The sequence below is a fragment of the Brevundimonas sp. GW821-FHT10E09 genome, assembly GCF_058809375.1.
Genome location: NZ_JBXASO010000003.1, coordinates 1 through 56,195, shown reverse-complemented (window position 1 = coordinate 56,195; position 56,195 = coordinate 1). Strand labels below are relative to the sequence as shown.

Sequence of the window (56,195 nt, the reverse complement as noted above, 5' to 3'; positions counted from 1 at the left end):
CGGAGCCTATGGCGCCGGGCTTCTGGTGGGCTGGACCGAGCGGGGCGACCGTCCGGTCTTCGACATCGTCACGGGGGTCAGCACGGGCGCTCTCGCCGCGCCCTTCGCCTTCGCCGGGTCCGAATGGGATCCGCAACTGGGCTATGCCTATACGGGAGGGGGCGCCAGCAGCCTGTTGAGCTGGCGCAGTCTGGCGATCTTCCTCTACCCCAGCCTGTTCAGCGCCGGCGCCCTGCGCAAGCTGGTGGACGAGAACGTCACGCTGGACCTGTTGCAGGCCATCGCCCGTGAACACGCCAAGGGCCGCCGCCTGCTGGTGGCCACGACGAACCTCGACAGCGAGGAGACCGTCATCTGGGACATGGGCCTGCTGGCCAGCCAGAACGACGAGAATTCGCGCGCCCTGTTCAAGGAAGTGCTGGTGGCCTCGGCCAGTATTCCCGGCGTCTTCCCGCCGGTCCTCATCGCGGGGCTGCAACCGGACCAAACCGTGGTGATGGAGATGCACGCCGACGGCGGCGTGAACACCCCTTTCCTCGCCATTCCGGAGAACCTGACCCTATGGACCCGCAAGCGCGAAGAGCGGGGCGTCGGCAGCCTGTACGTCGTCGTCAATGGACAGGTCGGTCGCAATGACGGGGTCACCTCGGGCCGGCTGACGGCCATTCTGATGCGAAGCTACGACAGTATGAGCAAGGCCTCGCTGCGAACCCATCTGGCGACCACGGCGGCTTTCGCCCAGCGCAACGGCATGACCATGTCGCTGGCGGCCATCCCCGACAACGTCGAGGCGTCCAGTCTGAAATTCGACCAGCCGACCATGACCGCCCTGTTCAACCTGGGTCGCGAGCGGGGCCGGTCAGCGGACGGCTGGACCCGGCTCGACCAGGCCGCGTCGGGTCCCGTTTTCATTCCCCCCGCTGTCCTTCCGGAGGATCAAGTGCCCGAGGCCCTAAGGCCCAAGGAGCCGGAGACGCCGACTTCCGCCGCGCCGCAGCCCTAGACATGGCCGAGATCATCAATCTGAACCGGGCGCGAAAGGCGCGGACCAAGGCCGAGGACAAGACCCGCGCCGCCGCCAACCGCGCCGCCCATGGCCGCACCAAGGCTCAGAAACAGTCTGCGGACAAGGAGCGCGAGCGCGCCGCCCGGCAGCTCGATGGACAGAAGCTGGACGACTGATCCCCTAGGCCTTCGGCGCGCGGATCAACAGGACCTGGCCGCCCAGCACCAGGATCAGGCCGATCAGCATGGTCACGCCGACATGGGCGCCCTCGAACAGGACCGACATGATGACGGCGATCGGCGGGGTCAGGGCCGAAATATAGCTGGCCAGGGCATAGCCGCGTTGCCGCGCCAAGGTGAAATACAGCCCGAAGGCGATCACCGATCCAAACAGGGACAGGTGCAGCAGAGACAGAATATAGGCCGGGGTCGGCTCGATCCGCCATTCCACGCCGGTCGCGAACCCATAGACCGCCACCATGGCCGTGCCATAGGCCATGGCCCAGGCGGTCGCGGCCATGACCGGCGCGCCGGCCTGTTGGCCGCGCCAGGCGAACCAATTGCCGAAGGCAGAGGCGAGGACGGCGATCAAGGCGAAGACCACGCCCAGAACGGGCGCCACGCCCGCGGAGACGCCTGCCCCCGACAACTGTCCGAACGACAGGACGGCGACCCCGCACACCCCCAGGATCGCCCCCTGCCAGGCGCCGGCGGCGGCCTTCTGGCGCTCCATAACCCGAAACAGGATCAGGTTCACGAAGGCCAGGGCGGCGAAGATGACGGCGACGACGGCCGAGGCCACGCGTTCCTCCGCCGCATAGACGAAGCCGTAGCTGACGGCGAAGACGAAGGCGCCCTGCCCCACGGCGGCCAGATGCTGGGCGCGGGTCAGGCGCAGCGGACGCCGCGTCAGGGCGCAGAAGGCGAACAGAACGACCGCCGCCAGTCCGAACCGCCAGACGATGGAGACGATCGGATCCACCACGCCCAGCTGCAGGGTGATGGCGAACCAGGTCGTGCCCCAGATCAGGGCGCAGACGGCGATGGCGAGAATGGTGATGGGGCGACTCATGGACAGGCTCCGACGGGCGAAGCCCGCTTATCATCGACGTCGCGAAAGCGCCGCTCACGTCTTGCGCCCGAGTATGACAGACTGATTGTCCTCTAGAGGAGACCGCCATGCGTTACGCCCCCCTGATCCTGCCCGCCGGTCTGGTGCTGGCCGCCTGCGCCGTCGCGCCGACCGGTCCGGAGATGAGCGCAGGCACGACCGTCGTGACGGTCACCGCCCTGTATCGCGAGCGAATCATGCTGCCGCCCGGCCATGTGCTGACGGTGCGGGTCGAGGACGTCAGCCGGGCCGACGCCCCGGCCCTGGTCCTGGCCGAGGCCCGCGAGCCCCTGACCGGCGCCCCGCCCTATCGCGTCAGCCTGGGCCTCCCCACGGCCCAGATCGACCCGCGCCATGCCTATGCCGCGCGCGCCGAGATCCGCGACGCCGCCGGCGCCCTGGTCTTCGTCACCGACACCCGTCACGCGGTCCTGACCCAGGGCGCTCCGGCCTTCGCCGAGATCGTGCTGAAGTCCGCGCGGTGAGCGGCCTGGCCAAACGGTCCGTCGTTCTGGCGGGCCACGCCACCTCGGTCGCGCTGGAGCCCGAGTTCTGGGCGGTTCTGGACCGGATTGCCCAGACCCGCAGCCTCAGCAAGGCCCAGCTTCTGGCCGACATCGACGCCGGCCGGGGACGCCGTCCCCTGGCTTCAGCATGCCGCCTGCTGGCGCTGAACTGGGTGGCGGAGCATGGTGTAAAAGCGTAAACCTTGAGCATAAAAGGAAGCCGCCATGGACAATAGCCGTCTCATTCCCGCCACCGTCATCGGGAGCCTTCTGGCCCTGGGGCTCATCGGCGCCGGCGCCCTGGTCGGTCAGGGCGTGATCCATGCGCGGGCCGGGGACCGGACCGTGACGGTTCGCGGCCTGTCGGAACGCAATGTGAAGGCCGATCTGGCGGTCCTGCCGCTGCGCTTCACCGCATCGGGCGATGTTCTGTCTGAAGTTCAGACACGCATCGACGGCGACCTGTCCCTGGTGCGGCAGTTCCTGACGGCTCAGGGTTATCCGGCCGACGCCGTCGATCTGGGCCGGCTGGAGGTGGCCGACACCCGGTCGCGCGAATACGCCGCCCAGAACGGCGGGCCGCGCTTCATCCTGGCCCAGACGGTCATCGTCCGCACGAACGACGTCGCCCGGGTTCAGACGACGACCCGCGCCCTGAACGATCTGGTGCGCCAGGGCGTGGTGTTGCAGGACTTCCAGGGTCCCTCCTATGTCTTCACCAAGCTGAACGATGTTCGGCCCCAGATGATCGCAGAGGGCACGGCGGCGGCGCGAACCGGGGCCGAACAGTTCGCCAAGGATTCCGGCACCCCGCTTGGCCCGATCCGTCAGGCCACACAGGGCTCTTTCGAAATCCTGCCGCGTGACGGCGCAGGCGGAGACGAAGCCGCCTCGATCGACAAGAAGGTCCGGGTCGTGACCACCATCACCTATGGTCTGAAATAGGCCGGTCGGCCCGCGCCTCGCGGCGTTCCAGCGTCCTCTCCTCGGCGGATTGCGGCCGTTCGATCAACGCCGCGTCGCCGTGGGGATCGTCTGCCGCTTCGGCCATGACGATCCACAGGATGATGAGCGCGAACATGCCGATCATGCCCAAGGCGAAGGCGCGCCAACCCGCCTTCGCAGCCTTGGGGGTGCGATCCGGCGTCTCCTCGATCTTCTGGTCGTCTCGTCTCATCATCCAAGGAACCGGCCTGCGCCGAAGCCAGTTCCAAGGTTTCATTTGGGCGACGGCCCTGACATCGCCCTCCGGTCCCCTTATGTTCCGGTTTTGATTCTGCCTGCCGGATGTCTCAAAGCCTGTGACCGATCTTCCCGCCCCCCGCATCTCCGACCTGGCCCGCGCACGAGCGCCCGACGGGGCGGGACCGCGCGACTATCTCGAAGGGCTGAATCCGGAACAACGCGAGGCGGTGGAAGCGACCGAGGGGCCGGTCCTGGTTCTGGCCGGCGCCGGCACCGGCAAGACGCGGGTGCTGACCACGCGGCTGGCGCACATCCTGGCGACCGGCCGGGCCAGGCCGTGGGAGTTGCTGGTCGTCACCTTCACCAACAAGGCCGCCCGCGAGATGCGCGAGCGGATCACCCATCTGATCGGTCCCTCGGCCGAGGGCCTGCGCTGGCTGGGCACCTTCCACTCCATCGCCGCCCAGATCCTGCGCCGTCACGCCGAACTGGTCGGGCTGAAGTCCAGCTTCACCATCCTGGACACCGACGACCAGGAACGGGTGCTGAAACAGCTGCTGGAAGCCGCCAATATCGACACCAAGCGCTGGACGCCCAAGTCGCTGTCCGGCCTGATCGACCACTGGAAGAACCGCGGCTGGACGCCTGAGAAATTGCCCCCCGGCGAGGATTTCGCCAACGGCAAGGGCCAGGGCCTGTACGCCGCCTATCAGGCCCGCCTGCGCAGCCTGAACGCCTGCGACTTCGGCGACCTGCTGCTGCACAACATCACCATCCTGTCCAAACATGCGGACCTGGCGGACGAATATCGTCGCCGGTTTCGCTACATTCTGGTGGACGAATATCAGGACACCAACGTCGCCCAGTATCTGTGGCTGCGGCTGCTGACGGCCTCGACCGGCAATGTCTGCTGTGTCGGCGACGACGACCAGTCGATCTACGGCTGGCGCGGGGCCGAGGTGGACAACATCCTGCGCTTCGAGCGCGACTTCTCCGGCGCCAAGATCGTCAAGCTGGAGCGCAACTATCGCTCGACCAGCCATATCCTGGGCGCCGCCTCGGGCCTGATCGCCGCCAACCGCGACCGGCTGGGCAAGACCCTGTGGACCGAGGACGACAGCGGCGACAAGGTGCGGGTGCGCGGCGTCTGGGACGGCGAGGCCGAGGCCCGGCTGATCGCCGACGAGATCGAGACTGCGCGTCGTCCCCATGCCGGCGAACCGGGGCTGAAATACAAGGACATGGCCATCCTGGTCCGCGCCTCGTTCCAGATGCGGGCTTTCGAGGAACGGCTGGTCATGCTGGCCATCCCCTATGCCGTCATCGGCGGCCCGCGCTTCTTCGAACGGGCCGAGATCCGCGACGCCCACGCCTATATGCGGCTGATCCAGTCCGAGGACGACGATCTGGCCTTCGAGCGGATCGTCAATGTGCCCAAGCGCGGCATCGGCGACACCAGCGTACAGAAGATCCTACAACTGGCCCGCCAACACGACCTGTCGGCCCTGACGGCGGTGCGCGGCCTGATCAACACCGACGAGCTTCAGGCCCGCACCCGCACCGCCCTGTCCAACTTCGTGCGCGACCTCGACCGCTGGCGCGCCCTGTCCGAGACCACGCCCCATTGGGAGGTCATGGAAACGGTGCTGGAGGAGAGCGGCTACACCGATATGCAGAAGGCCGACCGGACCAGCGGTCAGACCCGGTTGGACAACCTGAAGGAACTGACCCAGTCGATGCAGCAGTTCGAGACGCTGCAGGCCTATCTGGAACACGTCTCCCTGGTCATGGATCTGGAGCGCGCGACCAGCGACGATCCGAACGGCGACGGCGCGGTCCAGATCATGACCCTTCACGGCGCCAAGGGGCTGGAGTTCCCCTTGGTCTTCCTGCCGGGCTGGGAGGAAGGCGTCTTCCCCAGCCAGCGCAGCATCGATGAAAAAGGCGAGAAGGGCCTCGAGGAGGAACGCCGCCTGGCCTATGTCGGCGTCACCCGCGCCAAACAGGACGCCCGCATATCCTTCGCCGCCAATCGTCTGGTCTATGGCCGTTGGACCTCGCAACTGCCCAGCCGCTTCGTTGACGAACTGCCGATCGCCCACGTCGATCCCCAGTCCGACACCGGCTACTACGGCGCCTCCGCCGGGATGAAGGAGGCCAAGAGCCGCTGGGACGACGCACCCAGCTTCGGCAGCGGCTATTCGTCGCCCGGCTGGAAACGCGCCCAATCCTTCACCGCCGCCCAGACCCCGAACAAGATCCCCGCCCGCAAGGCCGTGATCGAAGGCGACGGGCGCCTGATCGCCACCGCCGATCCCAAGTCCGGCTCCGGCTGGAAAAAGGGCGAACGCGTCTTCCACCAGAAGTTCGGCTACGGCCACGTCCGCGTCATCGAGGGCAATAAACTGCTGGTCGATTTCGAAAAGGCCGGCGAGAAACGGGTGATCGACAGTTTCGTGGAGAAGGCGGGCTAAAGGGGGCGGGCTTCATCCGCCTTTGCCGCCGGCCAAGCTTTGGCCTAAGCCATCGCCTTCCCGTCTTCGACCGAGTCCGCCATGTCCGCCCCTGCCCGTCCCACCGTCGATCGCGCCTGGCTGAGCTGGGCCATGCGGCGGATCGAGGCGGACTACAACCGCTCGGCCGACACCCATCTGATCCCGGTGGACATGCCGGCCCTGTCGGACATCGCCCTGTATCTGAAGGGCGAATCCAGCCACCCGACCGGCAGCCTGAAGCACCGTCTGGCGCGGTCGCTGTTCCTCTATTCCCTCAGCAACGGCTGGATCGGCGAGGGGATGACCATCGTCGAGGCGTCCAGCGGCTCGACCGCCGTGTCCGAAGCCTATTTCGCCCGGATGCTGAACCTGCCCTTCATCGCCGTGGTGCCGCGCTCCACCGCCCAGGAGAAGATCGCCGCCATCGAATTCTATGGCGGCCGCTGCCATTTTGTGGACGTTCCGGGCCAGGCCTATTCGGAAAGCCAGCGGCTCGCCGACGAACTGGGCGGCCACTACATGGACCAGTTCACCTATGCCGAGCGGGCGACGGATTGGCGCGGGAACAACAATATCGCCGAGTCCATCTTCGCCCAGATGCGACGCGAGCCCTGCCCCGTGCCCCGCTGGATCGTGTGCGGCGCGGGCACGGGCGGGACATCGGCGACCATCGGCCGGTTCGCCCGTTTCAACCGCCACGAAACTCAGATCTGCGTCGCCGACCCGGAAGCCTCCGTCTTTCACCGTCACTGGGCCGATGCGACGGTCCAGACCAGCCTCGACCGTCCGTCCCTCATCGAAGGCATCGGCCGCGCGCGGGTCGAACCCTCCTTCATCCCCAGCTTGGTGGATCGGATGATCGTCGTGCCCGACGTCGCCTCCATCGCCGCCACGCGCGTGCTGAGCCGGCGTCTCGGCCGCCCCTGCGGCGGATCGACCGGCACCAACCTGTGGGCCTGTGTTCAGTTGGTTCAGGAAATGGCGCGCGCGGGCGAGTGCGGCTCGATCGTGTCGATCCTGTGCGACCACGGCGACCGCTACGCCTCCACCTATTTCGACGACGCCTGGATCGCCGCCCAGGGCCTGGACACCGCCCCTTGGGAAGCCCGCCTGGACGCCTTCTTCGAAACGGGCGTCTTGCCGGAGGCCTGAACCGCCTGTTTCGTCGGGGCGGACAGGTCTAAGAAGGCCCAAGCGGCCGGACCGGTCAAAACCTCAACAGGAGCCGACCATGGCGGGACTAAAGGACAAGCGCGGCTTCATCGACAAGGACCGCATCGACCTGTCGGAGCGCCAGTCGGTCGAATACTGGATGAAGCGCTGGGGCGTGACCAGGGACCAGATCACCGCCGCCCACCGCAAGGTCGGCCGCATGACCAAGGACATCGCGGCGGAGCTGGGCAAGAAGCGTTAACCTAGGCTACTATTTTCCAAGGACGACCTTGATGCCGCTTGTTAACACGCAAGCCCAGTTCCCTCATTGGTAGATACCGCTTAAATTCCCCGCCCTTAATGGTGGCCATTTGCTGGCCCGGACCTAACACCGAAAAAAGCATCAGCCCCTCCCCAAACTGCATCCACAGGCCAAGATAGCCGTGGGCAGCGTTAAAGCCGTGACGGTATTGGAACTGACTGCCAAGCTCGACATTGACCCGCTGACCGACCTGTAGCTCCCCGAAGAACGCTTCTGCTCGTCCTGTTAAGTATCGCGCACTCGACGTGCCGACCTGGGCCCACATGATCCATCGTCGATGCTTGGGGCCTGCGAATTCACCACTCACCTTGTAGCGGATCGCATAGAGCATCTTCGTGACGAACACATCTACGTAGTCATGAACGCACGGATCAATAATCACCGTACGTTCTTCGACAGAGTCGGCTGTACCTGAGGGCAATTCATTGCGAATACGAGCTGCTGCAATGGCATTGAGAATTGGCAACGCGGCGGGCGTATTGTTGATCAAGCCACTGATAAGTTTATCGATATCGCGATCATCGAGATATGCACTTGTGGGTTCCATCATTCGAATGAGGAACGCTACGACTTGCTCACTGATTGCAGCAGCCCGATTACACTGGACGCAACTGGGAAAAACAAATCCTTCAGGTCCCTGCTTTTGTCGGAAACAGATCCGTGCCGGAGCATGATCTAACTCCGCCGAAGCCCGCTCACCGTTGCAAAAACAACATCTGGGGTTAGCAGCAAGAAAGTCTGCTTTAATCTCAGCCTTTGTTGCCCTTCTGCCCATTGATGTGGTCCATCAGATGTGGATCACCCGCCCGTAGGCGTCCAGCGCCGCCTCGTGCATGGCTTCCGACATGGTCGGGTGTGGATAGACGATGCCGTGAATGTCCTCTTCCGTCGCCTCCATGGTGATGGCGGTGACATAGCCCTGGATCATCTCGGTCACTTCGTGGCCGATCATATGGGCGCCGATCAGGGCGCCGGTCTTGGCGTCGAAGATCACCTTGACGAAGCCGTCGATCTCGCCGGCGGCCACGGCCTTGCCGTTCACGCGGAACGGGAAGCGGCCGATCTTGACCTCACGCTTCTCGGTGCGGGCGGCCTGTTCGGTGACGCCGACCGAGGCGACCTGCGGCTGGGCGTAGGTGCAGCCGGCGATGGGCGAATGGACGTTCGGGGTCTTGTAGCCGGCGATGAATTCGGCGGCGTGGATGCCTTCGTGCGACGCCTTGTGCGCCAGCCAGGGGGCGCCGGCGCAGTCGCCGATGGCGAACAGGCCCTTGACGTTGGTCTGGCAGTGGCCGTCGGTCTTGATGTGGCCCCGGTCCAGTTCGACGCCCAGCGCCTCCAGGCCGATGCCGTCGGTGTTGGCGGTGATGCCGACGGCCGAGATGCAGACTTCGGCCTCGAGCGACTCGGCCTTGCCGCCGACCTCGATGTCCACCTTCACGCCGGCGCCGGTCTTGGAGACCTTGGTCACCTTGGCCCCGAGCTTGAACTTGATGCCGCGCTTCTCGAACGACTTCTGGGCGGCCTTGGAGACTTCCTCGTCCTCGACCGGCATGATGCGCTCGACCGCCTCGACGACCGTCACCTCGGCGCCCAGGGCGCGATAGAAGCTGGCGAACTCGATGCCGATGGCGCCCGAGCCGATGACGACGAAGGACTTGGGCAGCTTCTTCGGCGCCAGGGCGTCGCGATAGGCCCAGATCTTGTCGCCGTCAGCCTCCAGGCCGATCTGCGGCAGGGCGCGGGCGCGGGCGCCTACGGCCAGCATGACCGCCTTGGCCTCGACCGTGCGCGAACCGCCGGCCTTCAGGGCGATCACGACCTTGGGCGCCGCAGCGCCCTTCTCCAGCTTGGCCGAGCCCTCGATCACCTCGATCTTGTTCTTCTTCATCAGGAAGGCGACGCCCTTGTTCATCGTCGCCGCGACGCCGCGCGAGCGCTGGATGATGGCGTCGAAGTCAAACGACGCGCCGGACGCCGACAGGCCGTAGTCCTTCAGATGGCTCAGGCTCTCGAACTTCTCGCCCGACTTCAGCAGGGCCTTGGTCGGGATACAGCCCCAGTTCAGGCAGATGCCGCCCAGGTTCTCGCGCTCGACGATGGCGACCTTCTGGCCCAGTTGGCTGGCGCGGATGGCCGCGACGTAACCGCCGGGGCCCGAGCCGATGACGACGAGATCGAATTCAGCAGCCATGATCAGATCAACTTCTCGATGTCGGCCTTGATGGCCTCGGGTTCTGTTTGCGGGGCGTAGCGGGCGACCACCCTGCCCTCGCGGTCGGTCAGGAACTTGGTGAAGTTCCATTTGATGGATTGCGAGCCGAGGAAGCCGCGCTTCTGCTGCGTCAGCCAAGCGTACAGCGGATGCCGGTTCGGCCCATTGACCTCCACCTTGTCGAACAGGGGGAAGGTCACGTCGAAACTGGTGGCGCAGAAGGCGGCGATCTCCGCCGCCCGCCCCGGCTCCTGCTCCCCGAACTGGTTGCAGGGAAAGCCCAGCACCTCGAACGGCCGGTCAGCGAACGTCCGGTGCAGCTTCTCCAGCCCGTCATATTGGCCGGTGAAACCACACTTGGACGCCGTATTGACGATCAGCAGCGCCTGACCGCGAAAACGGTCCAGCGAAACCTCCGTGCCGTCGATGGCGCGGGCGGAGAAGTCATAGACCGAGGTCATGACCTCACCCTCCCCTTACGCCAGCATCGCGACGGGATCTTCGATCAGCGGCTTGAACGCCTGCAGGAAACGGGCGCCGGTCGCGCCGTCCACAACGCGGTGATCGCAGGTCAGGGTCACGGTCATGACCGTGGCCGGCACGATCTGTCCGTTCTTGACGACCGCGCGCTGCTCGCCCGCGCCCACGCTCATGATACAGCCCTGGGGCTCATTGATGATCGAGGTGAACTGCTTGATGCCGAACATGCCCAGGTTGGACACCGAGAAGGTGCCGCCCTGGAACTCTTCGGGCTTCAGCTTGCGTTCGCGGGCGCGCTTGGCCAGGTCCTTGGACTCGGTCGCGATCTGCGCCAGGCCCTTGGTCTCGGCCTTGCGAATGATCGGGGTGATCAGGCCGCCGTCGATCGCCACCGCCATCGAGACGTCGGCGTTGTGGTGCATGGCGATGCCTTCGGGGGTGTAGGAGGCGTTCGCCTCCGGCACCATCTTCAGCGCCAGGGCCGCAGCCTTGATGATGAAGTCGTTGACCGAAACCTTGATCCCCTGCGGCTCCAGCATCTTGTTCACCTTGGCGCGAACAGCCATCAGCTGGTCGATCTCGCAGTCGATGAACAGCGGGAAGTGCGGCACGTTCTGGATGCTGTCGACCATGCGACGCGCCACGGCCTTCTTCATCCCGTCCAGCGGGATCAGGTCGTAGCTGCCGTCCGGGATGCCCATCTGGGCCAGGGATTGCACCTGACGCGGCGCAATACCCGAGGTCGCGGCGGCGGCGGTCGGCGCGGCGGCCGGTTGAGCGGCGCCCTTGCCGGCGGCCTCGACGTCGCGCTTGACGATCCGGCCATGCGGGCCCGTGCCCTTGATCGACTTCAGATCGACGCCGTTCTGGGCGGCGATGCGACGCGCCAGAGGCGACGAGAAGATGCGTTCGCCACTGTCCGACTTCGGCGCGGCCGGAGCCGGCGCGACCGGTGCGGACGCCTTGGGCGCCTCGACTGCGGCCGGTGCGGCCTTCGGGGCCTCCTCAGCCTTGGCGGCCGGCTTCGGCGCAGCGGCCCCGCCCTCGTCCTTCAGACGGGCGATCGGGGTGTTGACCTTCACGCCTTCCGTACCTTCGGCGACCAGGATGTCGGTGATCTCGCCTTCATCCACGGCCTCGACTTCCATGGTGGCCTTGTCGGTTTCGATCTCGGCGATCACGTCCCCGGCGGAGACGACGTCGCCCACCTTGACGTGCCACTTGGCTAGGACGCCCTCTTCCATGGTCGGAGACAGGGCGGGCATCAGGATATCGGTCATCAGGCGTTCCCCCCGGTATGCGTGGTCGGCTCAGCGACGGTGCGGACGTTCGCCGCCTTCACCACTTCGCTGAGACCTTCGAGGATGCGGTTGTAGGCCGCTGTTTCATCGTGATCGTGACGCACGGCGTACCCGTGCGCCATATGGCGAGCGGCATAGGCCAGCAGCCGCCCGAACTGGATCGGATCGCTGAAGGCGGGCTTCACCGACATCACCGGTTCTTCCTTCGACCACCACATGCGCAACACTTCGATAGCCTTGGGATCCGCCGCGACACTTTCCGGCGTCGTCAGCATGAACTCCGAAGCCTCGGTCACGCCATCACCTGCTTCACAGCCTTGATGATCTTGTCCACGCCCGGCAGCGACAGGGCTTCCAGATTGGCGGCGTAAGGCAGCGGCACGTCTTCCTGGTGCACCCGCAGCGGCGGCGCATCCAGATAGTCGAAGGCGTGTTCGATCACCCGGGCCACGACCTCGGCGCCGACGCCCATCGGACCCCAGCCCTCTTCGGCCGAGACCAGACGGCTGGTCTTCTTGACGCTCTCGACGATGGTCTCGTGATCCAGCGGACGCAGGGTGCGCAGGTCCACGACCTCGCACTCGATGCCTTCCTCGGCCAGCTTCTCGGCGGCCTGGAGGGCGAAGCCGACCATGCGGCTGTGCGCCGTGATGGTGACGTCCCTGCCTTCGCGACGGACCTTGGCCTTGCCGATCGGCACGACATAGTCCTCGATCTCCGGCACGTCGAACTCGAGCCCGTACATCATCTCATGCTCGAGGAAGACGACGGGGTTCGGGTCGCGGATCGCGGCCTTCAGCAGGCCCTTGGCGTCGGCCGCGTCATAGGGCGCGACGACCTTCAGGCCCGGCACCTGGGCGTACCAGGCCGAATAGTCCTGGCTGTGCTGGGCGCCGACGCGCGAGGCGGCGCCGTTCGGACCGCGGAAGACGATGGGCGCGCGGATCTGACCGCCCGACATGTACAGGGTCTTGGCGGCCGAGTTGATGATGTGGTCGATCGCCTGCATGGCGAAGTTGAACGTCATGAACTCGACGATGGGCTTCAGGCCCGCCATGGCCGCGCCGACGCCCAGGCCGGCGAAGCCGTGCTCGGTGATCGGGGTGTCCACGACGCGCTGGTCGCCGAACTCCTGCAGCAGTTCGCGGCTGACCTTGTAGGCGCCCTGATACTGGGCGACTTCCTCGCCGATCAGGAAGACCTTGTCGTCGCGGCGCATTTCCTCGGCCATGGCGTCGCGCAGGGCGTCGCGGATGGTCGTCTTCACCAGCTTGGCGTCGGCCGGGATTTCCGGATCGCGCAGTTCAACCTTGGGGGTCGAGGTCTGGGTCGGCGCCTTCTCGGGATCGCCGGTCTTGCCTTCGGCCGTCGCCTTGGGCGTATCGGCCTGAGCCTTGTCGGCCTCGGCCTTCGGCGCGGGCGCAGCCGCGCCGTCTTCGCCGGCCAGACGCGCAATGGGCGTATTGACCTTCACGTTCTCGGAGCCCTCGGCGACCAGGATTTCCAGCACTTCGCCTTCATCCACGGCCTCGACTTCCATCGTGGCCTTGTCGGTTTCGATCTCGGCGATCACCTGGCCGGCCGACACGGTGTCGCCCGCCTTGATGTGCCATTTGGTCAGCGTGCCCTCTTCCATCGTGGGGGACAGCGCCGGCATGAGGATGTCGGTCACGGATCAGGCCTCCACGTAGACGTCGGTATAGAGCTCGGACGGATCGGGTTCCGGGCTCTCTTGGGCGAATTGAACGGCCTCGGCGACGATGGCCTTGATCTCGTTATCGATGGCCTTCAGCTCGTCTTCCGTCGCATTGGCGGCGGCCAGCAGGGTCTTGATGTGGTCGATCGGGTCGCGGGTCTTCTTGACCTCGTCCACCTCTTCCTTGGTCCGGTATTTGGCCGGATCGGACATGGAGTGACCGCGATAACGGTAGGTCTTGACCTCGAGGATGTAGGGGCCCTCGCCGGCGCGGGCGCGCTCGACGGCCTTCTTGACCGCATCACGCACGGCCAGAACATCCATGCCGTCCACCTGCTCGCCCGGAATGCCGAAGCTGGCGCCGCGCTGGCTAAGCTGGGTCGTGGACGACGAGCGCTCGATGCTCGTACCCATGGCGTACTGGTTGTTCTCGATGATGTAGATGGCCGGCAGCTTCCACAGCTGGGCCATGTTGAAGCTCTCGTAGACCTGCCCCTGGTTCGAGGCGCCGTCGCCGAAATAGACGAAGGCCACCGAATCATCGCCGCGGTACTTGCCGGCGAAGGCCAGGCCGGTGCCCAGCGACACCTGGGCGCCGACGATGCCGTGACCGCCGTAGAAGCCGGTCGGCACGTCGAACATGTGCATCGAACCGCCCTTGCCGCGCGACGAACCGCCGATGCGGCCGGTCAGTTCGGCCATGACTTCCTTGGGGTCCATGCCGGCGGCCAGCATGTGGCCGTGATCGCGGTAGCCCGTGATGATCTTGTCGTGGCCCTGTCTGACGCTCTCCTGAACGCCGACGGCCACGGCTTCCTGGCCGATATACAGGTGGCAGAAGCCCCCGATCAGACCCATGCCGTACAGTTGGCCCGCACGCTCCTCGAAGCGGCGGATGAGAACCATCTCGCGGTAAAAGCGGAGGAGGTCCTCCTTGGACGCCGAAGGCGTGTTTGAAAGCTTGTCAGGCGCAGTGGTCTGAGCGGCTTTGGCTGGGGCTTTCGCCATCCGGCATCTCCCGGCTAGGCGTCGGGAAGCGACGCCTTCTTATCGTTACGGAAGGGGGCTTTAGCAGCCTTCCTTCCCGGAACGCAAAGGGGTGCGGGCTCGACTGTAACAATAGTTCAAGCGGCGAAGGTTTTCATCCCTGAACGGGTTGCGCCGGAACGCGGATCACATAGTCGCGTGGGTCCGAAAAGCCGAGAACGGCGCGTGCGCGCTCCTCCAGCAAGTCCTTCGACAGGCTGTCGGTGCGGAGATAGCGCACCCGCGTCTCAAGGTCGCGGCGCTGTTCTGTGAGATGGGCGAGCTGGTTCTCACGCCGCCCCATCAGGGCGTCACGCGACGATCCGCTCAGCAGCCCCCGTTCGCCCGTCAGAGCCTGAACGCCCAGATAGGCGAGCAGCAACAACAGGGCGAGGGACAGGCGGTAAGGTTTCATCCGTTCGGGCACGACCGACGCTCCTTCTGAGCGCGAAAAACACAGTTCAGGAACCGTGCCCGAAAATGCCTAACAAAATGTAGCTTGACCGTAAGGAAGTCGACGAAGAACGCTGATTCTTCGCCGACAATTCACAGGTTTAGCGCAGCAGCATGCCGTCGCCGAAATAGACGGCCTGGTCGCCCAGCATCTCCTCCAGGCGCAGCAGCTGATTGTATTTCGCCACCCGGTCCGAGCGGGCCAGCGAGCCGGTCTTGATCTGCCCGCAGTTGGTGGCGACGGCCAGGTCGGCGATGGTCGAATCCTCGGTCTCGCCCGAACGGTGGCTCATCACGGCGGTGTAGCCGGCGCGGTGGGCCATATCGACGGCGTCCAGGGTCTCGGACAGGGTGCCGATCTGGTTGACCTTGATCAGGATGGAGTTGGCCAGGCCCTCGCCGATGCCTGCGGCCAGACGCGCGGGGTTGGTCACGAACAGGTCGTCGCCGACCAGTTGGACCCGGTCGCCCAGACGCTCGGTCAGCAGGCGCCAACCGTCGAAATCGTCCTCGGCCATGGCGTCCTCGATCGAGACGATCGGGAACCGCTCGCACAGGTCCACCAGATAGGCGGCCATGCCCTCGGCGTCGACGGTCTTGCCTTCGCCCGCCATGACGTATTTGCCGTCCTTGAAGAACTCGGTCGAGGCGACGTCCAGACCCAGGTGGAAGTCCTCGCCGGCCAGATAACCGGCCGCCTGGCCCGCCTTGGTGATGAAGGTCAGGGCTTCTTCGGCCGAGGCCAGGTTCGGGGCGAAGCCGCCCTCGTCGCCGACGTTGGTGTTATGGCCGGCGTCCTTCAGCTGCTTCTTCAGGGCGTGGAAAATCTCCGCGCCCATGCGCAGGGCGTCGGTGAAGGTCTCAGCCCCGGTCGGCAGGATCATGAACTCCTGGATGTCGATCGGATTGTCGGCATGGGCGCCGCCGTTGATGATGTTCATCATCGGCGTCGGCAGGACGCGGGCCGAGACGCCGCCAATATAGCGGTGCAGCGGCAGGCCGGCCGAAATGGCGCTGGCCTTGGCGGCGGCCAGGGACACGCCCAGGATGGCGTTGGCGCCCAGACGGGCCTTGTTGGGCGTGCCGTCCAGGTCGATCATCGCCTCGTCGATACGGCGTTGATCCTCGGCGTCCATGCCGGACAGGGCGTCGAAGATCTCGCCGTTGACGGCGTCGACCGCCTTCTGCACGCCCTTGCCGCCCCACAGATCCTTGTCGCCGTCGCGCAGTTCGACGGCTTCGTGAGCGCCGGTCGAAGCGCCCGACGGCACAGAGGCGCGACCGAATGAGCCGTCATCCAGGATCACGTCGACTTCCACCGTCGGATTGCCCCGGCTGTCGAGGATCTGGCGGGCGACGATGTCGGCGATGTCGGTCATGGCTCGGCTCTTTGGCTCAGGCGGAAAACAGGTCCGAGGGGTTTAGACGTCTCCCCGCGAATCGCCAATGCCTGCGTCGCCCTTGGTCGTCAGGAACAGCCCTCGACCAGTTGAATGGACGGATCGCCGGCGTGGATCATCATCACCTTGCCGTCAGAGCCGACCTCGTAACGGATCCCGCGCGCGGCCGGATCGGTCACATAGGTCGTCGATCCGCCGCGCGACCAGACGAACAGGTCCTCCGCCGGCGCCGACTGATACTTGTGCGATTGGGCGAAAACGGCGCCGCCATAGGCCTGTTTGATCGCCATGCCCGTGTCGCCGACGCCGAACCCGCGGTCGGTCTTGATCGTCGCGCCGCGCGCGGCGGTGATACGGGTCAGCACGCCGTTCTGGATCATGACGCGCACATCCTTGGGCGCATCGACCGGATGAAACTCGTCGCAGGTCTCCGGATCGGCCCCGCCGACGGCGTTTGGTTGGGAATCCTCGCCCCAGACCTGGACCAGCTCGGCGCGGGTCATGCCGATTCGCGCCGCCCCCAGACCATCGGCCGTCAGGGTCGAAGCATTGGCCGGCGGCGGCGGCGGCGCTTCGGCCGGCGCAGGAGCCGCAGCGGAAGGCGGCTGGGCCACGGGGTCGTCACGGCGTTCACAGGCGGCGAGTGTGAGCAGCGCAAGTGCGCTGACGGCGGCGAAACGGATCATGGGCGTGCGTCCTTCTGAGAAGCTTCACAGCACAGAACGCACGAAAACGGCGCGCGGGTGACCGCGCGCCGTAATAAACTTCGTCCGGTCGAAACCGGGCCGTGGAAGACTAGTCTTCCTTCGGCGTGATGACCTGGCGACCGCGATAGGTGCCGGTCTTCAGGTCGATGTGGTGCGGGCGCTTCAGCTCGCCGGTGTCCTTGTCCTCGACATAGACGTTCGAGCTCAGGGCGTCGTGGGCGCGGCGCATGTTGCGACGCGAGGGGGATACTTTCCGCTTCGGAACGGCCATGTCCGTCTCAATCTTCTAAGTCGGGCGCCGCCCAGAGCCGAAGCCTGATCAAGCGCGAAAACGATAGCGGTGGCCCCGGTCCTTCGTGAGAAGAACGCCGAGCCGCCACGCGAGGCGCGGCTTATGCATGAACCGCACGACGATTTCAAGGCGTCTTGAGCGACTTCCAGCGATCACGGTCCAGCCCGAAGTAAAGACTGTCCATCCAGACGCCCCCAACCTGCCAGGTCCGGCTGGCGGCCCCCGTCTGTTCGAAGCCCAAACGCCCCAGCAGGCGAATGGACGCCGCATTGGAGGGGTCCACGTCGGCGGTGATCGCATCGATATCCCGCGTGACCATGACATGATCGATCACGGCGGTCAGCGCCTCCTTCGCCAGCCCTCGCCCCCAATAGTCGGGATGCAGGATGTAGCCGATCTCTGGCAGCCGCCAGAACCCCGCCTTGCCGATGACTCGGCCTTGCGCCTCAATGACGAAATCGTCGCTGGTTTCCGGGGCGGCGGCGATCATGCTCTCCAGCCACTCCGCCGTCTTTTCCCTGGCCGCATGCGGCATGGTCGACCACCACCGCATCGCTTCCGGAGATGAAAAGACCTGATGCAGATCATCGACATCGTCCGGCCTCGCCCGTCGCAGAATCAGGCGCGGCGTGACGAGTTGAGAGATCATTGCGCGGCGTTCCGCGTCAGGTGTTTGACCACCTTGGCCGGGTTGCCGACCACGACAACGTCGGGCGGCACGTCCCTGGTCACGACGCTGCCTGCTCCGACGACGGCGCGATCGCCGATCGTCACGCCCGCCAGAACGATCGCCCCGCCGGCGATCCACACATCGTCGCCGATCGTGATCGGTCGAGCGGATTCCAGCCCTCGCCGCTCGACGGCGTCCAGCGGATGTTCCGGCGTCAACAACTGCACCCCTGGTCCGGCCTGAAAATTGTCGCCGATTCGGATTTCGGCGCAGTCCAGAAAGACGCTGTTGGCGTTGACGAAGGCGTTCGCTCCGAAATGGATATTGACGCCATAGTCGCAGAAGAAGCCCGGCATGATGATCGCCCTGCCGTCGGCGGCACGCACCAGTTCATTGACCAGGACGCGGCGCTTGTCGCGATCCGGCTCTGTATTGATGGCGATGGTCAGGCCCACGGCGCGGGCGCGGCCGTCGCGCAGGTCCGGGTCGCCCGGATTGTACGGCAGGCCCGCCAGCATCTTCTCGCGCTCGGTCACGACGGGCTCGTCAGGGTCTTGGCCACCGCCTCGCCTATCGCCAGCGAACTGGTCAGGCCGGGGCTTTCTATGCCGAACAGGGCCATCAGCCCCTCGATCCCGTGGTGCTCGACGCCGTGCAGTTGGAAGTCCGGCTGCGGTTCGCCCGGACCATGCAGCTTCGGCCGGATCCCGGCGTAGTCGGGCGTCAGGGCGCCGTCGGGCAGGCCGGGCCAGAAGCGGCGAATATAGGCGGCGAAGACCTCCGCCTTGGCCGGATCGACCGAATAGTCCTCGGTCTCGACATAGGCCAGGTCGGGGCCGAACACCGCCTGGCCGCCCAGATCCTTGCGATAATGGGTGCCCAGGGCGCCGGGAATCGGCGGCGGATAGATCAGTCGGTCGAACGGCGCCTTGCCGACCAGCCGGAAGTAGACGCCCTTGCCGAAATGGCCGGCGGGAATGTCGCCAGCCGGATAGCCCTCGACGGCCGCCGCGACAGCCTGCGCCGACAGGCCAGGCGCCGTGACCAGCAGGCGGCTGGTGATCTCCATCGCCCCCTCCCCGCCCACACGGATCGTGAAGCCGCCGCCCAGCAGCGATTCGGCGCCCTCGAACGGGGCCGACACCACGACCGATCCGCCCGCGTCCTCGATCTCGCCCTGCAGGGCCAGCATATAGCCGTGGCTGTCGAACAGACCGCTCTCGGGCGACAGGATGGCGGCGTGGGCATTCAGCTCGGGCTCCAGCGCCCGCGCCTGGGCGCCGGTCAGATGCGCCAGTCCCTCGACCCCGTTGGCCGTCGCCTGTTCGAAGATGGCCTCGATCCGCTGGACCTCGGCCTCTTGCGTGGCCACGACCAGCTTGCCGCACTTCCGATGGTCGATCTTGCGGCTGGCCAGGAAGTCATAAAGCGCCCGCCGCCCCTCGACGCAGAAGCGCGCCTTCAGCGAACCGGACGGATAATAGAGGCCGCCGTGGATGACCTCGGAATTGCGCGACGATACGCCCTGGCCGATGTGGCCGTCCTTCTCAAGCACCAGCACCGTCAGCCCTCGTTTCGACAACGCCCGCCCGCAGGCCAGGCCCACGGCCCCGGCGCCCACGACGGTCGCGTCGAAATCGAAACTCATCGGCCGCCGTACCTCCGCTTCGCCTCGCCCTCGAAACAACCGATCAGCTTTTCCACCGCCCGGTCGAAATTGGCCGACAGCATCAGGTCCAGCATCCGCGACTTGAAGGCGAAGTCGATCATGAACTCCAGCCGCGCGCCGTCGGGATGCGGGAAAAACTCCCACCGGTTCTTCAGATGTTTGAACGGCCCGCGCAACAGGCCGACCTCGACCTTGGGCGCGTTCCGGTCATGCCGGACCCAGGTGGAGAACCGCTCCTTCAGGAAGGAGAAGCCCACCCCGGCCTCGGCGTCCAGCACGGAGACGCCCTCGCCTTCGGCCCGCTCGTTCCAGACCCGCATCGACGTGACCCAGGGCACGAAGTCGGGATAGGCGCGCACGTCGGCGACCAGATCGGCAAGCTGTTCGGGCGCATAGGGAAGGATGCGCGTTACGCGGTGGACGGCCATTCGAACCTTAGCGGCGCAGCTGCGCCTCACGCGCGGCCTTCAGCCGGGCGAAGTCGTCGCCGGCGTGGTGCGACGAGCGCGTCAGCGGCGACGAGGACACCATCAGGAAGCCCTTGGCCCGGGCGATCGCCTCATAGGCCTTGAACTCTTCCGGCGTGACGAACCGGTCGATGGCGGCGTGTTTGCGCGTCGGCTGCAGGTACTGGCCGATGGTGATGAAGTCGACGCCGGCGGACCGCATGTCGTCCATCACCTGCATGACCTCTTCCTTGGTCTCGCCCAGGCCGACCATGATCCCGGACTTGGTGAACTGTTCCGGGTCGCGCTCCTTGACCATCTGCAACAGGCGCAGGGAATGGAAGTAGCGGGCGCCCGGCCGGATCTTCAGATACAGGCGCGGAACGGTCTCGAGGTTGTGGTTGAAGACGTCGGGCTTGGCGTCGATCATCACTGCGGCGGCGCCGTCCTTGCGCAGGAAGTCGGGCGTCAGGATCTCGATGGTCGTCTTCGGCGCCTGAAGGCGGATCTGGCGCACCACTTCGGCGAAATGGGCCGCGCCGCCGTCCGCCACGTCGTCGCGATCGACCGAGGTGATCACCACATGGTTCAGGGCCATCTGCGACACCGCAAGCCCGACCTTGCCCGGCTCCTCCGGGTCCAGCGGCTGGGGCAGGCCCGTCTTGACGTTGCAGAAGGCGCAGGCCCGCGTGCAGGTGTCGCCCATGATCATCAGGGTGGCCTGCTTCTGGCTCCAGCACTCGCCGATGTTCGGACAGGCCGCCTCTTCGCAGACCGTGTGCAGGCCCTTGGAGCGGACGATGTCCTTGGTGGCGTTGTATTCGCCCGAGCCGGGCGCCTTGACGCGCAGCCAGTCGGGCTTTTTCAGAACGACCGACTCCGGACGGTTCTGTTTCTCGGGGTGGCGCAGCTCCGACGGCTTGCGCTGAAGGGTGTCGATCAGGGTGACCATGGCCGGTATTTCGGCCTTCCGCGCCCCGATGGCAAGCCACGGCCGGTTACAGATGATGGCGCGCTTGGGAACTCACGCCGCGTAACCTATCTTTTCAAGACACCGTCGCGTCATTAATGACGGACGCCCGACAACAGAGAGGGCCTCTCGCGCCCTCCGCAGGAGACGCGTTTGCGCCAGGCCCTGGATTCCTCGCTGTACGACACCACGCTGATCGACGCGCTGATCGACGCGCGCGCCCGGTTCGGGGATAAGGAAATTCTGGAGGACCAGGATCGCCACCCCCTCACCTACACCGGCCTGATCCGCGCCGCCTTCGTCCTGGGGCGCAAGATCGCGAACATGACCGATCCGGGCGAGCGGGTCGCCATCCTGCTGCCCTCGTCCATGGGCGTGGTCGTCACCTTCTTCGGCCTGCACGCCCACGGCCGCGTGCCGGTCATGCTGAACTTCACCGCGGGCGAGACAAATCTGAAGGCGGCCATCAAGGCCTCGGGCGTCAAGAAGGTCCTGACCGCCAAACGCTTCATCGATCAGGCCAAGCTGGACGACCTGATCGTTGAGCTGAAGACGGTGGCCGAGGTCGTCTGGCTGGATGACGTGCGCAAGACCATCGGCCTGGCCGACAAGCTGTACGGCCTCAGCGCCGGCGTTGCGCCCAAGCGGTTCCGCGTCAAGACCGACCCGGACGCGCCCGGCGTGGTCCTGTTCACCTCGGGCAGTTTCGGAACGCCCAAGGGCGTGGTGCTGAGCCAGAGGAACCTGGTCGCCAACGCCCGACAGGTCGCGGCCCATATCGACCTGCTGCCGGAATGGGTGATGTTCAATCCCCTGCCCACCTTCCACTGTTTCGGCCTCACCGGCGGGGTCATCCTGCCGCTGCTTCAAGGCTTGAAGGCCTTCCAGTATCCGTCGCCGCTGCACGCCAAACAGATCACCGACCTGCTGCCCCAGGTGAAGGCCTCGATCCTGTTCGCGACCGACACCTTCCTGAACCAGTACGGCCGCGTCGCCGAGGCGGACGACTTCGCCACCCTGAAGTTTGTGGTCGCCGGCGCCGAAAAGGTGCGCCAGGAAACCCGCAACCTGTTCAACTCAAAATTCGGCGGCGTCGAACTGCTGGAAGGCTACGGCGCAACCGAAGCCTCGCCGGTCGTCGCCGTCAACCACCCGGATCGCAACGCCCCCGGCACGGTGGGCCAGATTCTGCCCGGCATCGACTGGAAGCTTGAGCCGGTGGAGGGCATCGCGGACGGCGGCCGCCTGTATCTGCGCGGCCCCAATGTGATGAGCGGCTACGTCACCTCGGCCGAGCCGCTGGAATGGTCGCCGGTCGAGGACGGCTGGCTGGACACCGGCGATATCGTCGATGTGGACGCCGAGGGCTATGTCACCATCAAGGGCCGCGCCAAACGCTTCGCCAAGATCGGCGGCGAAATGGTGTCGCTGACGGCAGTCGAGGGCATCGCCGGCGCGGTCTGGCCCGACCAGCGCCACGCCGTCGTCTCCATTCCCGACACCCGCAAGGGCGAAAAACTGGTCCTGGTCACTGACCACGCCGAGGCCGAGGTCGCGCCCCTGGCCGAATGGGCCCGCACGAACGGCGCCCCCGAGCTGATCGTGCCCAAGAAGATCGTCAAGGTCGCCGAGGTTCCAGTCCTGGGCAGCGGCAAGACGGACTATGTCGCGATCCAGAAAATGGTCGAGGCGGAAAAGGCGGCCTGACCGCCCTACCCGATCCGCACCCCCGTCATCGAAATCGACCCGCCGTCGATGCTGTCGTTGAAGAAGGACACCGGCTCGCCCGGCGTCTGCTGGGCGGCGATATAGAGCACCGGCAGGTAGTGTTCGTCAGTCGGCACGCTCAGCTGGGCGTCCTCGGCCAGGCCGACCCAGTCGATCAGGGCTTCGTGGTCGCCGACCACAAAGGCCTGTTTGACCGCCTCGTTGAACCCTGTCGCCCAGCTATAGGGCTCGGCCCCCGGCTGGCGCTTCCAGGTCCGCAGATTGTGGACGAAGTCGCCCGAGCCGGCGATGACGATTCCCTCGTCCCGCAGCGGCCGCAGGGCCTTGGCCAGTTCATAATGCTGGCGCGCCGTCAGTTCGCGATTCAAAGACAGCTGCACCACCGGCACGTCGGCGTCCGGCCACACATGGCACAGCACCGACCAGGTCCCGTGATCCAGGCCCCATTGTTGCGTCTGGACTGCCCCCGTCAGCTCCGCCACCCGAGCCGCCAGTTCGGGCGAGCCCGGGGCGGGATACTGAAACGCGTGAAGCTCAGGCGGAAAATTCCCGAAATCATGGATGGTTTCGGGCCGTTCCTGCGCCGTAACGCCCAGCCCGCGCGTCTCCCAATGGGCGGAGATCATCACCACCCCCTTGGGCTTGCCGATGTCTTCACCCAACCCGCGCCAAGCGGCCCCGAAGGGACCGCCAAGCGCGTTCATGGGCGAGCCGTGGCCAAAGAAAACGGCGGGCTGGCGCATCGGATCAGCCGAACTGCTTCTTGGCGATCTCGGCGATGTGCTTGCCCTGGAAGCGGGCGCCGTCCAGGTCGATCTGGCTGGGCATGCGCGAGCCGTCGCCCTTGGTCAGGGTGGTGGCGCCATAGGGGCTGCCGCCGACGATCTCGTCCATATTCATCTGGCCCTGGAAGGCATAGGGCAGGCCGACCACGATCAGGCCGTGATGCATCAGGGTCTGAACCAAGCCCATCAGGGTGGTTTCCTGGCCGCCGTGCTGGGTCGCGGTCGAGGTGAAGGCGCCGCCGACCTTGCCCACCAGGGCGCCGTTGAACCACAGGCCGCCGGTCTGATCGAGGAAGTTGCGCATCTGCGAGGCGACGGTGCCGAAGCGGGTGCCGGCGCCGATGATGATCGCGTCATAGTTCGCCAGATCCTCGACCTTGGCGATGGGGGCCGCCTGATCCAGCTTGTAGCCCGACGCCTTGGCCAGTTCGTCCGGCACCAGTTCGGGCACGCGCTTGATGTCGACGACGGCGCCTTCGACTTCGCGCGCGCCTTCGGCGACGGCTTCGGCCATGGCTTCGATATGACCGTAGGTGGAGTGATAGAGGACGAGAATCTTGGGCATGGGGAGGCTCCATTGAATGATAGGCCGTCATTCGCAACAACGACCGTTGCTAACTTGGCGTGTCCATCCTGCCCTTGCAAGCCCTCGGGCGGGTTTCACCGCACGAAGGGACAAACCGCATCATAGAATGCGCGGGTCCCGGGCGTTTCGCCGCCGCGCAGGCCGTGAAAACGATGCTCCATCACCATGGCCTGCTGCTCGATATTCAGCGAATCCCAGCGGCAGTCCGGATCGGCTGAATAGGCGTAGGCGGCGGCGCTGTCGCCCGCCTTCAGCTTGGCGAACAGCAGATTCACCCCCTGCTGCGCCTGCCAGACATGGGTCAGTTCGTGCACCAGCACGCCTTGAATCTGCTGCGACGCCTGGCCGAAGTCCGTCTGAAACGCCCGTCTGGGCCAGACGATCCAGTCGCGCCCGAACCAGCGGCCGGCGACGAAGGCGCGCCCGAAGGGCCAGGCGATCAACCGGATTCGATCCAGACGAAGCGCCGAACCGAACGCCTCACGCGCCAGGCTGGCCTCCCCTTCGGTCAAGGCGCGAATGATGGATCCCACGGTCGCACATACTCCCAATGCCAGGGCTCATAGACATAGGGTACGAACCCGAACCGCCCGGCGTTGGCGACCAGCCAGCGATAGGTCGCCGACCGCGCCATATGTTCGCGGCTGGCGGCCGCGGTCGAATCGACCCCACGCCCCGGCGCCTGACCGACATAGAGATCGACCGCCGTCCCCGTCCGATGCGGCGAACAGACGGCGCGGCGCAGGCCGTCGCAATTGCCCTGCTGGGCGCAGCGCGCGGCGTCCGCCTCTGGATCGCGGAAGCCGGAAAAAATTTGCAGCAGTTCGGGATCGGCCGCGACCTCGGGAACCTCGGCGCGGGCGGCGGCGACCATCCGGCGATAGGCGTCCAGAACGTCGCGTCGCAACAGGCGCGTCAGCCGGTCAGCGTGTTCCTCGGATTCGACCAGATAGCCCAATTGGTTGATCGGCGGCGGGTCGGGGCATTCCTGGCGGGTGCGGGCCATGACGAACGGTCGACGCTCCTGCCACAGCCCCCGCAGGACCTGAAAGGTCGACGCATCGAACAGGCCGGTCGGCGCTAGGCCATGGGTCTGCTGGAAGCCCGCTAGTTGCGAGGCGAAGATCGGCGTGCCCGGACCGCAAGTCGTGTGCAGTTCGCGCTGGATCAGGGGAACATAGGTCCGCCACCCCCATTCGGTCGCCCCGAACGGGGTCCATTCCATCGCGTAAGCCGAGGCGGCGTTGACCAGGGCCTGTCCGCCCCAGACGTCGGCATTGGTGTGACAGGGTCCAGCCGCACGCGCGCCGCCGGCCGCAGCCAGGACGAAACAGACCGACAGAAAGGCAATAAGGTTTCGCCACATGCCGAACAGCAAGCCCCAAGCCGGTCGCTGGAGCAAGCACAGAGAGACCGCAGCGCCCAAATCCGACTCCGCGTCCGTCCGTAAAGCTGCGATGGTGAACCGGCCCGACTCATCCGGGCTGTTCCGGACCCGCTGCATGACCGTCGCCGCCGCGCCCCGTCGCTCCAACGCCGTGCTCGCCGCCTTCTCCGGCCCCTGCCTGCCGCTGGCGGCCTTCGGCGTCGCCCTGCCCGTCACTCTGCCGGAATTCTACGCCACCTACGTCGGGCTCGAGCTGGGCGTGGTCGCGGCCGTCTTCATGGCCGTGCGTCTGATCGACATCGTCTTCGACCCCTTCATCGGCTGGGGCATGGACAAGACCAGGACCCGGTTTGGCCGCTACCGCCCCTGGATGGCGATCTCGACGCCGATGCTGATGCTAGCCGCCTTCATGATGTTCGTCGTGGTCCAGCCCGGCGCGCCGCCTCTCTATCTGTTCGGCTGGCTGCTGTTCCTCTACCTCGGCTTCTCCATCGGCACCCTGGGCCAACTGGGCTGGGCCGCCGTCCTCGCGCCCCAGTATGATCAGCGCAGCCGCGTCTACGGCTGGTGGCAGGTGTTCAACATCATCGGCGTCGTGCTGATCCTCGTCTTGCCGACCATCGTGGTGAAGACGGGCATCGGCGACTACGCCGACGGCGTGCGGATCATGGGCTGGGCCATCGTCATCGCCCTGCCCGTCACCATCGGCCTGGCCATGTTCGTGGTGCCCGAACCAGTGACCAAGGGGGACCAGCCGCATGGAAGCCTCGGCGCCTATCTGTCCCTGCTGGGCCAGAAGACGGTGCGGAAACTTCTCATCTCGGACCTGCTGCTCGGCGTGGCGCCCGGCATCACCGGTTCGCTGCTGTTCTTCTTCTTCGGCCAGGTCCGGGGCTATGATCACACCCAGGCCGGTCTGTTCATGCTGGTCTATTTCATCGCCGGCCTGTGCGGCGCGCCCTTCTGGGCCTGGTTCGCCACCCGTGTCGGCAAGGACCGAGGCCTGGCCGTGGCCAGCCTCGTCTCGGCTGTCCTCTATGTCGGCGCCACGCTCGTCCCCGGCGGCAACTTCGCCCTGACGGCCGTGGTCATGTTCATAGCGGGCCTGCCCTATGCCGCCGGCCTGTTCCTGACCCGCGCCATGATGGCCGACGCCGGCGACGAGGAGCGGTTCAAGACGGGCGTCGATCGCACCGGCCTGATGCTGTCCATCCTGTCGGCGACGACCAAGATCGGCCACGTCGCCGCTCTGATCCCCTATTTCATCCTTCAGGAGGTCGGCTTCCGCGCCCTTCCGGGCCCAGCGGGCAACAGCGAGACCGCGCTGCTGACGCTGCAGATCCTGTTCATCGCCGTGCCCGGCGTACTGCTCGTCCTGGCCGGCTGGGTGCTGAAGGACTATCCGCTGACCCAGGCCCGCCACAACGCCATCCGTGAGAAGCTTGATGCGCGCGATGCCGAACCGACGGCGGTGCGCCTGTGAGACCGATAGACCGCCTGCTCGGCGTCATGGAACGGCTGCGCGACCCGGACGGCGGCTGCCCCTGGGACGTGGAGCAGACCTTCGCCACCATCGCCCCCTATACGATCGAAGAGGCCTATGAGGTCGCCGACGCCATCGAGCGCAACGACCTGAACGAGCTGAAGGGCGAACTCGGCGATCTGCTGTTCCAGGTCATCTTCCATGCCCGCATGGCCGAGGAACAGGGCTTGTTCGCCTTCGACGACGTAGTCACGGCCATCGCCGACAAGCTGGAACGCCGCCACCCCCACGTCTTCGGCGACGAAGCCCAGCGCACCTCGAAAGAACAGACCGTCGCCTGGGAAACCATCAAGGCCGCCGAGCGCAAGGACCGCAAGAAGCCCGGCGCCCTCGACGACGTCCCCGTCGGCCTGCCCGCCCTGACCCGCGCCGCCAAACTGACCAAGCGCGCCGGCCGCGTCGGCTTCGACTGGCCCTCGACCGACGAGGTGTTCGACAAACTGGCCGAAGAGGTGGCGGAACTGCGCGTCGAGATCGCGGCCGGCGACATGGCCAAGGCGCGCGAGGAGATGGGCGACCTGCTGTTCGTCGTGGCCAACCTGGCCCGCAAGCTGGACGTCGAGCCCGAGGACGCCCTGCGCGCCACCAACGCCAAGTTCGTGCGTCGCTTCGGCTTCATCGAGGCGGAACTGGCCAAGGACGGCCGCACGCCCGACCAATCGACGCTGGAGGAGATGGACCGCCTCTGGGACGCCGCAAAGGTCGCCGAGAAGGCCGGCTCCCCATCCTGAGCCCGCGCATGCCCTACGACCTGATCATCTTCGACTATGACGGCGTCGTCGCCGACAGCGAGGTGCTGAACAGCACCGTCATGGCCGAGCAATTGACCGCCATCGGCCTGCCGACCAGCCTGGACGACGTCTTGGCCGCCTATACGGGCAAGCGCTGGCGCGACAACCGGCCGGCGGTCGAAGCCGCCTTGGGCCGGCTCTGCCCCGAGGACTTCCACACCACCTGGTTCGCCACCTGCCGCGCCCGCGCGCCGATCCATCTGAAGCCCGTCCCCGGCATGATCGACTTCGTCGCCGCCCGGTCCGAGGCCCGCTGCATCGCCTCGTCCAGCGGCCCTGACTGGATCGGCGTCGGCCTGGACCTGTTCGGCCTGACCGATCATTTCGACGGCGCCGTCTTCACCGGCCTGGTGGTCGAGCGCGGCAAGCCGCACCCCGACATCTTCCTGCACGCCGCCGACAGCATGGGCGTCGATCCGGCCCGCGTCCTGGTGATCGAGGACAGCGAGGCGGGCGTCACAGCGGGCGTCGCCGCCGGCATGACGGTGGTCGGCCTGACCGCCGGCGGCCATATCCGCGACGGCCACGCCGACCGCCTGGTGGCGCGCGGCGCCCACCACATCGCCGACAGCTACGCGGCGGTCGCGGCGTTCATGGATCGCTGACCGCTAAAGATACCGCAATTCCTGCAAATCCACTTCACGGATCATCTTGCGCGCGGCGACCTCGTCCAGTTGACGCGCCCGCGCCAACCGCCCCAGTTCTTCTCGCTCGGCCGCCAGACCGGCCAGCCACAGTCGGCGTTCCACAGCGTCGATCTTGCGCGCCACGACCGCGTCGTCCTCGTCGGTGCGGGTATGGGTCTCGATGCGGCGGCGATAGACTTCCATGATCCGGCTGGCGACATCGGAATAGAGATCGGGGTTGGTCTTGCCCTCGGCCATGGCGTGGGAGGCGTCCTCGACGGCGCGCAGGGCGGCCGAGGCGGCGGCGACACGGCCCCGGTCCTCCTCCCGTTCCTGCGACGGTTCGGGCGGCAGTTCGACCCCCTTCATCAGGCGCGGCAGGGCGAAGGTCGCCACCAGCAGAGAAACAATGATCACCCCCGCCGCCAGGAAGATGGCCAGGTTGCGCGACGGCATCGGCGATCCGTCGCCCAGGACGAACGGCAGGGTCAATATGCCCGCCAGGGTGATGGCCCCGCGCACGCCCGCCAGCGACATCACCAGGGTCAGGCGCAACCCGACCTTGGCGGGCGGGCCGCGATGGCGCCGTCGGAACAGGGTCAGCTTCAGCGAGGTCCAGACCCAGACAAACCGCATGACCGCCAGGGCGGCGACGATGGCGAACACATAGACGGCCAGCCACCAGACTTCCGGCCGGCTGGTGCCCCGCACCACCTCGGCCGCCCGCGCCAGGATCGACGGCATCTGTTCGCCCAGGATGACGAAGATGATGCCGTTGGCGACGAACTGGACCGTGTCCCAAACTACGCCGCGCCGAATTCGGGTCATGGCCAGGGACTGGCCTCCGATCCCGCCGCCCCGCTCGGTGAAGCTCATGGTCACGCCCGCCGCCACCGCCGCCAGGATGCCGGAAGCGTGCAGTTCTTCAGCGACCAGATAGGCGGCGAAGGGGATCAGCAGGCTGACCAGGATCTGAGCCCCGACGTCCTCGCCCCAGCGGCGACTGACGAAACCCTTGGCGTAACTGATGGCCATGGTGACCAGAACCCCTGTCACCACACCGACCAGGGCCAGCCAGGCGAAGGATCCGATGGCGCTGCCGATCGAGAAGGCGCCGGTCGTGGCCGCAACCACCGCGATCCGCATGCAGGTCAGGCCGGTGGCGTCGTTCAACAGCGACTCGCCCTCCAGGATGTGCATCAGCCGTTTCGGAATCGGCGCCCGGGCGGCGATGGCCTGAACCGCGATGGGGTCGGTCGGCGACAGGATGGCGGCCAGGGCGAAAGCCACCGCCAGCGGCATCTCCGGGATCATCCACCAGATCAGGAAGCCCAGACCGATGACGGTGAACAGGACCAGGCCCAGGGCCAGCTCCAGGATCACCGCCCGGTCGCGGAACAGCGCCTCCTTGGGGATGCGCCAGCCGTCCAGAAACAGCAGGGGCGGCAGGAACAGGAGGAAGAAGATGTCCGGCTCCAGATCCACCGTCGTGCCTGTCGCCAGCACGATGGCGGCCCCCAGGCCGATCTGCACCAAAGGCAAGGCGATGCGCGTGATCCGCGCGACCGAGCCCGACACCACGACGGCCAGAAGCAGCAGCAGGACGGTCTCGATCAGATGCATAGGTCAGTCAGCCAGGTCGGGATACAGACGCTCGAATCGCCCCAAGGCTGCAGGGTGAAGCCTGACCGTGACGTGAGTGCGGCCGGCGTCGTCCGTGTCGCGGAAGACCACCCGGCCGTGTTCATACAGCCAGGCCAGGGCCTCGCCCTGGTCGGGCGCCAGCGTCAGCCGGGTCTCGGGATCGTCGTCGATCAGGCCGGCGATGGTCTGGCGCAGAGGCTCGATTCCCTCGCCCGTCCAGGCCGAGACGGCGACCGCCTCGCCCGTCTTCGCCAGACGCTCGGCCTGGCCCAGCACGGCCTCGCGCGCCTCTTCGTCCAGCAGGTCGATCTTGTTCCAGACCTCGAGCACGCGTCGGGTCTTGCCCTCGGGGGTCTCGATCTGTTTCAGCACCGTCTCGACGTCCTTGGCCTGGGCGTCGCTGTCGGCCGAGGCGATGTCGCGGACGTGCAGGATCAGATCGGCCTCGCCCACCTCTTCCAGGGTGGCGCGGAAGCTTTCGACCAGTTCATGCGGCAGATCGGAGATGAAGCCGACGGTGTCCGCCACGATGGCCGGCCGGCCCTGCGGCAGGCGGATGGTTCGCTGGGTCGTGTCCAGGGTGGCGAACAACAGGTCCTTGGCGAAGACCTCGGATCCCGTCAGCCGGTTGAACAGGGTCGACTTGCCGGCGTTGGTGTAGCCGACCAGGGCGATGGTCGGGAACGGAACCTTCTGGCGCTGCTTGCGGTGCAGGCCACGCGTGCGACGCACCTCTTCCAACTCGGCCTTCAGCCGCACGATCCGGTCGGCGATCAGACGCCGGTCCAGCTCGATCTGGGTTTCGCCGGGACCGCCGGTCGAGCCGGTGCCGCCGCGCTGTCGCTCCAGGTGGGTCCAGGTCCGCACCAGGCGCGACCGCTCATAGTCGAGCCGCGCCAGTTCGACCTGAAGCCGGCCTTCCTTGGTGCGCGCGCGGCGTCCGAAGATTTCCAGGATCAGGCCGGTGCGGTCGATGACCTTCACCTCCCACGCCTTCTCCAGATTGCGTTGCTGCACCGGCGTCAGGGCGTCGTCGATAATGACCGCCTCGGCATCGGCCGCGCGGACCAGGGCGGCCAGTTCCTCGACCTTGCCGCTTCCGAACAGGGTGGCAGGCGTGGTTCCACGCAGTCGCACGATCTCTTCAGCGCGCACCTCAAGGTCCAGCGCGCGGGCGAGGCCCACGGCTTCCTCAAGGCGCTCGCTTGCCAGCCGAGGGCTGTCTGAGCGTCGGTCGGGATGGATGACGACCGCCCGGATCAGCGGGACGGCGTGGTCGATCAGTTTGCTGGTCAATCAGTCTTCTTCGGCGTCGGGCTCGTACAGTTGCACGGGCGCGGACGGCATGATGGTGGAGATGGCGTGCTTGTACACCAGCTGGGACTGGCCATCACGGCGCAGCAGCACACAGAAGTTGTCGAACCAGGTCACGATACCCTGCAGCTTGACCCCATTGACCAGGAAGATGGTCAGCGGCGTCTTGGTCTTGCGGACCGAGTTGAGGAAGGTGTCCTGAAGGTTCTGACGTTTGTCTTGCGACATGGCAGGTTTTTCCTGTTCTTGGTTGTTCGTCGCCGAGGGAGCGGCGTCGGGGCCGGATGGCGGCCGGAGGCGACCTTAGACGCCGCCTATCGACACCCGCAACGGTCGAGGACCGGTTTTTCTAGTTGGTCGCTATGCAGCTGCTCTTCAAGAGCGATCAAGCCGTGCGACGGCCGCGAACGGACGCCCCATGGAAGCCTCCATGGTCCGTATGGGACAGTTCAATGTCCGTCACCCCTGCGGCGAACAAGATCGCAGAGATTACTGTCAGATCGTAATCGAACATCACCATCTCGCCCTTGGCCAGATTGCGCAGAGCTTTGACATTGGAGACCGTGGTGAAGTCCTCGCCCATGACGATGCGCCCCCCGGGAACGGACGCATGACGCGGATCGCGATAGAGAGCGAACTGAAGCGTGACGAACCCGCCCGGCGCCAATCGCGCCATCAAAGCCTTCAGCAGAGGGTACCCGCGCTCTGGCGGTATGTGCTGAAAGACGATCTGTGAGACGATCCAGTCGAAGGCCCGGTCGGGCAGATCACGGCCGAACGTTGCCCCGGCGGGCACATTGCGACGCGCCTCAGCCAGCATTGAATCCGAGATATCGACGCCAAACGTGTCGCCTGTAACGACGGCCAAGGCGCGCGTCAGCCGGCCGACGCCACAGCCGAAATCAAGCGCGGATTTTGGTGCGAAGTCGGGATAGCGCGCCCTCAGCCGGTTAGCCTCGTACTCGACCCCTTCCACACCGGTCCGAAAGAAGTCCGCCAAGGCCTCTTCAGTCAAATTGTCTGATTTGAAGCGCTGATCCGTCAGGACGCCGTAGTAGGGATTTGTGCGACCGATCTCTTCCCAGTCGGCATCCGTATCACGCGGCGTCGAATCTGCGGAGCGCCGACCGAACAAGGTCTTGAACATGATCGTTCCTCAGAAGGCGTCTCGGCGCGCCTGATCAAGATAGAGTTGGCGCAGCTTCAGCGTGATGGGCCCAGGTTTGCCGTCGCCAATCTTGGTTCCGTCGATCGAGATCACCGGGGTGACGAAGGCGCCGGCGGCGCTGAAGAAGGCTTCCCCCGCCCGCTTGGCCTCCTCGACGCTGAACGGACGCTCGTCCAGTTCGACCCCATGTTCCTTGATCAGCGCCATCAGGCTGGTGCGGGTGCAGCCTTTGAGGATGTTGGCCTGGGTGTCGCGGGTCCGCAGCTTGCCGTGCTCATCCACGATCCAGGCGTTGGTCGAGGAGCCCTCGGTCACCAGGCCCATATCGTCCACCAGCCAGGCCTCATAGGCGCCGGCCTCGCGCGCGGCCTGTTTGGCCAGGATGTTGGGCAGAAGCCCGACCGTCTTGATGTCGCACCGCCCCCAACGGATGTCGGGCTGGGTCAGGACGGCGACCCCTTTCTGCGCCTGCGCCTCTCCGCGCGCCGGCGAGATCGACTTGGCGGTGACGATGACGCTGGGCGGCGTGCCCGGCGTGGGGAATGGGTGATCGCGGCGCGCCGTGCCGCGCGTGACCTGCAGATAGACGATGCCGTTCCTCACCCGATTGCGACGGACGGTTTCGCGCAGCACCCGCGTCAGGGACGCCACCGACATGGGGATGTCGATGCGCAGTTCGTTCAGGCTGCGGTGCAGGCGCATCATATGGCCGTCGAAGTCCGCCAGCCGTCCGTCGAACACCGACCAGACCTCATAGACCCCGTCGGCAAACTGGAAGCCGCGATCCTCGATATGGACCACGGCCTGGCCATGCGGGCTGTAGGTTCCGTTGACATAGGCGACGCGGGACATCAGGCTGGATCTTCCTCTTCTCCACCGCGGGCCGGCGAGACCCCCAGCGACTTCAACTTACGGTGCAGGGCCGAGCGTTCCATGCCGATGAAGGCGGCGGTGCGCGAGATATTGCCGCCGAACCGCATGATCTGGGCCGCCAGATACTCCCGCTCGAACACTTCCCGCGCCTCGCGCAGCGGCAGGGCGATGGTGCGTTCGGCCCCCAGGTTCGAGGAGCCTCCGTTCGACGTCGCCACCTCCTGCGGCAGCATGTCGGCGGTGATCGGTTCGTTCGGATCACCGGTCGCCAGGATCAGCAGCCGTTCGATATTGTTGCGCAACTGACGGATATTGCCCGGCCAGGGATGGACTTGCAGAACCGCCACGGCGTCATCGCCGATGATGCGGCGCGGCAGGCCTTGCGAGGCGCTGATCGTATCGACGAAATATTCCACCAGTTCGGTGATGTCCTCGCGCCGTTCCGACAAGGCCGGCACCCGGATCGGCACCACGTTCAGACGGTGGAACAGATCCTCGCGGAACCGACCCTCGGCGATCTCGATCTTCAGGTCGCGTGAGGTCGAGGTCACGACCCGCACATCGACCTGCACGTCCTGTTCGCCGCCGACGCGACGGAACCGCTGATCGACCAGAACGCGCAGGATGCGGCTCTGGCTCTCACGCGGCATGTCGCTGATCTCATCCAGATACAGGGTGCCGTTGTGGGCGCGTTCGAACACGCCGATCTTGCGCGGACGGCCGTCCTGGCCTTCCTCTCCGAACAGTTCGACGTCCAGCCGCTCCGGCGTCATCCCGGCGGCCGAAATGGCGACAAACTCGGCCCGGGCGCGCGGGCTGGCCTCGTGGATCTGACGCGCGACCAGTTCCTTGCCCGATCCCGCCGGCCCGGCGATCAGGACGCGGCTGTTGGCCTGGGCCACCTTGGCGATGGTGCCCCGTAACGCCTGGGCCGCCTGGGACCGGCCGATCAGACCTGACGGGGTCATCGTCTGGGCCCGCAGACGGCGGTTCTCGCGCTTCAGCGTCGCCGCCTCGATGGCCCTTTCGACCACGACCACCAGTCGGTCAGACTTGAACGGCTTTTCGATGAAGTCATAGGCGCCGCGCTTCAGGGCCGTCACCGCCGTCTCGATATTGCCGTGCCCCGAGATCATTACCACAGGCAGGTCGGGGTCGATCTCCTTGACCACCTCCAGCAGCTCCAGCCCGTCCAGACCGCCGCCCTGCATCCAGATGTCGAGGATCGCCAGCGACGGCTTCCTCGCGCGGATAGCAGCCAGGGCCTCGTCGGAGTTGGCGGCTACGCGCACGGCGTGCCCCTCGTCCTCGAGCAGGCCCGAAACCAGATCGCGGATGTCCGCCTCGTCATCGACGACCAGAATGTCGGAACCGGTAGGTCGCATCTTGCCTCGCTTATTCGGCGACGACGGTCTGGAGCTTGCGCTCCGTCACGTCGCCGGTCTTGCCGTGGGGTTTCAAGGGAAAAATCAGGCACACCCGCGCGCCGCGCAGGGTCTCGGCGTCGGCCAGCTTCAGCTCGCCGCCGTGGTCCTCGCAAATGCGTTTGACGATGGCCAAGCCCAGGCCCGTGCCCTTCTCGCGCGTGGTGACATAGGGTTCGGTCAGACGGTCGCGGTCCTTGGCCGGCAGGCCGACCCCGTCGTCCTCGACCACGAAGGTCGCCGTGCCGTTTTCAACGACCAGGGAGGCGATTATGCCCTCGGCCTCTGACGCCGCGTCTTCCCCGGCCGCCAGACGGCGAGCGGCGACGGACTCGCCTGCGTTCTTCAGAATATTGATCAGGGCCTGGCCCACCATGCGGGCGTCGCAACGCAGCGTGGCCTTGGGCAGGGGCTCGTCCATATCCACGACGATGTCAGCGGCGGCGACCCGCTGGGCAAACACGGCCTCGCGCAGCATCTCCGCCGGATTGGCCGAGCCGAAGCGCGGCGCCGGCATACGGGCGAAAGACGAGAACTCGTCCACCATCCGGCCAATATCGCCGACCTGACGGATGATGGTGTCGGTGCAGCGGTCGAAGATCTCGACCTCGTCCACCTTGTCGCGATATTTCCGTTTCAGCCGTTCGGCCGAGAGCTGGATCGGCGTCAGCGGGTTCTTGATCTCGTGGGCGATACGACGGGCCACGTCGCGCCAGGCGGCGTTGCGTTGAGCGGTGACCAGCCGGGTGATGTCGTCGAAGGTCAGGACCATCTCGCCGCCCTGCCCGCCCTCGATCCGGACCCGCAGTCTCTGGGTCTCGCCGCCGCGGCTGACATCGATGTCTTCTTCGATATGGGCCTCGACCCGGCCGACCAGGTCGCTCAGCTCGGGCGAAAGCGCTGCCAGTTCGTGGCCCAGAACCTCGTCTTCTTCGATGTGCAGCAGTTGCAGAGCGCTGTCGTTGATCGCCGAAACCCGCCCACGCCGGTCCAGGCCGATAACCCCGGCGCTGACGCCCGACAGCACGGTCTCGATGAACCGGCTGCGGTTCTGGGCGTCGTCGCTGGCCGCCTTCAACGCGGTCTGTTGCGCCTGAAGATCACCGGTCATGCGATTGAAGGCGTCGGAAAGCAAAGCGATTTCGGCCGGGGCGCCCTGGCTGTCCACACGGGCGCTGAAATCGCCGCCCGCCACCTGGTCCGCCGCCTGCACGAGACGCCCGATCGGGGCGGAGATGCTGCTGGCCGCCGACATGCCCAGCCATACGGCGCCGACCAGAACCAGCAGCGCCGTCTCCAGATAGCTGAGGATGAAGGCCGACTGGATCCGCGACCGGCTTTCCTGGGCCTCGCGATAGGCTTCGATCGACTGGATGGAGGCGTTCATCCGCGCGACCAGCCCATCTTGCAGGGGCCGCACCAGATAGAGATAGGCGTCGCCATAGGCCGGCAGGGCGATGATGGATCGAACCGTGTCGGGGTTCTGCGTCACGTCGGTCGGCGGTTCTCCACCTTGGGCCGCGTCCTCCAGATAGGTCCGGGGGGGCGCCAGATAAGGCGGCGCGTCGGGCCGTTCCGCGCGCGCCAGAACCTGGCCGTCGCCATTCAGGATGTAGATGGCGGGATAGCCGAAAATCTCCCCGACCTGGGCGAGGGCGTCATTGAACTGGATCCGGTCGTCGAACAGGCCGCGTGCGCTATCCAGCTGATCGGAGATCGTCACCAGATCCGCGTCCACCGTCGTGGCGACATCCCGGATATAGGCGCGCCCGACCACAGCGCCGTTCTCGACCGAAGCCTGGACATTCTGGCTGAACCACTGGTCGACGCCCCGCGTCACCAGCAGGCCGAACACCAGGGCGATCAACACCGCCGGAACGACGGCCACCATGGAGAACAGGGCGACGAACCTCAGGTGCAGCCGCGACCCCGCGTCACCCGTGCTGCGCGCCAGGGCCAGGACCCGTCGCCCGACGATAAAGGCCAGACCCGATATCAGCGCCAGATTGGCCAGCAGGACGAACAGCACCGCCTGGCTGGTCGATCCCCGCGCCGTGCCGGATGTCGCACCGGGCGCCGCCGCCACCAGCCAAACCGCCGCGGCGGTTATGACGACCGCGATGAAATAGGCGAACCCGAACCCCGCCCGGGCGCGTTCCGCGTCGAAACGCCCCCAGAACGACTCATCCACCGACACGGTGTCGGTTGAAGAGGCCGCAGGTGAAGGCGTATCCGTCATGCCACAGCAGTGTCCACTAACTGTGGCTCATCTTCAACATCCGACTTGTTCATCTTCGGCAAAATTTCGCGCCAAAGATCCGCCATCGCCGCCTCGACGGCCAGAGGCTCATCCAGACGGCAAATTATTGCCTTTGCCTCGCGGCGGTGTTGCGGATCAGCCGGCCAGGGCGCCTGCTCAATGTACCAGCCCAGGTGTTTGCGGAACATACGCAGCCCCAGCGGGAGTCCGTAGAATTCCACCGATGCCCGCAAATGCTCGACGACAATCCCAAGTCGCGCCTCTGGCCCCGGCTCATCCAGCGAAACCCCGTCGATCAGCGCCCGCTCCAGGTGGGCCGCCAGCCATGGCCGTCCATAGACGCCCCGCCCCAGCATCAGGCCGTCGGCGCCCGATTGGGCCAGGGCCTGGCGGGCCGCTTCCGCCGTGGTGATGTCGCCGTTGACGATGACCGGTATGCCGACCGCCGCCTTGACCTCGCCCACCGCCGCCCAGTCGGCCACGCCGGTATAGAACTGCTTGCGCGTGCGGCCGTGGACCGTCACCGCCCTGACCCCGATCTCTTCAGCCCGCTTCGCCAGTTCGGCCGCGTTGCGGCTGTCGTCGTCCCAGCCCAGCCGCATCTTCACCGTCACAGGCCGGCTGGTCGCCTGGACCGCCGCCTCCATGATGCGACAGGCCAAATCCGGGGTCCGCATCAGGGCCGAGCCGGCGGCCGACCCCGTGACCTCCTTGGCCGGACAGCCGAAGTTCAGATCGACGATATCCGCGCCCGCCTTTTCCGCCATCCGCGCGCCCTCGGCCATCTGGCCCGGATCGCGCCCGACCAGCTGGATCACCGTCAGCGGCAGGCCGGCGCCGACCGCCGCGCGTCGCACCACGTCGGGCCGTTCGCGCGCCAGCTCCTTGGCCGCCACCATCTCGGTGGCCACATAGGCCGCGCCCAGCCGCGAGGCGAGCACACGGAACGGCAGGTCGGTCACGCCCGTCATGGGCGCCATCAGCACCTGGCCGGGCACGGTCACGTCGCCGATCTGTAAAGTCTTGGCCATTCGCGCCTTTCGCAGCATCCAACACCCCCTCGTCAAGCCTGACGGCGGCGGATTGATGTTTCGTCGCGCGACGGCGCGCTCTAGAAGGCCGGCATGAGTTTCTCGGGCATCATCGTCGCGGCCGGATCCGGTTCGCGCGCAGGCGGCGACAAACAGTGGCGCGCCCTGGGCGGCAAGCCCGTGCTGCGCTGGTCGGCTGAGGCGCTGCTGAACGCCGGCGCCGACGAGCTGGTGGTCGTGGTGGCTGCCGGCGCCGAAGACCGCGCGGCCGAAACCCTTGCCGGCCTGTCGAACTGGCGGACCGTGACGGGCGGCGGCGTCCGGGCCGCGTCGGTCAGCGCCGGTCTTGCGGCCCTCACCTGCTGCCCCGACCGACCGGTGTTGATCCATGACGCCGCCCGCCCCCTGCTGGACCGCGCCGTCATCGACCGGCTTATCGCGGCCCTGGACCATGCCGACGGCGCCCTGCCCGCCCTGCCCGTGGCCGACAGCCTGCGGCGCGGGGCAGACAGCCTGATGGCGGGCGTGGTCGAACGCGACGGCCTGTGGCGGGCCCAGACGCCTCAGGCCTTCCGGCGCGATACGATAGAAGCCGCCTACGCCGCCTGGACCGGAACCGAGGCCCCGACCGACGAAGCCGCGGTCGTCCAAGGCCACGGCGGCCGCGTCGCCCTGGTCGAGGGCGATCCCCGTCTGATGAAACTGACCTATCCCGAGGATTTCGCCATGGCCGAGGCCCTGTTGTCGCAACAGACCCGCTACCAGACCCGGATCGGCTCCGGCTATGACGTCCACCGCTGGGGTCCGGGCGGTTCGGTCTGGCTCTGCGGGATCGAGGTGCCGCATGACCAGACCCTGATCGGCCATTCCGACGCGGACGCCGGTCTGCACGCCCTGACCGACGCGCTTCTCGGCGCCATCGCCGAGGGCGACATCGGCGATCACTTCCCGCCGACCGATCCGAAGTGGAAGGGCGCGTCTTCCGACCTCTTCCTGCTGCACGCCGCCCAGCTTGTCGCCGCGCGCGGCGGTCGGATCGTCAATGTTGACGTGACCCTGATCTGCGAACGCCCCAAGGTGAAGCCGCACCGCCAGGCCATGCGCGAACGGATCGCCGGCCTTCTGGCGCTCCCGCTGGACGCCGTCAGCGTCAAGGCCACCACGACCGAGGGTCTGGGCTTCACCGGCCGGGGCGAGGGCCTGGCCGCCCAGGCGGTTGCGACGGTCGAGACGCCCGTTTCCGCCTGAACTACCGGACCGCGTACTGCATCTGGCGGACCAGGGCTCCGAACAGATTGACATAGTCGTCGGTCCACGGCCGCACCCCGGTCGCCTCCAGAGTGCGCCAGCGCGGATTCTGGCGATAGGGCGCCAGGGCCGCCTCGCTCTTGCCGACGATCAGCGCCTCGGTCGAGGATTCAGACATGGAGGCGGCGTCCCGCCGTTCGATATAGATCTGATGCAGGGCCGGCGCCTCCAGGGCCGCCGCCGCCGCCTCGGCCGGCAGGGTGATCTCCAGGTTCCGGTTCGACAGGTGCAACACCACCACCCCCTCGGGCTTCAGCAGCCGCAGATAGCCGGCGATGGCCTCGACTGTCAGCAAATGGGTCGGCACCGCATCCGACGAAAAGGCGTCGATGATCAGCAGGTCATAACTGGCCGGCGCCTCCCGTCCCATCGTCAGCCGCGCATCCCCCAGAACCGTCCGGACCGGTCCCTGGGCGCAGCCGTTGATGAAACTGAACCAGCGGGGGTCGCGCGACAGGCGATCCACCATCGGATCGATCTCGAAGAAGCTCATTCGGTCCTGGACCCGCTTGTAGGCGGCCATGGCCCCGGATCCCTGCCCCACCACGCCGATGACGGCCCCATCCGGCCGTCCGGCCTGGGTCATCAGGGCCGCCTGACCCAGTGGGGTGGAGGTGGCGTAATAGAGGGTCGGCATGCAGCGATACCGCGCCGCCTGCGCCTGGGCGCCGTGCAGGGTGGTGCCGTGCATCAGCACATGGACCGGTCCATCGAGGCCTTCGATCGGCGTGCTGGCCACCCGCATCACCCCGAAGAAGCTCCGCTCGGTCAGCACCCAGTCATAACCGCGCGCCACATGATAGCCGGACCAGACCATGGCCCCGATGACCACGGTGAACATCATCGCCCGATCCCTCAAAAGGAAGGCGAACAGGGCCGCCACGCCCAGCACCGCCTGGGCGATCCGCACCAGTTCATGGTCCGGCACGACAGCGCGGATGTCAGGCGCATAACGGACCAGGGCCAGGCCCAGCGGCCCCGCCACGGCGATCAGCACGCCGACGACGCAACAGATGATCTCCCACGATCGCATCTCGCGCCGCCCCCAGGGCCGCAACAGGCCCACGGCCACCAGGACCAGTGGATATTCCCACACCATGTCGAACACGACGGGCGCGATCAGGGCGTTGAACACCCCGCCCAGCACGCCCCCCAGCGACAGCAGCAGATAGAATTCCGTCAGCCGGCCCGGCGCGGGACGACGCTCGGCCATCCGTTGGTGGCACATCAGGGCCGTAAAGAAGAAGGCCGTAAGATTGACCCCGAAGACAAACAGCCACTCCGTCGTCCGGAACGCCGCCAGGGCGGCGCAGGCCGCCAGGGTCCCCGCCTGGATCGCCAGGGTCAGATGCAAGGGGATGATCGGCCGCGCCTGGAAGGCGATGACAAAGGTCAGCAGATAGAGCGCCAGCGGAATGACCCACAGGAAGGGCGCCGAGGCCACGTCGGTCGACAGGTGCGCCGTCACTCCCAGCATCAGACTGGAGGGCGCCGCCGCCAGCAGAATCAGCAGGCCCTTCTCGCGCCAGACGATGCGCGGTCCGGCCGCCAGCGGGGCGGGCTCGGCCGCAACAGTCTCCCGCCGACGCCAGACGACAAGGCCCAGCCCCACGACCATCAGTACGAACAGACCGTAGCCGAGGGTCCATCCCCACCGCTGCGACGACAGACTGACCAGGGGCTCGATCAGGACCGGATAGGCCAGCAGGGCCAGAAAACTGCCCAGGTTCGAGGCGGCGTAGAGCACATAGGGATCGCTGCGCCCCGCCCGCCCGGCGCTGGCCCGCGCATACCAGGCTTGCAGCAGCGGGGCGGTCGCCGACAGCACGGCGAACGGCGCCCCGAGCGACAGGGTCAGGGTCGCCAGCATCCACAGGGTCGGCGCCGAGGGATCAGGATCGCCCAGCAGGCCGCTGATCCGCAGCGGCAGGAACAAGGCCGCGATCAGCAGCAGACCCAGATGGACCGCCACCTGTCGCCGCATCGATCCGATCCGTTGCAGCAGATGGGCGTAGCCATAGCCGGCCAGCAGCGCCGTCTGAAAAAAGACCATGGCCGCATTCCACACCGACGGCGATCCCCCCAGGGTCGGCAGGATCAGCTTTGTCGCCATCGGCTGCACCACGAAGACCAGACAGGCCGAGGTGAAGACGGCGACGGCGAACAGGATCGCGGTCGCGCGGGCGGGCCGGTCGAGGGGGAGAACAGGAGCCTCGGCGACATTGGTCATGGCTCTGGTTAGAGCGGGACTCGCGGCCTATGAAAAGATCATGTTCCCCGAAGACATTCAGCGCCTGGCGCAACAGATCGTCGCAACCGCATCCACGCGGGGGCTGATGCTGGCCACCGCCGAAAGCTGCACCGGCGGTCTGGTCGCCGGCGCCCTGACCGCCGTTCCCGGCTCGTCCGCCGCCCTGGACCGGGGCTTCGTCACCTACAGCAACGACGCCAAACAGCAGATGCTGGGCGTGCCCGAGGCCACGCTGATCGCCCACGGCGCCGTGTCCGAACCGACCGCGCGGGCCATGGCCCAGGGCGCCGTCGCCCATTCGCGCGCCGCCGTCAGCGTGGCCGTCACCGGGATCGCCGGCCCCGGCGGCGGCTCGGACGACAAGCCGGTCGGACTGGTCCATTTCGCCGCTCAGGGACCCGGCGGCCTGATCCATCGCCAGGAACGATTCGGCGACATCGGCCGCGACGCGATCCGTCTGGCCAGCGTCCGGATCGCCCTGTCCCTGCTGGCCGACCGCCTGGCGTCGTGACCGACCTCCAAGAGGTTGAAGCCTCCGTCGTCGATGCGCGCGGCCACGTCTGCCCGACGCCCAGCCTTCGATTGATGAAGGCGATGGAGGGCGCTGCGCCGGGGCGTCGCTTCATCCTGCTGGCCACCGACCCGATGGCGCGGATCGACGTGCCCTTTCTGATGACCCAGAAGAACGGCCGCGTGATCGCCGCGGACGAGGTGGACGGCGTGATTCGCCTTACGGTCGAGGCGGGTTAGGAGCGCGACCGGCGACTGGCCCGCCGCTCCGACAGATCGACCACATCGGCGGGAACCGTCGGGGTTTGAGCCTTGGCGGCTGCATCGGCCTTGGCCGCAATCTCCATCTCGGTGGCGAAGGCGCCGCCGTAGAAGATGGCGTTGACGTTCCACGACAGCCAGATCAGCAGCACCACCACCGCGCCCACAGACCCGTAGGTCGCTCCCAGGGGCGCGATCTGCTCCACATAGATGGCGCAAAGCCAGGACGAGATCACCGACATCAGGGTGGCCACCAGCCCGCCGGTGATCGCCGGCAGCCAGGCGACGGGCGACCTGTGGCTCATGGCGTAGCGGTACAAAAGGGTCAGGCCGACCGCGAGGCCAAGCGCCGGCAGGAAGGCGTCCAGCGGCAGCAAACCGCCATCGAACTGGTCCGTCATCGGCGACGCCGTATGGGCCAGGATTCGGGCCGTCACCACAGCGCCTGACACGACCGTGAAAAGCGCGAAGGCGAAGACGGCGACGAAGAAGGCCAGAAGGTTGAACTTGAAGAAGCCGTGCGGCTCGGTTTCATCATGAATGAGATTAAGGCCCGCCAGCAAGGCCTTGAATCCACGATGGGCAGCATAGGCGCCGACGAACAATGCAAAGGCGCTCTGGGTCGAGATCGTCCGCGCAGAAGCATTGCTCAACCGGGCGATCTCATCGCGGAATATCGTCTGGGCCGCCCGAGGCAACAGGTCCGAAAGGGCGGCGGCCTGAGCGCTGACCTCATTGATCGACAGACCCAGCTTGTAGAAACCGATCAGAATGGCGATGGCGGGAAACACGGCCAGAAGGGCGAAGAATGACACGCCGCCGGTGTAGAGCATGACGTCACGCCCCCAGCTGCGGGTGAAGGCGCGCACCGAAAGACCGCCCCAGAATCCAGGCGCCTTCAGTACCGATCGGGTCAGGTGATCACTCAAGCCGGTTCCCACAACCGTTGAACAGGCGGCGAAACCTAGACCATTCCATCGGCAAGGAAAACACCATCCGCGCGAGCCCCACTTTTCCCCGTCGCCCCACGCCAAGACATTGCTTCGTTAAGGGACGCATCGCTATGGTCCCGCGGCCTTCAAGGGGCTATGGGCGCTGCGACGTCCGGGGGAGACGACCAACTTGGCTTTCGATGCGCGTGTATTGATCCTGGCGGCCCAGGACGGTCGGCTCGGGCCGCTGGTGGCTGGGCTGGACGCCCTCGGCTGGACCACCGTCACCGCTCGCGACCTGACGTCGGCCGAGGCTGTCTTGCAGGACTTCCCGCTGGACGCCGCCGTGGTCGATTTCGATTCGCTCACCGACGACGTCGTGGCGCGGCTGCGGTCTGCGGCCGAGCCGCGCAGTCTGCCGATCATGGTTGTCGGCGCGCCGCGCGGTTCCGTCATGGACGCGGATCTGGCCGTGACGCTGCCGCCCCACCCCGCCCAGGCGGCGCTGAGGCTGGAGCAGATGACCCGCGCCGCGATAGCCGAAGAAGAATTCCATCTGCGCCGCGCCACCTTCGCCGCTCGCGGCATTGATCTTGAGGCCGGCGGCGACGAACGGGCGCCGCTGCGCGTCCTGGCCGCCGGCGTGGCCGAGCGCCGGTTTCTGGCCCTGTCCAACGCCCTCACCGCCTCCGGCGTCGAGGTCGTCGCTGCGCCCACCCCCTACACCGCTTTCGACTATCTGCACGAAAGTCCGTTCGACGCCGCCGTCCTGTGGGGCGCCAAGGACCACGCCCCGGCCCTGTCGATCGCCTCGGGCATGAAGCGCAACACCCGCCTCTACCACATTCCCCTGATGCTCTATCTCCGGGACGGCAACGAGATCGGTCTCGACGAACTGTTCAATCGGGGCTTCGCCGACGTCGCCACCGCCGACACGCCCGAGGATGAGACGGCCGAGCGGCTTCTGGCCCTGGCGGGGTCTCACCGACGTCATCTGACCATTCGCAAGGCTCTGGATTCGGTCCGGGCGCTGGCGGAAATGGACGCCTCGACCGGCCTGTTCACGCCTGAATTGTTCGCCGCCCATCTGGCGCGCGTCGCCGACGCCTCACGCGCCCGTCGCCGCCCCCTGTCGGTCTGCGTGCTGCGCGTGAAGGAGAACGAGGCCGTGGCCGGGGCGCGGCAGGGCGGCTGGCTGGATCGGGCCATGCCTCAGATCGGCGCCATGGTCTCGCGGCTGGTCCGGGTCGAGGACACGCCCGCCCGCCTGGCCAAGGAAGTCTTCGCCCTGGCCCTGCCGGCGACCCGGGGCGAGGCCGCACGCCTGGCGGCGGAGCGCATCGCCGCCGTCATCGGCTGCACCGCCTTCGACGCCGGTCCCGACCGCTCCCCCTTCGTCGCCGAATTCGACGTGGGCGCCGCCGAGATGCAGCCGAACGAAAGCGCCGCCGCCCTGCTGGAACGCGCCTCCGCCGATCTGTTCGACAAGACGCGGTAGGAGTCGACTGTATGCCTGATGTTCCGACGATGTGCGGAATGCTAGCTGTTTACCGCCAGACAAAATAGAATAAGCGCCCCGCACCTGCCTAGAAGAGAGAAGTCATGATAGCAGCAGCTGCACTAGCAATCCTACTTCAGGCACATCCCGCGAGCGAAGCCCCTACTTCGTTTGCTGAACTCGGACATCTCCGAGGCTGGTTTAGTACCTGTGCGGCCTATGGATGGCGATTGAATGAGCAGCAGTTGCAGCGTTGGCAATCGGCTCTCATCCTGCAAGACACCATAGCAATCCCACAAGGTGAAGATCCTATAGCAGTCATGGAAGCGAGCACTGATCAGTTCGAGGCGGACCTCATCCGCTCATTCCGAGCTAGCGCAAAGTCTAGAACCGAACTGCGTGCATGGGCCGACCGCATTCGCAGCGGGTGCGATAGTGCGGCAGAGAATTTCTCATCTGTGTTGTCCCGGACGCCACAAACTGACGCCAAATGGAACGAGTTTGTCCAAACGGCTGAAAGCAAAATCCCACAACGCTGAACGCCGACGTCCGGTTGATAGAACGCACTGCGGCGGGGCCTACGCCCCCGCCACCCGCGCCAGATCGGCCGTGATCCGCTCCGCCACCTTCAGCCGCTCTTCCGCCGTCGGCCAGTCGCCCGACACCACGATCTTCTGATCTGGCCGGATCTTCCAGAAGGCCTGGTTCTTCTGAATCAGTCCAACCAATCCAATGGGATTGGGGAAGCTGTTGTCGCGCAGGGTCAGCACCGCGCCCCTCGGCCCGATGTCGATCTTTTCGATACAGGCCCGACGGCAGTTCGACTTGATGCCGACGATCTTCAGAAGCTGCTGCGCCTCGTCCGGCAGGGGGCCGAACCGGTCGATCAGTTCGGCGGCCAGGGCTTCGCGATCCTCGGCCTGTTCCGCGTCGGACAGGCGGCGATACAGGCTGAGACGGACGTTCAGGTCCGGGACGTATTCCTCTGGAATCAGGACGGAAGCCCCGACGTTGATCGACGGCGACCAGCCACGATCCACATTGGCCCCCTCGCCCTTCTCGCGCAGCTCGGCGACCGCGTCTTCCAGCATCTGCTGGTACAGTTCGACGCCGACCTCGCGGATATGGCCCGACTGTTCGTCGCCCAGAAGATTGCCGCCGCCGCGCTGGTCCAGGTCGTGGCTGGCCAGCTGGAAGCCGGCGCCTAGATTGTCCAGCGACTGCAAGACCTGCAACCGCCGCTCGGCCGACAGGGTCATCGGCTTCACCGCGTCCGTGGTCAGATAGGCGAAGGCCCGCGCCTTGGAGCGGCCGACCCGGCCCCGGATCTGATACAGCTGCGCCAGGCCGAACATGTCGGCGCGGTGCACGACCAGCGTATTGGCCGTCGGAATATCCAGCCCGCTCTCGACGATGGTGGTCGAGACCAGCACGTCGTACTCCCCCTCGTAGAAGGCGCTCATCACCTCCTCCAGCTGGGTCGCCGACATCTGGCCGTGGCCGACGACGAACTTCACCTCGGGCACCTGCTCGCGCAGGAATTTCTCGATGGCGGGCAGGTCCTTCAGGCGCGGCGCGACATAATAGGCCTGACCCCCGCGATATTTCTCGCGCAGCAGGGCCTCGCGCACCAGCACCGGATCCCACGGCGTCACATAGGTCCGCACCGCCAGACGATCGACCGGCGGGGTGGCGATGATCGACATCTCGCGAATGCCCGACAGGGCCATTTGCAGAGTGCGCGGGATCGGCGTGGCGGTCAGGGTCAGCAGGTGAACGTCGGCGCGCAGCGACTTCAGCTTCTCCTTGTGCTTGACGCCGAAATGCTGCTCCTCGTCGACGATGACCAGGCCCAGGTCGCGGAAGCCGACCTGTTCGGACAGCACCGCATGGGTGCCGACGACGATCTCCACCGAGCCGTCCTTCAGCCCCGCCCGCGTCTCTGACGCCTCCTTGGACCCGACCATCCGCGACAGCTGCCGCACCTTGACCGGCCAGCCGGCGAACCGTTCGGTGAAGGTCTTGTAGTGCTGACGCGCCAACAGGGTCGTCGGCGCCACAATGGCCACCTGCTGCCCCGTCATGGCCACGACGAAGGCGGCCCGCAGCGCCACCTCCGTCTTGCCGAAGCCGACGTCGCCGCAGATCAGACGATCCATCGGCGTGCCCTTGCCCAGATCCTCCAGCACGTCGCCGATGGCGTTCAGCTGGTCGTCCGTCTCCTCATAGGGGAAGCGGGCGCAGAATTCGGCGAACAGGCCCGGCGGCGGCACGACCGCGTCGGTCTCGCGCAGCGCCCGCTTGGCGGCGAGCGCAATAAGCCCCTCGGCCATGGCCCGCAGGCGCTCCTTGGCCTTTGACTTGCGCGCCTGCCAGCCGGCGCCGCCCAGCTTGTCCAGCTGCACCCCATCGGCGTCCGTGCCGTACCGGGTCAGAAGATCAATGTTTTCAACCGGCAGATAGAGTTTGCTCTCACCGGCGTACAACAGCTCCAGGCAGTCGTGCGGCGCCTGCTGGATCTCCAGCGTCTTCAACCCCTCATACCGCCCGATACCGTGATCCAGGTGCACCACCAGGTCGCCAGTGGTCAGGGCCGAGGCCTCGGCCAGGAAGTTCGAGGCCCGCCGCTTCTTGCGCGGCCGCGCCAGTCGGTCGCCCAGGATGTCGGTCTCGGAAATGACCGCGACATCATCCGTCGCAAACCCATGCTCGACCGGCAGGACGCCGCGCAGATACAGATCCTTCGGCGCGGCCAGCGCGTCAGCCCAGTCGCGCACGGCGACGATATGATCCAGGCCGTGGTCGGCCAGCATGGTCGCCAGCCGCTCAGACGAGCCTTCGGTCCACGAGGCGAACAGCACCCGCTTGCCGTCGGCCTTCAGCGCCGCCGCATGGGCCGCCACCGCCTCGAACAGGTTGACGCTGTCCTGCGACCGCTCGGCCGCAAAGGTCCGGCCCAGCCGGCCGCCGGCGTCCTCGCCGCCGCCCGAGAACGGCGTAAACCGCCGCACGGCCCGCCCCGCCAGGGCCTGGTTCCAGTCGCCGGCGTCCAGATACAGCGACCGGGGCGGCAGGGCGCGATTGGCCGCCGCGTGCCCTTTGGTTTTCGACGCTTCCGTCCGCCCCTCATAGGCGTCAGCGATCAGGTCCCACCGCTCGGCCCGCGCGCTCTCGGCCTGATTGTCGAGGAAGATCTGCGCCTGATCCGGCAGATAGTCGAACAGCGAATCCAGCGTCTCGTAGAACAGCGGCAGCCACTGCTCCATCCCCTGACGCCGCGCGCCCTCGCTGATGGTCGCATACAGGGGATCGTCGCCCGGCGCCCCGAACAGCTTCAGATAGCCAGTGCGGAAGCGCGAAATCGCCTCCGCATCCAGCAACGCCTCCGACACGGGCGCCAGCGACACCGCCGTCATCTGACCCGTCGATCTCTGGGTCTCGGGATCGAAGGTGCGGATCGACTCAAGTTCCGATCCGAACATGTCCAGCCGCACCGGCTCCTCGAAGCCCGGCGGGTACACATCCACCACCCCGCCCCGCACGGCGAACTCGCCCCGCTCCGACACGGTCGAGGCCCGGACATAGCCGTTGGCGGCGAAATACCGCTCCAGCGCCTGGATATCCAGATCGCGCCCCACCTTGGTCTCGAACCCCGCCTGGGTCGTCACCGACCTGGGCGGCGTCCTCTGCATGGCCGCGCCGACGGTCGTGACCACCAGAACCGGCGCGTCCCCCGTCTTGCGCTGGGCCAGCCGCGTCAGGGTCGCCATCCGCTGGGCGGCGATCCCCGCCGTCGGGCTCAGCCGGTCATAGGGCAGGCAGTCCCAGGCCGGATATTCAAGAATTTCGATATCTTGCGAGAAGAAGCGGAACGCCTGAACAAACCCGCCCGACCGCTGATAATCGCGCGCCACGAAGACGCCGACCCCGCCGCTGGCCTTGATCCGCTCGGCGACGACCAGGGCGTCCAGCCCCTCGGGCGCCCCGCCCAGATCAGCGTCGGTGCGGTGCTGCACAGTGACCTGTTGATCCATCAGCCGATGCCCTTGCCGACCTCTGCGGCCACATGCTCGCGCATGAAGGCGCGGACCTTGGCCATCACCGGCGTCTCGAACTCGGGCGGCGTCGGGTCACGTTCGATGATCCAGCCGTAGAGCCACTGATCCTCCTCGTCGATCAGCAGCTCGAGCTGGTCCAGTTCAGCGTCCGTCAGGGTCGGCGCCACCTGGTCCGAGAAGGGGCCCAGCACCATATCGGCCTCGCGGAAGCCGCGCCGCCAGGACCGGAACTGGATTCGGCCCAGCCGCTGTTTGCGCTCCAGGGCCGCCTGGTCGCCACTGTCGTCTTGGGGATGCGCGTCGATGTCGGTCACAAGGATCCTTGCCCGTTGAATATGCCAGGTGCGCTCAAGCAGAGAGCCGCCGCGCGGCGCGCGATCGCGCACCCGGAATGGAAGAAGCGCAGATAGCCTTCCTGAACGGACTTCGCCACCCGTCATGGTCACGCTATGTTCCCGGCGATGCGTCCGCAGATTCTCTTTCCCCTGTTCGCCGAGGTCTCCAGCCTGAAGGGCGTGGGCCCCCGCATCCTGCCCCTGGTGCATAAGGTGGCGGGGCCGCTGGTGCGCGATCTGGTCTTCCTCAGCCCCTCGGGCGTCATCGTGCGCCGGCCCATGGAGGCCGCGACCGCCGTGGACGGCGAGGTCGGGATCTTCGAGATCGTCATCGACCGCCTGTTCGTCCCCAGCCGCCCCGGCGCCCCGCTGAAGGTCCGCGCCAGCGACGCGACCGGCTTCGTTCACCTGGTCTGGTTCGGCGGCTCGCCCCAGCATATCGACCGGCTGCTGCCGCGCGGCGAGACCCGGCTGGTCTCGGGCAAGGTCGAACGCTTCAACGGCGAGGTCCAGATCGTCCACCCGGACATCGTCACCCTGGACAAGGCCGCCGACATCCCGGCCTCCGAACCCGTCTATCCGGCGACCCAGGGCTTGACCTCGCGCCAGCTGCGCAAACTGGTCCAGGCCGCCCTGCCCGCCGCCCCCGACCTGCCGGAATGGCAGGACCCCGCCTGGCTGAAGAAGCAGAACTGGCTGTCCTGGCGCGCCGCCCTGGACGCCCTGCACGCCCCGGCGGGCGAGCTGGACCTGACGCCCGACGCCCCCGCCCGCCAGCGCCTGGCCTATGACGAATTCCTGGCCCATCAGCTGGCCCTGGCCCGCCGCCGTCGCGCCCGCGAGATCAAGCCCTCGCCCGTCATCGCCCCCGGCTCCGCCTCAGACCACCTGCTCCAGGCCCTGCCCTTCACCCTGACCAACGCCCAGGCCCAGGCCGTCGCCGAAATCCGCCGCGACCTGGCCTCCGGCAAACAGATGGGCCGGCTGCTTCAGGGCGACGTCGGCTCGGGCAAGACCGCCGTCGCAGCCCTGGCCCTGGCCGACGCGGCCTCCAGCGGCTTCCAGTCCGCTTTGATGGCCCCGACCGAAATCCTGGCCCGCCAGCACTACGAGAAACTCGGCCCCCTGCTGGAGGCGGCCGGCGTCGCCTCCGTCCTGCTCACCGGCCGCGACACCAACGGCCAGCGGCGCGAGAAACTGGCAGCCCTGGCCTCCGGTCACGCCCAGGTCGCCATCGGCACCCACGCCCTGTTCCAGGACGCCGTCCGCTTCGACCGCCTGGCCCTGGCCGTCATCGACGAACAGCACCGGTTCGGCGTCAGCGAGCGCCAGCGGCTCCAGGCCAAGGGTGATCCGCGCCTCGGCGCCGTCCACCTGCTGACCATGTCGGCCACCCCCATCCCCCGCACGCTTGAGCTGACCCAGTACGGCGAGCTGGAGGTCAGTCGCCTGATGGAGAAACCGCCCGGCCGCACCCCCGTCACCACCGCCGTCGTCCCCCTGGCCCGCATCGGCGAGGTCGCCGCCCGGCTGAAGACGGCGCTGGACGCCGGCGCCCAGGCCTATTGGATCTGCCCCCTGGTCGCCGAATCCGAAGCCATCGACCTCGCCGCCGCCGTCGACCGCGCCGACGACCTGCGCCGCCTGCTGGGGGTCGAGGTCGGCCTGGCCCACGGCCAGATGCCCGGCGCCGAGCGCGAAGCCGTCATGGCCGACTTCGCCGACGGCCGCCTCCCCCTGCTGGTCGCCACCACCGTGGTCGAGGTCGGGGTGGACGTGCCCAACGCCTCCATCATGGTCATCGAACACGCCGACCGCTTCGGCCTGGCCCAGTTGCACCAGTTGCGCGGCCGCGTCGGTCGCGGCTCGAAGGCCAGTTCCTGCATCCTGCTGTACGGCGGCCAGGACGGCGCTCTCGGAGAAACCGCCAAGGAACGCCTCGAGACCCTGCGCCGCACCGAGGACGGCTTCGTCATCGCCGAGGAAGACTTCCGCCTGCGCGGCGGCGGCGACCCCCTGGGCCTGAAACAGAGCGGCTTCCCCGCCTACCGTTTCGCCGACCCGATCCGCCACCGGTCCCTGATGCTGGCCGCCGCCGACGACGCCCGCCTGATCCTCAACCGCGACCCCGACCTGGCGTCCGAACGCGGTCAGGCGGTTCAGGTGCTGGAGGAGTTGTTCGACTGGAAGGGCCACAAGTCGGGAGCGGATTGAAGGGGACGCCCACGCCCACGTCCGTCATCCTGGGCCTTGCGCCTAGGATCCAAAGACTCGACCGGCTAGAACGCCCCGGATGTTGCGCCTGTCAGAACTCAAACTGCCCCTCGACCACCCGCCGGAGGCCTTGCCCGCCGCGATCGCCGCCCGCCTGGGCGTGCCGCCGCACGATCTTATCTCCTGGTCGATATGGAAGCGGGCGCACGACGCCCGCAGAAAATCCGCGATTCTGAAAGTCTACATCCTCGACGTCGAGGTGAGGGATGAAGCGGCGGTGCTGGCCCGCCTTGCGGACGACGTCCACGTGGCGCCGACGCCGGACGTCGCCTATCGCCCGGTCGCGGTTGCGCCCAGGACCGAGCGCCTGCGGCCGGTCGTAATCGGGGCCGGGCCGTGCGGCCTGTTCGCCGGGCTGATCCTGGCCGAGATGGGGTTTAAGCCGATCATCCTCGACCGCGGCAAGGTGGTTCGGCAGCGGACCAAGGACACCTGGGGCCTGTGGCGGAGCAGCAAGTTGGACCCGGAATCCAACGTGCAGTTCGGCGAGGGCGGCGCGGGCACCTTCTCCGACGGCAAGCTCTACAGCCAGATCAAGGATCCGCGTTTCCTGGCCCGCAAGGTGTTGACCGAATTCGTCGCGGCCGGGGCGCCGGAGGAAATCCTCACCGAGGCCCACCCGCACATCGGCACCTTCCGCCTGGTGACCATGGTCGAGGCCATGCGCGAGAAGATCGAACGGCTGGGCGGCGAGTACCGCTTCGAGCACCGGGTCACGGACATCGATCTCGACAAGGGCGCCCTCCGGGGCGTGCGCCTGCACACCGGCGAGACGCTGGAGGCCGACCACGTCGTCTTCGCCATCGGCCATTCGTCGCGCGACACCTTCCAGACCCTCTACGACCGCGGCGTCCATATCGAGGCCAAGCCGTTCTCGATCGGCTTCCGCATCGAGCATCCGCAGTCGTGGATCGACCGGGCCATGTTCGGCCCCTGCGCCGGCCACCCTGATCTGGGCGCGGCGGCCTATACGCTCTCGCACCACTGCTCGAACGGCCGCACCGTCTACAGCTTCTGCATGTGCCCGGGCGGCACCGTGGTCGCGGCCACCAGCGAGCCCGGCCGCGTCGTGACCAACGGCATGAGCCAGTATTCGCGCAACGAGCGCAACGCCAACTCCGGCTTCGTGGTCGGCATCTCGCCCGAGGATTACGGGAGCGACCACCCGCTGGCCGGCATCGAACTGCAACGGGATCTGGAGACCCGCGCCTATGCGGCCGGCGGCGGGGACTATTTCGCGCCGGGCCAGCTGGTCGGCGACTTCCTGGCGGGCCGCCCCTCGACCGCGCTGGGCGAGGTCGTCCCCAGCTACAAACCGGGCGTCCGCCCGACCGACCTGGCGCCCCTGATGCCCGACTATGTGATCGCCGCCATGCGCGAGGCCCTGCCCGTCTTCGGCCGCAAGATCGCCCGCTACGACGACGCCCAGGCGGTTCTGACGGGGGTCGAAACCCGCAGTTCATCCCCGATCCGAATGACCCGCGGCGCCGACTTCCAGAGCCTGAACGTGCGCGGCCTCTTCCCTGCCGGCGAAGGCGCCGGCTACGCCGGCGGCATCCTGTCGGCCGCCGTCGACGGCATCAAGGTGGCCGAAGCCGTCGCCCGGTCGATGGTGGCGGAGGGGACGGCGTAAATCGGTCGAACACAGACAGCGCCCACCGTCAGTTTTTGGACGCCCTTGGCCGGCTGCTACTGGAGCTTAGCAGCCGCGATCGTGCGACAATCCGGACCTCGTCAGAGGGCGCTGATCGGCTTTCCGGTCGCTAGCCTAAGACGGCTCCCGACTGAGGCTGTGTGAAAACGCCTTGGTATGGAGCGAATTAGGGTAGCCTCCTGAGGTCAGCAGGAGGTGGGTATGAGCCGCTTCGTTCAGGGTGCAGATCGCCGGCAGCCGACGCTGCTTCCCGAATGTCTCGACGACTATGTGGCCGAGGACAATCCAGTCCGGGTGGTCGACGTCTTCGTCGATGAATTGGACCTGAAGGGCCTGGGCTTCGAGGGGATGACGCCGGCGGCGACGGGCCGACCGGCCTATCACCCGGCCATGCTGCTGAAGCTCTACGTCTACGGCTATCTGAACAAGGTGCAGTCGAGCCGGCGGCTGGAGCGCGAGGCGCAGCGCAACGTCGAGCTGATGTGGCTGACGGGGCGGCTGGCGCCGGATCACAAAACCATCGCCGACTTCCGCCGCGAGAACGCCTCGGCGATCCAGGCGGCCTGCGCCCGGTTCGTGGTGCTGTGTCGTCAGCTGGGCCTGTTCGGATCGGCGCTGGTCGCCATCGATGGCTCAAAGTTCAAAGCCGTGAACACGCGCGACAAGAATTTCACCGCCTACAAGGTCAAGCGACGGATCGAACAGGTCGCCGAGCACATCGCCGGCTATCTCCAGGACCTGGACACGGCCGATCGCCATGAGGGCGAGGCCGTTGAGGCGCGGTCGGGTCGGCTGATCGAGAAGATTGATCGGCTACGCGCCCAGATGGCGATGCTGAAGGTCATGGAGGCCGAGGTTGAGGCGGCGCCTGATGGCCAGGTCTCCCTGACGGATCCTGACGCCCGCGCCATGGCGACGTCGGGTCGTGGCAGCGGGATCGTCGGCTACAACGTCCAGTCCGCCGTCGAGGGCGAACACCACCTGATCGTCGCCCACGAGGTGATCATGACCGGCTCCGACCGGCAGCAGCTGGCGAACATGGCCGGTCAGGCCAAGGACGCCATGGGCGTGGACGCGCTCGATGTGCTGGCGGACCGGGGCTACTTCTCCGGCGAGGAAATCCTGGCCTGCGAGGCCTTGGGCGCGACGCCCTTCGTGCCAAAGACCCTGACGTCAGGCGCAAAGGCGAATGGACGCTTCGGCAAGCAGGACTTCGTCTATCTGCCTGATCAAGACGTCTACCGCTGCCCGGCCGGCTCCCTGCTTCCGTACCACATGACCGTCGTCGAGAAGGGCATGACGCTGCATCGATACTGGGATCGGGCCAGTTGCACAGGCTGTAGCATCAAGGCTCAGTGCACGCCTGCGGTCGAACGAAAGGTCACGCGGTGGGAGCATGAAGCGGTGATCGATGCGCTCCAGGCCCGGATGGACCTGAGGCCTCGAGCCATGCGCGAACGGCGAAGCCTGGTCGAACACCCGTTCGGCACGATCAAAGCCTGGATGGGCCACACCCACTTCCTGATGAAGCGCCTGCCCAACGTGAAGACCGAGATCAGCCTCCACATCCTGGCCTACAACATGAAGCGGGTGATGGCTGTGCTGGGGACCAAGCCGTTGATGGAGGCGATCAGGGCCTGAGCAGGAGGCGTCCTGCGCTTCGTCTCAACCTCCGCCCCGCCGTCGCTCAGCACGTTTTTACACGGCCTCGACCCATTGCGGACCCACCGACGGCTATCAACTGGCCCACATGATGCGAGCCATCCCGCTATTCCTTGGGCTTCTCCAGCTTCATCCTTCCAGCGTCGGCACGGGAATCCATCGACCTTGCAGCCAGAGTGGTCGCGCCTGGAATGAAGTCATGTCATTCGCACTGATGACGAGCCGGTGACCACTAATCGTCCGAACCTCTAGCCAGAGGTAGGGCCGGCGCAGGAGAAAGCCAGCCACGCGGCTGTACCAGGGCGCTCCTAGCACGGCTTGGTCGGCGATAGATTTGGCCAACGGGAATGACGTCACGCCAGCAGTAGTGACCCGGAGCGGGAAGTTGCCATCCGTTATGTCCGGATAGCTGAAAGCGTAGCGAGCCGCTTCGGTGCGTATCAGGACTCCCTTCAGCAAGCTCGCCTGGACCAAGAACGCCGGGACGGAGGATCGATTCTGGATCGCCAAGAACGGCTCTTCTGTCATCGGGCCAGCGTCGTAATCCCACTGCCATGTGATGGCCGCGTCGAGCAGCTCTTTCGATTGCAGTCGGAATGCTCTGAGGCTGAAATGTGTGGCAATAAGCGGAGTGAGCACTAGTGTCAGAATGGTTAGAAACAGCGGGTTGCTCACCACGCTCTGCGCCAATCGCAGCGCTTCATTCAGGTCCATTATATCCCCCGGTCCTCGCCAATACCCAGCATGTCCGCTTGACGTCTGTGTCCAAGGACAGTGGTTGCCAGCTAAGCTAGCTGATATCCGCCAGCCACCGCTAGCGGTCGCTCAAGACGACGGGCGGTGGCCGAGGGTTGGTCTCGCGCCGAGGAGCTATCCGATCTCGATCCATTGCACAGTGGCACCGCTCGGCCATCAACAGCCCCCGCTTAGATGGAGATGGTGCTGTTCAGCCTCGACGCTCGCCCAATCGCACCAGCCGGTGATCATGGCATGAGCCTGATAGAGCCGATCAAGGTCGACGCTGACGCCCCGGTGCGCTTTGCCTTTCAGGTCGGTCGGGTATCGCCACCGGTCGGCGCGTTCATCCAATTTTTGAAACTCGACGACCAACCGCTGTGGATCGGCGTGGAAAAGGGACCCCGTTAGCGGTGTGATCGGCGTCGAATAAGGACCCCTCATTCCTGAGGTCTA

At 66.6% G+C, this 56,195-nt stretch carries 55 protein-coding genes (1 of these 55 running past the window's edge); 20 read left to right on the top strand and 35 right to left on the bottom strand.

Features of this window, described 5'->3' with window-relative positions; genetic code table 11:
* On the top strand, window positions 1–1,003 hold the 3' portion of the coding sequence (locus AC1RSI_RS03625; RefSeq protein ID WP_008263692.1) for a patatin-like phospholipase family protein. 242 nt of this gene lie to the left of the window's left edge; the window shows 1,003 of its 1,245 coding nt (coding positions 243–1,245); its start codon lies beyond the left edge, outside the window; it ends in the stop codon at window positions 1,001–1,003.
* A 2-nt stretch (window positions 1,004–1,005) separates the two neighbouring features.
* On the top strand, window positions 1,006–1,182 hold the full coding sequence (locus tag AC1RSI_RS03620; RefSeq protein WP_008264174.1) for a DUF4169 family protein: 177 nt from the start codon (window positions 1,006–1,008) through the stop codon (window positions 1,180–1,182).
* Window positions 1,183–1,186: 4 nt separating this feature from the next.
* On the opposite strand, the gene AC1RSI_RS03615 is transcribed toward AC1RSI_RS03620, so the two are convergent.
* Window positions 1,187–2,077: a DMT family transporter gene (locus tag AC1RSI_RS03615; RefSeq protein ID WP_035306001.1), complete on the bottom strand. Its 891-nt coding sequence runs from the start codon at window positions 2,075–2,077 to the stop codon at window positions 1,187–1,189.
* Window positions 2,078–2,184: 107 nt separating this feature from the next.
* Between AC1RSI_RS03615 and AC1RSI_RS03610 the strand changes: the two genes are divergently transcribed.
* Genes AC1RSI_RS03610 through AC1RSI_RS03600 form a run of 3 tightly spaced genes read left to right on the top strand, consistent with a single transcriptional unit; the run spans window position 2,185 to window position 3,567 of the window.
* The gene (locus tag AC1RSI_RS03610; RefSeq protein ID WP_154725509.1) at window positions 2,185–2,601 is read left to right on the top strand and encodes a YbaY family lipoprotein; all 417 of its coding nucleotides are present in this window, start codon (window positions 2,185–2,187) and stop codon (window positions 2,599–2,601) included.
* Entirely contained in the window at window positions 2,598–2,822 is a 225-nt protein-coding gene (locus AC1RSI_RS03605; protein WP_035305995.1) for a ribbon-helix-helix domain-containing protein, read from the top strand. The genes AC1RSI_RS03610 and AC1RSI_RS03605 overlap by 4 nt, the downstream gene beginning before the upstream one ends.
* A gap of 25 nt (window positions 2,823–2,847) precedes the next feature.
* A complete protein-coding gene (locus AC1RSI_RS03600; protein WP_035305993.1) occupies window positions 2,848–3,567 on the top strand; it encodes an SIMPL domain-containing protein in 720 nt (239 codons plus the stop codon).
* On the opposite strand, the gene AC1RSI_RS03595 is transcribed toward AC1RSI_RS03600, so the two are convergent.
* Window positions 3,548–3,802: a hypothetical protein gene (locus AC1RSI_RS03595; RefSeq protein WP_035305990.1), complete on the bottom strand. Its 255-nt coding sequence runs from the start codon at window positions 3,800–3,802 to the stop codon at window positions 3,548–3,550. The genes AC1RSI_RS03600 and AC1RSI_RS03595 overlap by 20 nt on opposite strands.
* 121 nt (window positions 3,803–3,923) lie before the next feature.
* Between AC1RSI_RS03595 and AC1RSI_RS03590 the strand changes: the two genes are divergently transcribed.
* The 3 genes from AC1RSI_RS03590 to AC1RSI_RS03580 all read left to right on the top strand — a co-directional run bounded on the left by AC1RSI_RS03590 (window position 3,924) and on the right by AC1RSI_RS03580 (window position 7,716).
* The gene (locus tag AC1RSI_RS03590) at window positions 3,924–6,281 is read left to right on the top strand and encodes an ATP-dependent helicase (RefSeq protein ID WP_447941519.1); all 2,358 of its coding nucleotides are present in this window, start codon (window positions 3,924–3,926) and stop codon (window positions 6,279–6,281) included.
* Between the two features lie 81 nt (window positions 6,282–6,362).
* Window positions 6,363–7,454, top strand: a complete 1,092-nt coding sequence (locus tag AC1RSI_RS03585; protein WP_196066322.1) for a PLP-dependent cysteine synthase family protein — start codon at window positions 6,363–6,365, stop codon at window positions 7,452–7,454.
* 79 nt (window positions 7,455–7,533) lie between these two features.
* Window positions 7,534–7,716 carry a DUF3606 domain-containing protein gene (locus tag AC1RSI_RS03580; protein WP_008259491.1) on the top strand — a complete coding sequence of 61 codons (183 nt, stop codon included), beginning with the start codon at window positions 7,534–7,536 and terminating at the stop codon, window positions 7,714–7,716.
* Window position 7,717: 1 nt separating this feature from the next.
* Here the strand turns inward: AC1RSI_RS03580 and AC1RSI_RS03575 are convergent, their stop codons facing one another.
* From AC1RSI_RS03575 to lipA, 16 genes are all read right to left on the bottom strand, one after another.
* On the bottom strand, window positions 7,718–8,326 hold the full coding sequence (locus tag AC1RSI_RS03575) for a hypothetical protein (RefSeq protein WP_154725510.1): 609 nt from the start codon (window positions 8,324–8,326) through the stop codon (window positions 7,718–7,720).
* 237 nt (window positions 8,327–8,563) lie between these two features.
* Window positions 8,564–9,970: a dihydrolipoyl dehydrogenase gene (gene lpdA / locus AC1RSI_RS03570; RefSeq protein ID WP_154725511.1), complete on the bottom strand. Its 1,407-nt coding sequence runs from the start codon at window positions 9,968–9,970 to the stop codon at window positions 8,564–8,566.
* A gap of 2 nt (window positions 9,971–9,972) precedes the next feature.
* Window positions 9,973–10,452 (bottom strand): glutathione peroxidase, encoded by a 480-nt coding sequence (locus tag AC1RSI_RS03565; RefSeq protein WP_008258900.1) that lies wholly within the window; start codon window positions 10,450–10,452, stop codon window positions 9,973–9,975.
* A gap of 15 nt (window positions 10,453–10,467) precedes the next feature.
* Window positions 10,468–11,751 carry a pyruvate dehydrogenase complex dihydrolipoamide acetyltransferase gene (locus AC1RSI_RS03560; protein WP_154725512.1) on the bottom strand — a complete coding sequence of 428 codons (1,284 nt, stop codon included), beginning with the start codon at window positions 11,749–11,751 and terminating at the stop codon, window positions 10,468–10,470.
* Window positions 11,751–12,068 carry a DUF5076 domain-containing protein gene (locus AC1RSI_RS03555; RefSeq protein WP_154725513.1) on the bottom strand — a complete coding sequence of 106 codons (318 nt, stop codon included), beginning with the start codon at window positions 12,066–12,068 and terminating at the stop codon, window positions 11,751–11,753. The genes AC1RSI_RS03560 and AC1RSI_RS03555 overlap by 1 nt, the downstream gene beginning before the upstream one ends.
* A complete protein-coding gene (locus AC1RSI_RS03550) occupies window positions 12,065–13,444 on the bottom strand; it encodes a pyruvate dehydrogenase complex E1 component subunit beta (protein WP_154725514.1) in 1,380 nt (459 codons plus the stop codon). The genes AC1RSI_RS03555 and AC1RSI_RS03550 overlap by 4 nt, the downstream gene beginning before the upstream one ends.
* 3 nt (window positions 13,445–13,447) lie before the next feature.
* Complete coding sequence (pdhA, locus tag AC1RSI_RS03545; RefSeq protein WP_008260859.1) at window positions 13,448–14,476, bottom strand: pyruvate dehydrogenase (acetyl-transferring) E1 component subunit alpha; 1,029 nt, start codon at window positions 14,474–14,476, stop codon at window positions 13,448–13,450.
* A gap of 133 nt (window positions 14,477–14,609) precedes the next feature.
* Entirely contained in the window at window positions 14,610–14,909 is a 300-nt protein-coding gene (locus AC1RSI_RS03540) for an FtsB family cell division protein (protein ID WP_035305970.1), read from the bottom strand.
* Between the two features lie 139 nt (window positions 14,910–15,048).
* Complete coding sequence (eno, locus tag AC1RSI_RS03535) at window positions 15,049–16,326, bottom strand: phosphopyruvate hydratase (protein WP_154725515.1); 1,278 nt, start codon at window positions 16,324–16,326, stop codon at window positions 15,049–15,051.
* Between the two features lie 89 nt (window positions 16,327–16,415).
* Window positions 16,416–17,033: a hypothetical protein gene (locus AC1RSI_RS03530; protein ID WP_035305967.1), complete on the bottom strand. Its 618-nt coding sequence runs from the start codon at window positions 17,031–17,033 to the stop codon at window positions 16,416–16,418.
* 109 nt (window positions 17,034–17,142) lie between these two features.
* The gene (rpmF, locus tag AC1RSI_RS03525; RefSeq protein WP_035305966.1) at window positions 17,143–17,325 is read right to left on the bottom strand and encodes a 50S ribosomal protein L32; all 183 of its coding nucleotides are present in this window, start codon (window positions 17,323–17,325) and stop codon (window positions 17,143–17,145) included.
* A gap of 145 nt (window positions 17,326–17,470) precedes the next feature.
* Window positions 17,471–17,995 carry a GNAT family N-acetyltransferase gene (locus AC1RSI_RS03520; RefSeq protein WP_035305964.1) on the bottom strand — a complete coding sequence of 175 codons (525 nt, stop codon included), beginning with the start codon at window positions 17,993–17,995 and terminating at the stop codon, window positions 17,471–17,473.
* On the bottom strand, window positions 17,992–18,552 hold the full coding sequence (locus tag AC1RSI_RS03515) for a sugar O-acetyltransferase (protein ID WP_230307523.1): 561 nt from the start codon (window positions 18,550–18,552) through the stop codon (window positions 17,992–17,994). Before AC1RSI_RS03515 ends, AC1RSI_RS03520 begins: the two co-directional genes overlap by 4 nt.
* A complete protein-coding gene (locus AC1RSI_RS03510) occupies window positions 18,549–19,664 on the bottom strand; it encodes an NAD(P)/FAD-dependent oxidoreductase (RefSeq protein ID WP_035305962.1) in 1,116 nt (371 codons plus the stop codon). The genes AC1RSI_RS03515 and AC1RSI_RS03510 overlap by 4 nt, the downstream gene beginning before the upstream one ends.
* Entirely contained in the window at window positions 19,661–20,113 is a 453-nt protein-coding gene (locus AC1RSI_RS03505; RefSeq protein ID WP_008260691.1) for a type II toxin-antitoxin system RatA family toxin, read from the bottom strand. Before AC1RSI_RS03505 ends, AC1RSI_RS03510 begins: the two co-directional genes overlap by 4 nt.
* 7 nt (window positions 20,114–20,120) lie before the next feature.
* Window positions 20,121–21,083, bottom strand: coding sequence for a lipoyl synthase (gene lipA, locus AC1RSI_RS03500; RefSeq protein ID WP_008262283.1), 963 nt, complete (start codon window positions 21,081–21,083; stop codon window positions 20,121–20,123).
* 171 nt (window positions 21,084–21,254) lie between these two features.
* Between lipA and AC1RSI_RS03495 the strand changes: the two genes are divergently transcribed.
* Complete coding sequence (locus AC1RSI_RS03495) at window positions 21,255–22,808, top strand: AMP-binding protein (RefSeq protein ID WP_154725516.1); 1,554 nt, start codon at window positions 21,255–21,257, stop codon at window positions 22,806–22,808.
* 5 nt (window positions 22,809–22,813) lie between these two features.
* On the opposite strand, the gene ygiD is transcribed toward AC1RSI_RS03495, so the two are convergent.
* The 4 genes from ygiD to AC1RSI_RS03475 all read right to left on the bottom strand — a co-directional run bounded on the left by ygiD (window position 22,814) and on the right by AC1RSI_RS03475 (window position 25,566).
* A complete protein-coding gene (ygiD, locus tag AC1RSI_RS03490) occupies window positions 22,814–23,572 on the bottom strand; it encodes a 4,5-DOPA-extradiol-dioxygenase (RefSeq protein WP_081836088.1) in 759 nt (252 codons plus the stop codon).
* A gap of 4 nt (window positions 23,573–23,576) precedes the next feature.
* Entirely contained in the window at window positions 23,577–24,179 is a 603-nt protein-coding gene (gene wrbA / locus AC1RSI_RS03485) for an NAD(P)H:quinone oxidoreductase (protein WP_008258668.1), read from the bottom strand.
* 95 nt (window positions 24,180–24,274) lie between these two features.
* Window positions 24,275–24,733: a hypothetical protein gene (locus tag AC1RSI_RS03480; protein WP_040349512.1), complete on the bottom strand. Its 459-nt coding sequence runs from the start codon at window positions 24,731–24,733 to the stop codon at window positions 24,275–24,277.
* Entirely contained in the window at window positions 24,709–25,566 is an 858-nt protein-coding gene (locus AC1RSI_RS03475) for a D-alanyl-D-alanine carboxypeptidase family protein (protein ID WP_040350061.1), read from the bottom strand. Before AC1RSI_RS03475 ends, AC1RSI_RS03480 begins: the two co-directional genes overlap by 25 nt.
* Window positions 25,567–25,702: 136 nt before the next feature.
* Here AC1RSI_RS03475 and AC1RSI_RS03470 point away from each other — a divergent pair, with 136 nt between their 5' ends.
* Genes AC1RSI_RS03470 through AC1RSI_RS03460 form a run of 3 tightly spaced genes read left to right on the top strand, consistent with a single transcriptional unit; the run spans window position 25,703 to window position 28,526 of the window.
* Window positions 25,703–27,070 carry an MFS transporter gene (locus AC1RSI_RS03470; protein WP_008260614.1) on the top strand — a complete coding sequence of 456 codons (1,368 nt, stop codon included), beginning with the start codon at window positions 25,703–25,705 and terminating at the stop codon, window positions 27,068–27,070.
* Window positions 27,067–27,861, top strand: a complete 795-nt coding sequence (gene mazG, locus AC1RSI_RS03465) for a nucleoside triphosphate pyrophosphohydrolase (protein ID WP_081836087.1) — start codon at window positions 27,067–27,069, stop codon at window positions 27,859–27,861. Before AC1RSI_RS03470 ends, mazG begins: the two co-directional genes overlap by 4 nt.
* Window positions 27,862–27,869: 8 nt before the next feature.
* Complete coding sequence (locus tag AC1RSI_RS03460; protein ID WP_052004742.1) at window positions 27,870–28,526, top strand: HAD family hydrolase; 657 nt, start codon at window positions 27,870–27,872, stop codon at window positions 28,524–28,526.
* Window positions 28,527–28,529: 3 nt separating this feature from the next.
* Here the strand turns inward: AC1RSI_RS03460 and AC1RSI_RS03455 are convergent, their stop codons facing one another.
* From AC1RSI_RS03455 to dusB, 8 genes are all read right to left on the bottom strand, one after another.
* Complete coding sequence (locus AC1RSI_RS03455; protein WP_008263971.1) at window positions 28,530–30,170, bottom strand: Na+/H+ antiporter; 1,641 nt, start codon at window positions 30,168–30,170, stop codon at window positions 28,530–28,532.
* 3 nt (window positions 30,171–30,173) lie between these two features.
* Window positions 30,174–31,487 (bottom strand): GTPase HflX, encoded by a 1,314-nt coding sequence (gene hflX, locus AC1RSI_RS03450; protein WP_154725517.1) that lies wholly within the window; start codon window positions 31,485–31,487, stop codon window positions 30,174–30,176.
* Window positions 31,488–31,733 (bottom strand): RNA chaperone Hfq, encoded by a 246-nt coding sequence (hfq, locus tag AC1RSI_RS03445; RefSeq protein ID WP_003164861.1) that lies wholly within the window; start codon window positions 31,731–31,733, stop codon window positions 31,488–31,490.
* A 157-nt stretch (window positions 31,734–31,890) separates the two neighbouring features.
* Window positions 31,891–32,652, bottom strand: coding sequence for a class I SAM-dependent methyltransferase (locus AC1RSI_RS03440; RefSeq protein WP_052004741.1), 762 nt, complete (start codon window positions 32,650–32,652; stop codon window positions 31,891–31,893).
* Between the two features lie 9 nt (window positions 32,653–32,661).
* On the bottom strand, window positions 32,662–33,525 hold the full coding sequence (locus AC1RSI_RS03435; protein WP_035305949.1) for a D-amino-acid transaminase: 864 nt from the start codon (window positions 33,523–33,525) through the stop codon (window positions 32,662–32,664).
* The gene (gene ntrX / locus AC1RSI_RS03430; RefSeq protein ID WP_008261747.1) at window positions 33,525–34,931 is read right to left on the bottom strand and encodes a nitrogen assimilation response regulator NtrX; all 1,407 of its coding nucleotides are present in this window, start codon (window positions 34,929–34,931) and stop codon (window positions 33,525–33,527) included. The genes AC1RSI_RS03435 and ntrX overlap by 1 nt, the downstream gene beginning before the upstream one ends.
* A 10-nt stretch (window positions 34,932–34,941) precedes the next feature.
* On the bottom strand, window positions 34,942–37,209 hold the full coding sequence (locus tag AC1RSI_RS03425; RefSeq protein WP_008264243.1) for a sensor histidine kinase NtrY-like: 2,268 nt from the start codon (window positions 37,207–37,209) through the stop codon (window positions 34,942–34,944).
* On the bottom strand, window positions 37,206–38,261 hold the full coding sequence (dusB, locus tag AC1RSI_RS03420; RefSeq protein WP_035305946.1) for a tRNA dihydrouridine synthase DusB: 1,056 nt from the start codon (window positions 38,259–38,261) through the stop codon (window positions 37,206–37,208). Before dusB ends, AC1RSI_RS03425 begins: the two co-directional genes overlap by 4 nt.
* A 93-nt stretch (window positions 38,262–38,354) precedes the next feature.
* Here dusB and AC1RSI_RS03415 point away from each other — a divergent pair, with 93 nt between their 5' ends.
* A complete protein-coding gene (locus tag AC1RSI_RS03415; RefSeq protein ID WP_154725518.1) occupies window positions 38,355–39,509 on the top strand; it encodes a bifunctional 2-C-methyl-D-erythritol 4-phosphate cytidylyltransferase/2-C-methyl-D-erythritol 2,4-cyclodiphosphate synthase in 1,155 nt (384 codons plus the stop codon).
* A 1-nt stretch (window position 39,510) separates the two neighbouring features.
* Here AC1RSI_RS03415 and AC1RSI_RS03410 read toward each other — a convergent pair whose 3' ends face one another.
* Window positions 39,511–41,799: a spermidine synthase gene (locus AC1RSI_RS03410; RefSeq protein WP_154725519.1), complete on the bottom strand. Its 2,289-nt coding sequence runs from the start codon at window positions 41,797–41,799 to the stop codon at window positions 39,511–39,513.
* Between AC1RSI_RS03410 and AC1RSI_RS03405 the strand changes: the two genes are divergently transcribed.
* Window positions 41,798–42,331 (top strand): CinA family protein, encoded by a 534-nt coding sequence (locus AC1RSI_RS03405; RefSeq protein ID WP_447941522.1) that lies wholly within the window; start codon window positions 41,798–41,800, stop codon window positions 42,329–42,331. The genes AC1RSI_RS03410 and AC1RSI_RS03405 overlap by 2 nt on opposite strands.
* Window positions 42,328–42,570: a sulfurtransferase TusA family protein gene (locus AC1RSI_RS03400; protein WP_008260929.1), complete on the top strand. Its 243-nt coding sequence runs from the start codon at window positions 42,328–42,330 to the stop codon at window positions 42,568–42,570. Before AC1RSI_RS03405 ends, AC1RSI_RS03400 begins: the two co-directional genes overlap by 4 nt.
* On the opposite strand, the gene AC1RSI_RS03395 is transcribed toward AC1RSI_RS03400, so the two are convergent.
* Window positions 42,567–43,520 (bottom strand): YihY/virulence factor BrkB family protein, encoded by a 954-nt coding sequence (locus AC1RSI_RS03395; RefSeq protein WP_196066323.1) that lies wholly within the window; start codon window positions 43,518–43,520, stop codon window positions 42,567–42,569. The two genes, AC1RSI_RS03400 and AC1RSI_RS03395, sit on opposite strands and share 4 nt — an antisense overlap.
* A 193-nt stretch (window positions 43,521–43,713) precedes the next feature.
* Here AC1RSI_RS03395 and AC1RSI_RS03390 point away from each other — a divergent pair, with 193 nt between their 5' ends.
* On the top strand, window positions 43,714–45,021 hold the full coding sequence (locus tag AC1RSI_RS03390; protein ID WP_196066324.1) for a diguanylate cyclase domain-containing protein: 1,308 nt from the start codon (window positions 43,714–43,716) through the stop codon (window positions 45,019–45,021).
* Window positions 45,022–45,599: 578 nt separating this feature from the next.
* Here the strand turns inward: AC1RSI_RS03390 and mfd are convergent.
* A complete protein-coding gene (gene mfd, locus AC1RSI_RS03385; RefSeq protein ID WP_052004772.1) occupies window positions 45,600–49,055 on the bottom strand; it encodes a transcription-repair coupling factor in 3,456 nt (1,151 codons plus the stop codon).
* Entirely contained in the window at window positions 49,055–49,393 is a 339-nt protein-coding gene (locus AC1RSI_RS03380) for an FAD assembly factor SdhE (RefSeq protein ID WP_035306301.1), read from the bottom strand. Before AC1RSI_RS03380 ends, mfd begins: the two co-directional genes overlap by 1 nt.
* Window positions 49,394–49,540: 147 nt before the next feature.
* Between AC1RSI_RS03380 and recG the strand changes: the two genes are divergently transcribed.
* From recG to AC1RSI_RS03365, 3 genes are all read left to right on the top strand, one after another.
* Complete coding sequence (gene recG / locus AC1RSI_RS03375; protein ID WP_447941523.1) at window positions 49,541–51,628, top strand: ATP-dependent DNA helicase RecG; 2,088 nt, start codon at window positions 49,541–49,543, stop codon at window positions 51,626–51,628.
* Window positions 51,629–51,707: 79 nt separating this feature from the next.
* Window positions 51,708–53,321, top strand: a complete 1,614-nt coding sequence (locus tag AC1RSI_RS03370; RefSeq protein WP_154726170.1) for an NAD(P)/FAD-dependent oxidoreductase — start codon at window positions 51,708–51,710, stop codon at window positions 53,319–53,321.
* 222 nt (window positions 53,322–53,543) lie between these two features.
* On the top strand, window positions 53,544–54,983 hold the full coding sequence (locus AC1RSI_RS03365) for an IS1182 family transposase (RefSeq protein ID WP_230307624.1): 1,440 nt from the start codon (window positions 53,544–53,546) through the stop codon (window positions 54,981–54,983).
* A 150-nt stretch (window positions 54,984–55,133) separates the two neighbouring features.
* Here AC1RSI_RS03365 and AC1RSI_RS03360 read toward each other — a convergent pair whose 3' ends face one another.
* Complete coding sequence (locus AC1RSI_RS03360) at window positions 55,134–55,718, bottom strand: hypothetical protein (protein ID WP_154726172.1); 585 nt, start codon at window positions 55,716–55,718, stop codon at window positions 55,134–55,136.
* 222 nt (window positions 55,719–55,940) lie between these two features.
* Between AC1RSI_RS03360 and AC1RSI_RS03355 the strand changes: the two genes are divergently transcribed.
* Window positions 55,941–56,150, top strand: coding sequence for a hypothetical protein (locus AC1RSI_RS03355; RefSeq protein WP_447941525.1), 210 nt, complete (start codon window positions 55,941–55,943; stop codon window positions 56,148–56,150).
* Window positions 56,151–56,195: the final 45 nt, after the last annotated feature.

Bases quoted from the DNA above. Each gene is read 5' to 3' on its own strand.
- lpdA (WP_154725511.1), bottom strand. From the start codon at position 9,970: ATGGCTGCTGAATTCGATCTCGTCGTCATCGGCTCGGGCCCCGGCGGT.
- AC1RSI_RS03530 (WP_035305967.1), bottom strand. From the start codon at position 17,033: ATGATCCGTTTCGCCGCCGTCAGCGCACTTGCGCTGCTCACACTCGCC.
- AC1RSI_RS03540 (WP_035305970.1), bottom strand. From the start codon at position 14,909: ATGAAACCTTACCGCCTGTCCCTCGCCCTGTTGTTGCTGCTCGCCTAT.
- AC1RSI_RS03470 (WP_008260614.1), top strand. From the start codon at position 25,703: ATGACCGTCGCCGCCGCGCCCCGTCGCTCCAACGCCGTGCTCGCCGCC.
- AC1RSI_RS03360 (WP_154726172.1), bottom strand. From the start codon at position 55,718: ATGGACCTGAATGAAGCGCTGCGATTGGCGCAGAGCGTGGTGAGCAAC.
- AC1RSI_RS03595 (WP_035305990.1), bottom strand. From the start codon at position 3,802: ATGATGAGACGAGACGACCAGAAGATCGAGGAGACGCCGGATCGCACC.
- AC1RSI_RS03620 (WP_008264174.1), top strand. From the start codon at position 1,006: ATGGCCGAGATCATCAATCTGAACCGGGCGCGAAAGGCGCGGACCAAG.
- eno (WP_154725515.1), bottom strand. From the start codon at position 16,326: ATGACCGACATCGCCGACATCGTCGCCCGCCAGATCCTCGACAGCCGG.
- ygiD (WP_081836088.1), bottom strand. From the start codon at position 23,572: ATGCGCCAGCCCGCCGTTTTCTTTGGCCACGGCTCGCCCATGAACGCG.
- AC1RSI_RS03410 (WP_154725519.1), bottom strand. From the start codon at position 41,799: ATGACCAATGTCGCCGAGGCTCCTGTTCTCCCCCTCGACCGGCCCGCC.
- AC1RSI_RS03615 (WP_035306001.1), bottom strand. From the start codon at position 2,077: ATGAGTCGCCCCATCACCATTCTCGCCATCGCCGTCTGCGCCCTGATC.
- AC1RSI_RS03600 (WP_035305993.1), top strand. From the start codon at position 2,848: ATGGACAATAGCCGTCTCATTCCCGCCACCGTCATCGGGAGCCTTCTG.
- AC1RSI_RS03415 (WP_154725518.1), top strand. From the start codon at position 38,355: ATGAGTTTCTCGGGCATCATCGTCGCGGCCGGATCCGGTTCGCGCGCA.
- AC1RSI_RS03580 (WP_008259491.1), top strand. From the start codon at position 7,534: ATGGCGGGACTAAAGGACAAGCGCGGCTTCATCGACAAGGACCGCATC.
- AC1RSI_RS03585 (WP_196066322.1), top strand. From the start codon at position 6,363: ATGTCCGCCCCTGCCCGTCCCACCGTCGATCGCGCCTGGCTGAGCTGG.
- wrbA (WP_008258668.1), bottom strand. From the start codon at position 24,179: ATGCCCAAGATTCTCGTCCTCTATCACTCCACCTACGGTCATATCGAA.
- AC1RSI_RS03425 (WP_008264243.1), bottom strand. From the start codon at position 37,209: ATGACGGATACGCCTTCACCTGCGGCCTCTTCAACCGACACCGTGTCG.
- AC1RSI_RS03510 (WP_035305962.1), bottom strand. From the start codon at position 19,664: ATGAGTTTCGATTTCGACGCGACCGTCGTGGGCGCCGGGGCCGTGGGC.
- AC1RSI_RS03435 (WP_035305949.1), bottom strand. From the start codon at position 33,525: ATGTCCCGCGTCGCCTATGTCAACGGAACCTACAGCCCGCATGGCCAG.
- recG (WP_447941523.1), top strand. From the start codon at position 49,541: ATGCGTCCGCAGATTCTCTTTCCCCTGTTCGCCGAGGTCTCCAGCCTG.
- pdhA (WP_008260859.1), bottom strand. From the start codon at position 14,476: ATGGCGAAAGCCCCAGCCAAAGCCGCTCAGACCACTGCGCCTGACAAG.
- AC1RSI_RS03455 (WP_008263971.1), bottom strand. From the start codon at position 30,170: ATGCATCTGATCGAGACCGTCCTGCTGCTGCTTCTGGCCGTCGTGGTG.
- AC1RSI_RS03405 (WP_447941522.1), top strand. From the start codon at position 41,798: ATGGCTCTGGTTAGAGCGGGACTCGCGGCCTATGAAAAGATCATGTTC.
- AC1RSI_RS03505 (WP_008260691.1), bottom strand. From the start codon at position 20,113: ATGGCCGTCCACCGCGTAACGCGCATCCTTCCCTATGCGCCCGAACAG.
- AC1RSI_RS03460 (WP_052004742.1), top strand. From the start codon at position 27,870: ATGCCCTACGACCTGATCATCTTCGACTATGACGGCGTCGTCGCCGAC.
- mfd (WP_052004772.1), bottom strand. From the start codon at position 49,055: ATGGATCAACAGGTCACTGTGCAGCACCGCACCGACGCTGATCTGGGC.
- AC1RSI_RS03365 (WP_230307624.1), top strand. From the start codon at position 53,544: ATGAGCCGCTTCGTTCAGGGTGCAGATCGCCGGCAGCCGACGCTGCTT.
- lipA (WP_008262283.1), bottom strand. From the start codon at position 21,083: ATGGTCACCCTGATCGACACCCTTCAGCGCAAGCCGTCGGAGCTGCGC.
- AC1RSI_RS03475 (WP_040350061.1), bottom strand. From the start codon at position 25,566: ATGTGGCGAAACCTTATTGCCTTTCTGTCGGTCTGTTTCGTCCTGGCT.
- ntrX (WP_008261747.1), bottom strand. From the start codon at position 34,931: ATGCGACCTACCGGTTCCGACATTCTGGTCGTCGATGACGAGGCGGAC.
- AC1RSI_RS03560 (WP_154725512.1), bottom strand. From the start codon at position 11,751: ATGACCGATATCCTGATGCCCGCCCTGTCTCCGACCATGGAAGAGGGC.
- AC1RSI_RS03355 (WP_447941525.1), top strand. From the start codon at position 55,941: ATGGTGCTGTTCAGCCTCGACGCTCGCCCAATCGCACCAGCCGGTGAT.
- dusB (WP_035305946.1), bottom strand. From the start codon at position 38,261: ATGGCCAAGACTTTACAGATCGGCGACGTGACCGTGCCCGGCCAGGTG.
- hfq (WP_003164861.1), bottom strand. From the start codon at position 31,733: ATGTCGCAAGACAAACGTCAGAACCTTCAGGACACCTTCCTCAACTCG.
- AC1RSI_RS03565 (WP_008258900.1), bottom strand. From the start codon at position 10,452: ATGACCTCGGTCTATGACTTCTCCGCCCGCGCCATCGACGGCACGGAG.
- AC1RSI_RS03440 (WP_052004741.1), bottom strand. From the start codon at position 32,652: ATGTTCAAGACCTTGTTCGGTCGGCGCTCCGCAGATTCGACGCCGCGT.
- rpmF (WP_035305966.1), bottom strand. From the start codon at position 17,325: ATGGCCGTTCCGAAGCGGAAAGTATCCCCCTCGCGTCGCAACATGCGC.
- AC1RSI_RS03610 (WP_154725509.1), top strand. From the start codon at position 2,185: ATGCGTTACGCCCCCCTGATCCTGCCCGCCGGTCTGGTGCTGGCCGCC.
- AC1RSI_RS03575 (WP_154725510.1), bottom strand. From the start codon at position 8,326: ATGATGGAACCCACAAGTGCATATCTCGATGATCGCGATATCGATAAA.
- AC1RSI_RS03520 (WP_035305964.1), bottom strand. From the start codon at position 17,995: ATGATCTCTCAACTCGTCACGCCGCGCCTGATTCTGCGACGGGCGAGG.
- AC1RSI_RS03370 (WP_154726170.1), top strand. From the start codon at position 51,708: ATGTTGCGCCTGTCAGAACTCAAACTGCCCCTCGACCACCCGCCGGAG.